This window comes from Knoellia aerolata DSM 18566 (assembly GCF_000768695.1).
GTDB lineage: Bacteria > Actinomycetota > Actinomycetes > Actinomycetales > Dermatophilaceae > Knoellia > Knoellia aerolata.
In genome coordinates, this window is the sequence record NZ_AVPL01000026.1 from 1 (window position 1) to 47,789 (window position 47,789).

Annotated in this window: 44 protein-coding genes and 2 pseudogenes; 21 read left to right on the plus strand and 25 right to left on the minus strand. The window is 68.7% G+C overall.

Annotation, left to right across the window (positions count from 1 at the left end; genetic code table 11):
* Positions 1 to 61: 61 nt before the first annotated feature.
* The 3 genes from N801_RS10690 to N801_RS10700 are packed head-to-tail and all read right to left on the minus strand — an operon-like array spanning position 62 to position 2,172.
* Complete coding sequence (locus tag N801_RS10690; protein WP_035937511.1) at positions 62 to 436, minus strand: hypothetical protein; 375 nt, start codon at positions 434 to 436, stop codon at positions 62 to 64.
* Positions 429 to 1,922, minus strand: a complete 1,494-nt coding sequence (locus N801_RS10695; RefSeq protein ID WP_035937514.1) for a multicopper oxidase family protein — start codon at positions 1,920 to 1,922, stop codon at positions 429 to 431. Before N801_RS10695 ends, N801_RS10690 begins: the two co-directional genes overlap by 8 nt.
* Positions 1,923 to 1,968: 46 nt before the next feature.
* Complete coding sequence (locus tag N801_RS10700) at positions 1,969 to 2,172, minus strand: SHOCT domain-containing protein (RefSeq protein ID WP_245618379.1); 204 nt, start codon at positions 2,170 to 2,172, stop codon at positions 1,969 to 1,971.
* A 188-nt stretch (positions 2,173 to 2,360) separates the two neighbouring features.
* Here N801_RS10700 and N801_RS10705 point away from each other — a divergent pair, with 188 nt between their 5' ends.
* The 6 genes and pseudogenes from N801_RS10705 to N801_RS21570 all read left to right on the plus strand — a co-directional run.
* Complete coding sequence (locus N801_RS10705) at positions 2,361 to 3,104, plus strand: response regulator (RefSeq protein ID WP_035937520.1); 744 nt, start codon at positions 2,361 to 2,363, stop codon at positions 3,102 to 3,104.
* Positions 3,105 to 3,295: 191 nt separating this feature from the next.
* Positions 3,296 to 4,237 carry a HAMP domain-containing sensor histidine kinase gene (locus N801_RS10710; RefSeq protein WP_245618381.1) on the plus strand — a complete coding sequence of 314 codons (942 nt, stop codon included), beginning with the start codon at positions 3,296 to 3,298 and terminating at the stop codon, positions 4,235 to 4,237.
* Positions 4,238 to 4,531: 294 nt separating this feature from the next.
* Positions 4,532 to 4,840, plus strand: coding sequence for a metal-sensitive transcriptional regulator (locus tag N801_RS10715; protein WP_245618382.1), 309 nt, complete (start codon positions 4,532 to 4,534; stop codon positions 4,838 to 4,840).
* A gap of 142 nt (positions 4,841 to 4,982) precedes the next feature.
* Positions 4,983 to 5,204: a heavy-metal-associated domain-containing protein gene (locus N801_RS10720; protein WP_035937526.1), complete on the plus strand. Its 222-nt coding sequence runs from the start codon at positions 4,983 to 4,985 to the stop codon at positions 5,202 to 5,204.
* Between the two features lie 40 nt (positions 5,205 to 5,244).
* On the plus strand, positions 5,245 to 7,539 hold the full coding sequence (locus N801_RS10725) for a heavy metal translocating P-type ATPase (RefSeq protein WP_035937529.1): 2,295 nt from the start codon (positions 5,245 to 5,247) through the stop codon (positions 7,537 to 7,539).
* Between the two features lie 667 nt (positions 7,540 to 8,206).
* Positions 8,207 to 8,329 (plus strand): annotated as a pseudogene (locus N801_RS21570) (two-component sensor histidine kinase); the annotation flags it as partial.
* Here the strand turns inward: N801_RS21570 and N801_RS10730 are convergent.
* Positions 8,326 to 8,985, minus strand: a complete 660-nt coding sequence (locus tag N801_RS10730) for a YibE/F family protein (protein ID WP_245618383.1) — start codon at positions 8,983 to 8,985, stop codon at positions 8,326 to 8,328. The pseudogene N801_RS21570 and the gene N801_RS10730 overlap by 4 nt on opposite strands.
* A 246-nt stretch (positions 8,986 to 9,231) precedes the next feature.
* Here N801_RS10730 and N801_RS10735 point away from each other — a divergent pair, with 246 nt between their 5' ends.
* Together N801_RS10735 and N801_RS21885 are read left to right on the plus strand one after the other, a co-directional pair.
* Complete coding sequence (locus N801_RS10735) at positions 9,232 to 9,918, plus strand: ABC transporter ATP-binding protein (RefSeq protein WP_084108706.1); 687 nt, start codon at positions 9,232 to 9,234, stop codon at positions 9,916 to 9,918.
* Between the two features lie 1,428 nt (positions 9,919 to 11,346).
* Positions 11,347 to 11,634 (plus strand): tyrosine-type recombinase/integrase, encoded by a 288-nt coding sequence (locus N801_RS21885; RefSeq protein WP_084108709.1) that lies wholly within the window; start codon positions 11,347 to 11,349, stop codon positions 11,632 to 11,634.
* Between the two features lie 257 nt (positions 11,635 to 11,891).
* Here N801_RS21885 and N801_RS10745 read toward each other — a convergent pair whose 3' ends face one another.
* Positions 11,892 to 12,674 (minus strand): SURF1 family cytochrome oxidase biogenesis protein, encoded by a 783-nt coding sequence (locus N801_RS10745; RefSeq protein WP_035937584.1) that lies wholly within the window; start codon positions 12,672 to 12,674, stop codon positions 11,892 to 11,894.
* Between the two features lie 362 nt (positions 12,675 to 13,036).
* A complete protein-coding gene (locus N801_RS21575; RefSeq protein ID WP_156996693.1) occupies positions 13,037 to 13,579 on the minus strand; it encodes a VldE C-terminal domain-containing protein in 543 nt (180 codons plus the stop codon).
* A gap of 510 nt (positions 13,580 to 14,089) precedes the next feature.
* Here N801_RS21575 and N801_RS10755 point away from each other — a divergent pair.
* From N801_RS10755 to lnt, 3 genes are all read left to right on the plus strand, one after another.
* Positions 14,090 to 14,713, plus strand: coding sequence for a thioredoxin-like domain-containing protein (locus N801_RS10755; RefSeq protein WP_035937586.1), 624 nt, complete (start codon positions 14,090 to 14,092; stop codon positions 14,711 to 14,713).
* A 143-nt stretch (positions 14,714 to 14,856) separates the two neighbouring features.
* Entirely contained in the window at positions 14,857 to 15,492 is a 636-nt protein-coding gene (locus N801_RS10760; RefSeq protein ID WP_052112860.1) for a DUF305 domain-containing protein, read from the plus strand.
* 326 nt (positions 15,493 to 15,818) lie between these two features.
* Positions 15,819 to 17,390: an apolipoprotein N-acyltransferase gene (gene lnt / locus N801_RS10765; RefSeq protein WP_211254713.1), complete on the plus strand. Its 1,572-nt coding sequence runs from the start codon at positions 15,819 to 15,821 to the stop codon at positions 17,388 to 17,390.
* Between the two features lie 360 nt (positions 17,391 to 17,750).
* On the opposite strand, the gene ccsB is transcribed toward lnt, so the two are convergent.
* The 5 genes from ccsB to N801_RS10790 form a co-directional block, all read right to left on the minus strand.
* Positions 17,751 to 18,734 carry a c-type cytochrome biogenesis protein CcsB gene (gene ccsB / locus N801_RS10770; RefSeq protein WP_035937540.1) on the minus strand — a complete coding sequence of 328 codons (984 nt, stop codon included), beginning with the start codon at positions 18,732 to 18,734 and terminating at the stop codon, positions 17,751 to 17,753.
* The gene (gene resB, locus N801_RS10775; protein ID WP_035937543.1) at positions 18,731 to 20,320 is read right to left on the minus strand and encodes a cytochrome c biogenesis protein ResB; all 1,590 of its coding nucleotides are present in this window, start codon (positions 20,318 to 20,320) and stop codon (positions 18,731 to 18,733) included. Before resB ends, ccsB begins: the two co-directional genes overlap by 4 nt.
* On the minus strand, positions 20,320 to 21,069 hold the full coding sequence (locus N801_RS10780; protein WP_035937545.1) for a cytochrome c biogenesis CcdA family protein: 750 nt from the start codon (positions 21,067 to 21,069) through the stop codon (positions 20,320 to 20,322). The genes resB and N801_RS10780 overlap by 1 nt, the downstream gene beginning before the upstream one ends.
* A 4-nt stretch (positions 21,070 to 21,073) precedes the next feature.
* A complete protein-coding gene (locus tag N801_RS10785; RefSeq protein ID WP_035937546.1) occupies positions 21,074 to 21,691 on the minus strand; it encodes a TlpA family protein disulfide reductase in 618 nt (205 codons plus the stop codon).
* Between the two features lie 182 nt (positions 21,692 to 21,873).
* Complete coding sequence (locus N801_RS10790; protein ID WP_035937549.1) at positions 21,874 to 22,227, minus strand: MMPL family transporter; 354 nt, start codon at positions 22,225 to 22,227, stop codon at positions 21,874 to 21,876.
* 75 nt (positions 22,228 to 22,302) lie between these two features.
* Between N801_RS10790 and N801_RS10795 the strand changes: the two genes are divergently transcribed.
* Genes N801_RS10795 through N801_RS10810 form a run of 5 tightly spaced genes read left to right on the plus strand, consistent with a single transcriptional unit; the run spans position 22,303 to position 25,910 of the window.
* A complete protein-coding gene (locus N801_RS10795; protein WP_035937551.1) occupies positions 22,303 to 22,704 on the plus strand; it encodes an ArsR/SmtB family transcription factor in 402 nt (133 codons plus the stop codon).
* A complete protein-coding gene (locus N801_RS10800; RefSeq protein ID WP_035937554.1) occupies positions 22,701 to 24,668 on the plus strand; it encodes a heavy metal translocating P-type ATPase in 1,968 nt (655 codons plus the stop codon). The genes N801_RS10795 and N801_RS10800 overlap by 4 nt, the downstream gene beginning before the upstream one ends.
* Positions 24,665 to 25,201, plus strand: coding sequence for a signal peptidase II (locus N801_RS10805; RefSeq protein ID WP_052112862.1), 537 nt, complete (start codon positions 24,665 to 24,667; stop codon positions 25,199 to 25,201). The genes N801_RS10800 and N801_RS10805 overlap by 4 nt, the downstream gene beginning before the upstream one ends.
* Positions 25,198 to 25,326, plus strand: coding sequence for a hypothetical protein (locus tag N801_RS21775; RefSeq protein ID WP_281175687.1), 129 nt, complete (start codon positions 25,198 to 25,200; stop codon positions 25,324 to 25,326). The genes N801_RS10805 and N801_RS21775 overlap by 4 nt, the downstream gene beginning before the upstream one ends.
* Positions 25,323 to 25,910 (plus strand): cadmium resistance transporter, encoded by a 588-nt coding sequence (locus N801_RS10810; RefSeq protein ID WP_035937556.1) that lies wholly within the window; start codon positions 25,323 to 25,325, stop codon positions 25,908 to 25,910. Before N801_RS21775 ends, N801_RS10810 begins: the two co-directional genes overlap by 4 nt.
* 546 nt (positions 25,911 to 26,456) lie before the next feature.
* Here the strand turns inward: N801_RS10810 and N801_RS10815 are convergent.
* Entirely contained in the window at positions 26,457 to 26,855 is a 399-nt protein-coding gene (locus N801_RS10815) for a heavy metal-responsive transcriptional regulator (protein ID WP_035937560.1), read from the minus strand.
* Positions 26,856 to 26,910: 55 nt separating this feature from the next.
* Here N801_RS10815 and merA point away from each other — a divergent pair, with 55 nt between their 5' ends.
* Positions 26,911 to 28,290, plus strand: a complete 1,380-nt coding sequence (gene merA / locus N801_RS10820; protein ID WP_035937595.1) for a mercury(II) reductase — start codon at positions 26,911 to 26,913, stop codon at positions 28,288 to 28,290.
* 481 nt (positions 28,291 to 28,771) lie between these two features.
* On the opposite strand, the gene N801_RS10825 is transcribed toward merA, so the two are convergent.
* The gene (locus tag N801_RS10825; RefSeq protein ID WP_035937563.1) at positions 28,772 to 30,748 is read right to left on the minus strand and encodes a bifunctional copper resistance protein CopD/cytochrome c oxidase assembly protein; all 1,977 of its coding nucleotides are present in this window, start codon (positions 30,746 to 30,748) and stop codon (positions 28,772 to 28,774) included.
* A 145-nt stretch (positions 30,749 to 30,893) separates the two neighbouring features.
* On the opposite strand from N801_RS10825, the pseudogene N801_RS10830 reads away from it, so the two are divergent.
* A pseudogene (locus tag N801_RS10830) lies at positions 30,894 to 31,227 on the plus strand (YnfA family protein).
* A gap of 49 nt (positions 31,228 to 31,276) precedes the next feature.
* Here the strand turns inward: N801_RS10830 and N801_RS10835 are convergent.
* The 6 genes from N801_RS10835 to N801_RS10860 all read right to left on the minus strand — a co-directional run bounded on the left by N801_RS10835 (position 31,277) and on the right by N801_RS10860 (position 35,119).
* Positions 31,277 to 31,903, minus strand: a complete 627-nt coding sequence (locus tag N801_RS10835; RefSeq protein WP_035937565.1) for a vitamin K epoxide reductase family protein — start codon at positions 31,901 to 31,903, stop codon at positions 31,277 to 31,279.
* Positions 31,896 to 32,585, minus strand: coding sequence for a DsbA family protein (locus N801_RS10840; RefSeq protein ID WP_211254714.1), 690 nt, complete (start codon positions 32,583 to 32,585; stop codon positions 31,896 to 31,898). The genes N801_RS10835 and N801_RS10840 overlap by 8 nt, the downstream gene beginning before the upstream one ends.
* Before the next feature lie 98 nt (positions 32,586 to 32,683).
* Positions 32,684 to 33,031 carry a DUF3703 domain-containing protein gene (locus N801_RS10845; RefSeq protein WP_245618386.1) on the minus strand — a complete coding sequence of 116 codons (348 nt, stop codon included), beginning with the start codon at positions 33,029 to 33,031 and terminating at the stop codon, positions 32,684 to 32,686.
* Positions 33,028 to 33,807, minus strand: coding sequence for a cation diffusion facilitator family transporter (locus N801_RS10850; protein WP_245618388.1), 780 nt, complete (start codon positions 33,805 to 33,807; stop codon positions 33,028 to 33,030). The genes N801_RS10845 and N801_RS10850 overlap by 4 nt, the downstream gene beginning before the upstream one ends.
* Complete coding sequence (locus tag N801_RS10855) at positions 33,804 to 34,697, minus strand: cation diffusion facilitator family transporter (protein ID WP_035937570.1); 894 nt, start codon at positions 34,695 to 34,697, stop codon at positions 33,804 to 33,806. The genes N801_RS10850 and N801_RS10855 overlap by 4 nt, the downstream gene beginning before the upstream one ends.
* Positions 34,694 to 35,119 (minus strand): ArsR/SmtB family transcription factor, encoded by a 426-nt coding sequence (locus N801_RS10860; protein ID WP_052112863.1) that lies wholly within the window; start codon positions 35,117 to 35,119, stop codon positions 34,694 to 34,696. The genes N801_RS10855 and N801_RS10860 overlap by 4 nt, the downstream gene beginning before the upstream one ends.
* Positions 35,120 to 35,363: 244 nt before the next feature.
* On the opposite strand from N801_RS10860, the gene N801_RS10865 reads away from it, so the two are divergent.
* Positions 35,364 to 35,831, plus strand: coding sequence for an Rv1443c family protein (locus N801_RS10865; protein WP_211254715.1), 468 nt, complete (start codon positions 35,364 to 35,366; stop codon positions 35,829 to 35,831).
* A 203-nt stretch (positions 35,832 to 36,034) separates the two neighbouring features.
* Here the strand turns inward: N801_RS10865 and N801_RS10870 are convergent, their stop codons facing one another.
* The 3 genes from N801_RS10870 to N801_RS10880 all read right to left on the minus strand — a co-directional run bounded on the left by N801_RS10870 (position 36,035) and on the right by N801_RS10880 (position 38,470).
* Positions 36,035 to 36,529 carry a hypothetical protein gene (locus N801_RS10870; RefSeq protein WP_052112864.1) on the minus strand — a complete coding sequence of 165 codons (495 nt, stop codon included), beginning with the start codon at positions 36,527 to 36,529 and terminating at the stop codon, positions 36,035 to 36,037.
* Positions 36,530 to 36,668: 139 nt separating this feature from the next.
* Entirely contained in the window at positions 36,669 to 38,147 is a 1,479-nt protein-coding gene (locus N801_RS10875; protein ID WP_035937571.1) for a hypothetical protein, read from the minus strand.
* The gene (locus N801_RS10880) at positions 38,144 to 38,470 is read right to left on the minus strand and encodes a hypothetical protein (RefSeq protein WP_156996695.1); all 327 of its coding nucleotides are present in this window, start codon (positions 38,468 to 38,470) and stop codon (positions 38,144 to 38,146) included. Before N801_RS10880 ends, N801_RS10875 begins: the two co-directional genes overlap by 4 nt.
* A 263-nt stretch (positions 38,471 to 38,733) precedes the next feature.
* Between N801_RS10880 and N801_RS10885 the strand changes: the two genes are divergently transcribed.
* Positions 38,734 to 39,567 carry a hypothetical protein gene (locus tag N801_RS10885; RefSeq protein WP_035937576.1) on the plus strand — a complete coding sequence of 278 codons (834 nt, stop codon included), beginning with the start codon at positions 38,734 to 38,736 and terminating at the stop codon, positions 39,565 to 39,567.
* A 147-nt stretch (positions 39,568 to 39,714) separates the two neighbouring features.
* Here the strand turns inward: N801_RS10885 and N801_RS21985 are convergent, their stop codons facing one another.
* Together N801_RS21985 and N801_RS10890 are read right to left on the minus strand one after the other, a co-directional pair.
* Positions 39,715 to 39,981 (minus strand): helix-turn-helix domain-containing protein, encoded by a 267-nt coding sequence (locus N801_RS21985; protein WP_084108715.1) that lies wholly within the window; start codon positions 39,979 to 39,981, stop codon positions 39,715 to 39,717.
* Between the two features lie 165 nt (positions 39,982 to 40,146).
* On the minus strand, positions 40,147 to 40,482 hold the full coding sequence (locus N801_RS10890) for a hypothetical protein (protein ID WP_035937578.1): 336 nt from the start codon (positions 40,480 to 40,482) through the stop codon (positions 40,147 to 40,149).
* Between the two features lie 339 nt (positions 40,483 to 40,821).
* Between N801_RS10890 and mobF the strand changes: the two genes are divergently transcribed.
* Positions 40,822 to 46,344: a MobF family relaxase gene (gene mobF / locus N801_RS10895; RefSeq protein WP_245618391.1), complete on the plus strand. Its 5,523-nt coding sequence runs from the start codon at positions 40,822 to 40,824 to the stop codon at positions 46,342 to 46,344.
* A 174-nt stretch (positions 46,345 to 46,518) separates the two neighbouring features.
* Here mobF and N801_RS10900 read toward each other — a convergent pair whose 3' ends face one another.
* Complete coding sequence (locus tag N801_RS10900; protein ID WP_035937580.1) at positions 46,519 to 46,854, minus strand: histone-like nucleoid-structuring protein Lsr2; 336 nt, start codon at positions 46,852 to 46,854, stop codon at positions 46,519 to 46,521.
* Positions 46,855 to 47,789: the final 935 nt, after the last annotated feature.

Below are 47,789 nucleotides of genomic sequence, written 5' to 3' on the forward strand. Positions count from 1 at the left end.
CCACCGTGGTCCACCGAAGTAGAGGTAGCAGCGGGCCCTTGGTGAAGGTTTGCTGAAGGCTTTACGTGTGGTGCTCGGTGTGCTGCACCGTTGGCGTTGGGCCAGGGCTCGGCGCATCGGTCGGGGCGCTGTCGGCGCTGATGGCGGGCCCTACAACAAGAGCCGAGACGAGGAACATGGCTGTGAAGACGGCGATCGCGATCGCCGGTGCACGCCACGACCCGAACCTGCGATGGATGCGCCTGAGCATCGGGATCGACAGGAGGAGGCCCACGAGGTACAGCGCAGCGTTGCCGCCCGCTCCGGTCAGGAACGCGGTACCTGCGATCAGACCGACGTGGTGCAGGACGTGAGGTATGAGCCCCAGAACGGATCCGATGACTGTACCGGTGGCATCCCGGAGAGCGGCCAGGCGGCTGGGCTTCCGGTCAGGCACGGTAGGACAGGGTCGTCATCATGCCGGCCTCGGCGTGGTAGATGTTGTGGCAGTGCGTCGCCCACTGCCCGGGGTTGACAGCGTCGAGGTCGACCTCGACGGACTCCATGGGGCGGACGATCACGGTGTCCTTGCGAGCTCCCGTCTCGCGGAGTCCGAAGGTGTGGCCGTGCACGTGCATGGGGTGGAACATCATCGACATGTTTCGCAGCCGCAGCCTGACGCGCTCGCCTTGGCGGATCTCGAGCGGGTCTGCGTCGTCGAAGGTCTTTCCGTTGATGGTCCACCGGTAGTTCCTCATCGACCCACCCAGGACAAGGTCGTGCGTCCGGTCGACGTCGCGAGGTCGCAGGGCGACCTGCGTGGCCGCGCGGAGCTGGGTGCCGAGAAGGACCTCCCTCTGCAGCTCGGCGGGGGTCGCGTCGGGGGCGGGCGCATCACCGGCCGCACTACGGACCACGGCCATGCCCTGTCCCGCCTTGCCTTCGGCGACCGCGACGAGCGGGAACGTGCCATCACCCAACGTGACGACTGCGTCGAAGCGCTCACCCATCCCGACCAGCAGGGCGTCGGTGACGGTCGGTAGCACCGGGAAGCCATCACTGTGCGTGACCGTGAGGCGGTGTCCACCGAGCGCGACCCGGAAGGCGGTGTCCGACGCAGCGTTGACCACGCGGATCCGCACTCGCTGACCGGGTTTCGCGCTCAAGGTGACGGGCGAGGCAGGAACCCGTCCGTTCACGAGGTAGTGGGGGTAGGCCACATCGCCGGCACCGCCGAGCAGCGGCGATTGCATGTCCCCGCCCATGCCGCCCATCGGCATCCCGCCCATGGAGCCGTGGCCCATGCCACCCGCGCCACCGCCCTTCCGGAGCGTGGCGAGGACGTCGTCGGGTGTCTGGCCGGTGCCGTCGACCCAGTCGTCGAGGACGACGATCCACTCCGCGTCATAGGCGCCGGGCTCGGCCGGATCGTCCACGACCAGTACGCCGTACAACCCGCGGTCGAGCTGGACGCCGGAGTGCGGGTGGTAGAAGTACGTCCCCGGGTCAGGAACAGTGAAGTCATAGGTGAACTGGCTGCCGGCTCCTATGGGGGTCTGGGTCATCCCGGGTACGCCATCCATGTCGTTGCGCAGCGCCACACCATGCCAGTGCACGCTCGTCGACTCGGGAAGGGCGTTGTCGACCCTGACCACCACCCTGTCCCCCGCCGTGGCTCGCAGCAGCGGGCCGGGCACGCCGTCGCCATAGGCCCAGCTCCGGACCGTGGGCCCGCCCAGGTCCAAGGTCGCGGGCCTGGGGGCCAGGCGCGCGGTGACGGTGCGTTGCCCGGCCGCTCTTCGTGTCCGCTCGGCCGTATCGACGGCCTGGGACGAGGACCCGACTGCAGTACCTGCAGAGGTGCTGCACGCTGCCAGTCCACCGACGCTCAAAAGTCCGCCAGCGGAACCGAGCAGGACCGTTCGTCTGCTGATGGCAGGCATGCTGCGCTCTCCTGACAGGGTGTGGGCTTCGTCCGGCCGGTTGGCGTCAATGCGTCGAGCGCAGCACGAGCTGGCGGGCGTGGTATTCGTCGAGGTCGATCTCCCCGCGAGCGAACCGCTGGTCAAGGATGCGACGGGCGTCGTCGTCGTTCTCGTCCCGGGCCTGCTTCGGGTCGCTGCGCGTACCCCTGAACAGGGCCACGACAGCAAACACCACCAGCGCCCAGAAGGCGATGGCCGTCAGGCTCATCAATACCCATCCTGTCCAACCCATGCCGTCGTTCCACATCATTGTCCTCAGCTCCTTCGTTCTCGATACCCCACTGTCGAACAGCGACCCGGTTCAGACGGCTGCGGTTCTGTGAAGGTTCGCTGAAGAAGCGCCCGTGCCGAGGCGTCCTGTCGGGTCGTAGCGATCGTGTCCTGCACGATGGGCTGATGGTCCACGACACGGCAGCCGCGCAACCCGACCCCACCACACCGGCCTCCGGCGTCCGGGCGCTGGTCGTCGAGGATGACCTGCCCATGGCCACCCTCATCGGCAACTACCTGGAACGCGAAGGTTACGAGGTTCGCCTGAGCCATGACGGCGTGGCCGCCGTGCAGGCGGCTCGCGCTGTCGACCCCGACGTGGTGGTGCTCGACCTCGGCCTGCCGGGCCAGGATGGGATCGAGGTGTGCCGTCAGCTGCGCACCTTCTCCGACGCCTACGTGGTCATGCTGACCGCAAGGGCGGACGAGCTCGACACCCTGATCGGGCTGTCAGTCGGCGCGGACGACTACATGACCAAACCCTTCAGCCCACGGGAGCTCGTGGCCCGGCTTCGAGCGATGCAGCGCCGTCCTCGCCTTATCGACGGCGCGAACCACGGCCCTACCTTGCGCAGGTTCGGGACACTGGCCATCGATCCCAACGGACGCGACGTCTGGCTCGACGACGACCCTGTGTCATTGACCCGGACGGAGTTCGACCTGCTCGCCGTCCTGTCAGAGCGACCTGGGATGGCCTTCAGCCGACGGCAGCTCATCGACCAGGTATGGGGCGGCACGTGGGTGGGCGACGACCATCTGGTTGACGTTCATATCGGACATCTGCGGCGCAAGCTCGGCGATGACGCTGGAGCCGCCCGCTTCATCCGGACGGTGCGTGGCATTGGGTACCGAATGGGGACGGGAGAATGACACGGACTCGGAGGGAGGCACGGGGGTTCGGCCGGGCCGGCTTAGCGCCGCGCTTGCTCATCGCGCAGACCCTCGTGCTGGTCGCCTGCGCCGTGACCTCCTGGCTTGTCGCGTCTGTCGTCGGGCCAAGTATCTTTCATGACCACCTGCAACAGGCCGGAGTCGGTCACTCCCCCAGCGAGGCCGCGCACGTGGAGGAGGCCTTCGGGTCTGCCCTGCTCATCTCGCTAGGCGTCGCACTGACCTCCTCAGTTCTCCTGGCCCTCGGGGTGACGGCGTTCTTCACCCGGCGCGTGCAGCGCTCCACCGCCGCCGTCGCACACTCTGCCTCCAGGATCGCCGGCGGGAACTACCAGTCACAGGTCCCGAGCCCCGGTCTGGGCGCTGAGTTCGACCAGCTCGCCACCACCATCAACGACCTCGCCCAGCGCCTCGGCGACGTGGAGACCACCCGTCGCCGCCTGCTGGCCGACCTCGCGCACGAGATGCGCACCCCCCTGGGGAGCATCGAGGCCCACCTGGAGGCGATCGAGGACGGCATACGCAGTCTTGACGACCAGACTCTCGAGGTGCTGCACGGCAACACGGCACGCCTCCAGCGCCTCGCCGAGGACATCACGGCCGTCGCCCGTGCGGAGGAAGGCGGGCTCGACCTCCGACCGGTGCCCACGGACACGACCACGCTGGTCGAGTCGGCAACAGCGGCTGCACACAACGCGTACGACGCAAAACAGGTCGCCCTCGACGTGGACACCCGGCAAGCGGGCTCCGTCATGGCCGACCCGGACCGCATGGCCCAGGTGCTCGGCAACCTACTGGACAACGCGCTGCAGCACACCCCTCCCGGCGGTCGCGTCCGAGTCTCCGTGCGCAAGCCCGACCCGGACTGGGTCGAGATCACCGTGACGGACAACGGCGAAGGGATCGACGCCCACCATCTGGGTCACGTCTTCGAGCGGTTCTACCGCGCCGACCCGGCCCGCAGCCGCGTGCGTGGCGGCAGCGGCATCGGCCTGACCATCAGCAAGGCACTCGTCGAAGCCCACGGCGGGGGCCTGTCCGCCTCGAGCCCTGGCCCCGGGAGCGGAGCCGAGTTCACCATCCGACTTCCCTCAACCGGGCGTAGCCGGTGAGCCGGCTCCGGCACCTGTGTGGGCTTCACTGAAACTACATAGGACCTGCGACGAACTCCTCGATGGCACCTCACAGGGTGAGCGCTACACGACACGGCGAGGAGTCACGTGACCAAAGTCCGCCGCTGGCCGATCGCAGTTGTCTCGGCAGCTCAGAGCACCACTGGGGCAAGATCCGCACATGTGCACCCTGCTCCGCCGACCTTGACGCAAAAGCGAAATCGCACCCACGGCAACCTCGGAATATTACCCCTGGAGGGTATGTTGGACCTGTCGACACCGAGGAGGAGGCGTATGAGCGAGAAGAGTCCCGCCAGGGTCGTGCCGGGCTACATCGACAGCAAGGACGACCAGTTGCGGCGGCTGCGGCGGATCGAGGGTCAGGTCCGCGGTCTTCAGAAGATGGTGGAGTCCGATACCTACTGCATCGACATCCTTACCCAGGTCTCCGCGGCCACCAAAGCGCTTGAGGCGGTAGCCCTCGGCCTACTGGACGACCACCTACGGCACTGCATATCCCACGCGGCGGACGGGGCCACGCCCGACCTCGACCGCCAGATCGACGAGGCCTCTGCCGCGATAGCCCGACTCGTCCGCTCGTAGCGAACGCGCCCACAGAAAGCGAAACCCGATGTCCCAAAACGCTCCTGACATGTCCTTGCCGCTGGCGCAGTCGAACGGCTGCGCGTGCTGCGGTGGGACGTCGCCCGCACCCGACAACGCCCCTTCAAGCAAGGAGTCCGACTTGAACACCCAGAGCTTTCCTGTCACCGGCATGACCTGCGGCCACTGCGTGTCTGCGGTCACCAGCGAGCTGAAGGACCTCCCCGGCGTCACCGGGGTCGATGTCGAGCTGGTCGCCGGTGGCTGCTCCACCGTGACCGTGGCCGCGACGGCACCCCTGACGGAGGACCAGGTCGCCGCGGCCCTCGACGAGGCCGGCGATTACCACCTCGCCCGCCAGTAACGACACAGCGGCCCAGCCGGGCCCGGGGAAGGACAGCACCATGAGCACGCACGTGGACGACGTTCAGCAGCACGACCGGGAGGTCGAGCTCGTGATCGGCGGCATGACCTGTGCCTCGTGCGCGGCCCGCATCGAGAAGAAGCTCAACAAGATGCCGGGGGTCCACGCCAGCGTGAACTACGCGACAGAGAAGGCCAAGGTCCACTTCACGACTGACGTGGACGCTGACGATCTGGTCGCGACCGTTCAGGCCACCGGATACACCGCTGCGCTCCCCACCCTGCCGGTCCAGGGTCAACCCGTCGAGGACGCTGCTCAGCGGGCTAAGGACGAGGAGGCTGTCGCCTGGCGGCAGCGCCTCACCGTCTCCGCGGTCCTGACCCTGCCCGTGCTGCTGATGTCGATGACCCCGGCCCTGCAGTTCGACAACTGGCAGTGGCTCTCACTGACGCTCGCCTCCCCGGTCGTCGTCTGGGGCGCGCTGCCGTTCCACCGTGCGGCCTGGACGAACCTCCGGCACCGTGCCGCGACCATGGACACCCTGATCTCCGTCGGGGTCGGCGCTGCCTTCCTGTGGTCCCTGTGGGCGCTGTTCTTCACCCACGCGGGGATGACCGGCATGCGGATGCCTTTCGACCTGCTGCCCAGCCGGTCCGAGGGCGCGGGCGAAGCCCACATCTACCTCGAGGTGGCGGCGGCGGTCACCACCTTCATCGTCGCCGGTCGCTACTTCGAGGCCCGTGCGAAGCGCACCTCGGGCGCTGCGCTTCGCGCTCTGCTCGATATGGGCGCCAAGGACGTCGCCGTGTTGCGCGACGGTCCCTCCGGACCCACCGAGGTCCGTATGCCGGTCGGGCAGCTGAGCGTTGGCGACCGGTTCGTCGTCCGCCCGGGCGAGAAGATCGCCACCGACGGCCAGGTCGAGTCCGGCAGGTCCGCCGTCGACGCCTCGATGCTGACCGGTGAGTCCGTCCCGGTCGAGGCAGGTCCGGGAGATCCGGTGGTCGGCGCCACCGTCAATGCCGGTGGCCGACTCGTCGTGCGCGCCACTCGCGTCGGCTCGGACACGCAGCTGGCCCAGATGGCGCGGCTCGTGGAGGACGCCCAGAACGGCAAGGCCGAGGTCCAGCGTCTCGCTGACCGCGTGTCCGCCGTGTTCGTGCCGATCGTCATCGGCCTGTCGCTGCTCACCCTCGCGGCGTGGCTCGTCACGGGCAGCTCGGCCACGGCATCCTTCACGGCGGCCGTGGCGGTGCTGATCATCGCCTGCCCCTGCGCCCTCGGCCTTGCCACCCCCACGGCACTCCTCGTCGGGACCGGTCGGGGCGCCCAGCTCGGCATCCTCATCAAGGGCCCCCAGATCCTCGAGTCGACTCGTCGTGTCGACACGATCGTCCTGGACAAGACGGGCACCGTCACCACCGGGCACATGGGGGTCGCCGCGGTCCACCCAGTCGTCGGCGAGGACCTCGAAGGCGTCCTGTCGATCGCCGGTCCGCTGGAGGACGCTTCCGAGCACCCCATCGCCCGCGCCATTGCCAGGCACGCCAGTGACGCCGGGATCGACTTCGCCCCGGTGGAGGACTTCACCAACCATGGGGGCAACGGAGTCTCCGGCACCGTCGATGGTCACGCCGTCATGGTGGGCCGACGATCATGGCTTACACAGGAGTGGTCCCTGGACATCCCGGTCGAGCTGGAGGGGTTCGCTGAGACAGCGGAGAGCGAGGGCCGCACCCCGGTGTGGGTCGCGTGGGACGGCCGCGTACGCGCCGTCGTCGTCGTCTCCGACACCATCAAGGACACCTCGGCCCAGGCGATCGCCGAGCTGCGCCACCTCGGACTGCGCCCGATCCTCCTGACCGGTGACAACGCCAGAGCGGCCCGGGCCGTCGCGACGCAGGTCGGCATCGCCCACGACGACGTGATCGCCGAAGTCCTGCCCGCCGACAAGGTGGACGTCGTCAAGCGACTGCAGGACGCAGGCGCCGTGGTCGCCATGGTCGGTGACGGGGTGAACGACGCAGCCGCCCTGGCCCAGGCCGACCTCGGGCTCGCGATGGGCACCGGCACGGACGTCGCGATCGAGGCCTCGGACCTCACCTTGGTCAGCGGCGACCTCCGGGCCGCCCCCGACGCCATCAGGCTCGCGCGGGCCACCCTGCGCACGATCAAGGGAAACTTGTTCTGGGCCTTCGCCTACAACGTCGCCGCCTTGCCTCTCGCGGCGTTGGGCCTGCTAAGCCCGCTGATCGCCGGAGCTGCCATGGCGTTCAGCTCCGTGTTCGTGGTCAGCAACAGCCTCCGGCTGCGGCGGTTCAGTCCCACTCGCTAATGGACAGCACCTGCACGTCCTGCTTGCCTACCCGGTCTGGGTTCCACCCGTGCTGGCAGACGGAGCAAACGATCAGGTCGCCGGGCTTGACCTTGGGGCTCGCGACCGTTTCGTCGCCGGCCAGCCTTCGGGCTGTGGGAGCCGACCATGAGCCGACGGTGCGATGGCGCCGTCGGCTCGTGGTGTCTGGGCGTCAGCAGGTGTGGGTGGGGTCCCACATCGAGCTGCCTCGGTGCATGCCGGGGTTGTGGGTCTGGTCGAATCCCATCGACTGGGCGCATGCTCGAACGTGCTGGCCGTACGTGGCGGCGTCAGAAGGTGCTGCCGATGCTGAGGTGGATGCCAGTACCACCCCGAGGACAACGGTTGCTGTTGCGGAAGCAAATCTCAGTGCGAAGCGCGTCATGTGACGTTCCTTCTTGTCGTGGATGTTTCGTGGTTGGTTGCCACCGCGTGTCCAGCGAGGGCCGGAAGCGCTCACCCTTGATAGGGCCGTCGTACCCGCCCTAACTGATGCTTGGTGCCGCGGGCCGATGACACAACCCTCCTCGCCCGACCCATGTCGCGCAGTCGCATTTCCGTGAAGGTTCGCTGAAGATGCCCCTCCGGGGACGCTCGGGGAACAGGCACCCTCGCACCGATCAGGGCCCGCGGTCAGGCGCTCAGCGGCAGCGGCCTGATCCACAGCCGGGCGCTCGTCGAAGCCCACGGTGGAGGCTTGTCTGCGGCGAGCCCCGGCCCCGGTCCGGGGGCGACGTTCACCATCCGGCTTCCTCGCTTTCGGCCCTAGCCGGTCGCGGCGGCGGGCACCTGCTCCTGCACGCGCTTCTGGGTCAGTGCGGCCAGGAGGGTCATGATCGGCACCGCTGCCACCAGTCCGAGGGTGGCCACGGCGCTGCGAGCGATCTCCTGCGCAATCACCTGGTCGGTCAGTGCGCCACCGAGGGAGTTGTCGCTGGAGACGATGAGGATGAGCAGGGGCAGTGACGAGCCGGCATACGCCAGCGCGAGCGTGAAGGCGATCGCGAGCACCCAGAGCGGGCGGGCGCGCTGATGGTCGACAACGGCATACTCGGCGCCCTCGGGGGTGGCGAAGCGCAGGACGACCACGTCCTCGCCCTCGGCGATCGGAGGTGCGCCCGGACCACTGGGCAGAGGAGTCTCGACCACCTCACTGTCGGCCCCCTGGCCCAGCCGCACCCGCAGCGTGCCGCAGCGCTCGCCGGCGGGTTGGCCCTCCGGGCACGGCTCGGCCTGTGCAGAGATCACCCGGCCGTTGAGCTGCTCACCCCCCGACTCCTGGGCCGCCTTGGCCACACCGTCGGACGGCCACAGCCACACCAGTGCGGCGAGGGTCGCAATGGCGATGGGCACGATCACGGCGACTGCGAGGCGGCGCATTGACGCGGAGTCGTCCTCTCCGTGACGCGCGTGGTGTCCGCCCATGGGGCATCAGCTCCTTGCAAGGGGTGAGTGCCGGCCAGTCGGCGCGACGCGGCAAGCTCGATGGTGTCGGGCGGGACGGAGGCCTCCCCTGGGCTGGGAGGACCCGCACCCTGACACCGGGTCCTGACAGCGGTCTTCAGGGGATCTTCACTGTCCGACTGGCGGGATCTTCATGGCCGGACGGCATGGTGGTTGTGACCGGACAACCGAGTCGAGCGGTCGTATGGAAGGTGCGAGGTGAGAACGATGACAGCGACAGCGCCCCTGGAAACGGTTTCCTCCGCGGGCAGCCTTGGAGGCGAGCCAATCCCGGTGTTGGATGCGGTCGGTCTCGAGAAGACGTATCCGCGGCGAGGGCTACGCAGACCCCAACCGGTGCTGACGGGTGCCAGTCTGTCGTTGGGTGCTGGAGAGGTCGTGGGGCTGGTCGGTGAGAACGGGTCCGGCAAGTCCACCCTCATGCGCATCCTCGTGGGTGACTTGGCCGCGGATGCCGGGACGGTCTCGTCTGTCGGCCAGGTTGGGTACTGCCCCCAGCAGCCGGTGGTGTACCCGCGGTTGAACTGCGACGAGCACTTCGAACTGTTTGGTCGGGCCTACGGGATGACCTTCACGGCCGAGCGTGAAAGTCGCCGGACGCTCTACGTTGCGCTGGGGTTCGAACGGTATGCGAGGACGCGCACAGACCAGCTCTCCGGGGGCACCCTCGCGAAGCTCAATCTGGCTCTTGCGTTGTTGCCGGATCCGGAAGTGCTGCTGCTCGATGAGCCGTACTCCGGCTTCGACTGGGACACCTACTTGCGGTTCTGGGAGATCGTCGCTGACCGGCGCGCCCGCGGACGGTCAGTCCTCATAATCAGCCACTTCGTCACCGACGAGGAACGCTTCGACCGGATCGTGGAGGTCCGGGACGGCAGGACACACCAGCGATGACGCCGTTCCTGCTCCGGAGGTTCCTGGCCGACTACGGCCGCAACGGGGCCAATCTTCTGTTTCTCGTCGTGGTGCCCGTGACGTTCGTTCTTGCCGCAGCGCCGGCACTGTCCAACGCCGCCAGACTCTTGGGTGGTGCGGGAGGCGGGCCGGCCATCGAAACGGTGACCGCGGGTTGGGCAGCGGCGTTCCTCTCCGGCATCGCCATGTACTTCCAGGTTTCTGGCGCCCGGAGAGCCGACGCCCGGTTGGTGACCGCAGGTATGCCGGCGCGTCAGCTCCGGGCCGCTCGCCTGCTCACCGGGGTCGTCTTGGCTGGTCTCGCCAGTGCCGCCGGTTTGGTCGCGTTGTTCGCGCGTGGTGACGGAGAAAACGTGTGGAGGGTGGCGGTTGGCACTCTGCTGTTCGCCCTTGTCTACGTCGGCTTGGGTGCGGCGGTGGGCGCATTCGTGCCGAACGCCGTCAACGGCTCGGTCCTGTTCATGTTCATCTGGATTCTCGACGTCTTCTTCGGACCCCCCTCAGCGGAACTGAGTCGCCGATCGTCCGCTTTCTTCCCACGCATTTCGTGTCCCTGTGGACCGTGGACCTTCCGGCAGGGCATGCCGGACTGTGCGAGCTCGCGTGGTCCGCGATCTGGGTCGTGGGGGCGCTCCTTCTGGCGTTCGTCGTCGTGGCGGGCGGTGGCACCGGCCGTAACGCACGTCGGGCCTGGGGTCATGGATGGGTCGCGCAGCTGCTTACGGGGTTGCGGATGGGCTGGCGCGACTGGATCCGAACTCCGGTGCTGTGGGTCCTCCTGGTTGCTGTTCCAGCCGTCTTCATCCTTCTGGCTGACGCAGTCACCCCACACGGGCAGACGCCCGTCGTGCTGAGGGAGGACGGGGTTTCGCGCGTGAACCTGGTGGACCCGGCTCTCATGCATGCGGGAACCATGGCCCCCATCGCGGTCGCGTCACTCGCTTCGCTGGTGGGGGTCTTCATGGTCCTCGACTCCCGCGCCGCCGACCGCCGACTGCTACTCGCCGGAGAGCGCCGCGCCGCACTGATTGCTTCACGGCTGGTCCTCGTGTTCGTCGCGACCGGAGTCGCCACCGCGGTGTCGCTCGCTGTCACGGCGACCGTCTTCCAACCACGCCAGTGGGGCGTCTACGCGGCGGGGAAGTGGCGCGCCCTCACCCTTGTCTCTGGCTGGTGCGGGTTGCGCATCGGGGAAGCGGCCGGCCTGCGACGCGTCGACGTAGACCTCGAAGCGGGCGTCCTGCGCGTCTCCCAGACCGCCCAGTACCTTGGCACACCGGCACGACTCGTGATTGGGCCTCCCAAGTCAGACCGAGGCGTCCGTACCGTCCATATGCCTCTTCATGTGACTGAGGCCCTGTCTGATCACATCACCAGGCGTGCGCACATGCAGGCGAGGGACTTCGTGTGGACCCGCAAGGACGGGGGCCGCTCTCGCGCCACACGGTTCTCTTCGCCTTCAAGTCCGCGGCTGCCTCGATTGGCTACGAAGGGATGGTGTGGCACGACCTCCGGCACACCGCAAACACGCTGGCAGCCGACGCCGGCGCTAGCCAGGCGACCCTTCAAGCGCGCATGGGCCACGCTGATCCCAAGGTCAGTGCCATCTACCTTCACACGTCCATAACACACGACCGTCGACTCGCCGACGTTCTTGAGCGCATGGCTGATGGCAGCGACAATACGCGTGGGTGAGTCCTGTCACCCCGACAAGAAGTCGAAGGGGCTCTGGTCTGCGGAAACGCGGCCTAGAGTCCCTTCTGTTCTATCTGGCACCGACTTAGCCGCGGGGATGACCGAGCAGCGAACAGCAACTTCAGACCGCCCTGGGATACGTCTCGCCCGCCGAGTACGAAGAGCACTATTACCGTCACAACACCTCCCGACCGCAGCCACTGTCGGGAGAACCCGCCCTCCGTTGAACCCGGGTCGGTTCAGGGCACCCCTACATATCAGTAGTCCTCCTCGTCCCAGATGCGGACCTTCTTCGGCTTGACCGGCCGATCGGGGTCCTCGTCCCGCAGTTCGCGGCGGATCCCGAGGCAGATGAGCAGCAGGCCGAGTGGCACCGTCATCCACCACTGGAAGGCGTAGGCCTGGTGCGGTCCGAGGCTGCGGTCCGGGTCCTGGAGACGGTCCGGTCGCGGCGGGGTGCCGTCGGCGGTGCGCTCGGTGTCGAGGACGACGTAGCCGTCGAGCACCTGGGTGCCCCACGCCTTCTCGACGTCCGGGACGGCGATGCTCGCGACCTGGCCCTGCGGCAACGACTTGCGCTGGGTCGTCTCGCCGGGCCGGACCCAGCCGACGACGGTGACTTCACCGGTGGGGACGGGAGGGACGTCCGGGGTGACGGAGGCGCCCAAGTCGGAGTTCTTTACCCAGCCACGGTCGACGACCACGGTCCGTCCGTCCGCGAGGGTCAGCGCGGCCAGCACCTCGTAGCCAAAAACGTTGTTGTTGGGCCGGTTGCGCACGAGCACTTGCCGGCCGGCATACGTCCCGGTCGCGGTGACCTTCGTCCAGTCCTTACTCGACCGGTCGACAGGTCGATCCGACAGCACCTCGGTCACCGGAACCGGGTCGGCGCGGTAGTGCGCGTCGAGCAGCGCATTGCGCTCGACCTTGAACTCGTGGCGACCGTATTGCCAGTGACCCAGTTGGTAGGCGAGGACGGCAAACAGCAGGGCGAGGGCTAGGGCACCCATCCAGCGCGGGGAGAACAGACGCCGTAACACGGCCGTCACGCTACCGGCCCAGTCCGGACCCATGCCTGTCGGCCCCGACCACCGCACGGCACGCCGACCACCGCACGCCACGGTCGCGTCGCGCGACCTGCACACCCGCGAGACCGACCATGGGTCGAGATGCTGACCCAGCCAGCTGAGCCGGGGATGGGGAGGGCGAAGCGCCGACTTTCGCCGGTGGTCACGACCCATCCGAGGGCCGCCGGGGGGGAGGCGCTGCACGGGCCGACTCAGGTGGGTGCGTGGGCAGGTCGACCTCTTGGACGAGCAAGTGAATGCCGAGAACTGTTGGGCTTAACCGGCGGATCTGCTGCGGCCCCATGACGCGAGACACCATGACGCTGCCCAACGGGTCACTGGATGGTGACGTGCACGTGGTCCTTGTGGTTCTGCGTGGTGGAACCGCGGTCGTCCATCGGATCCCAGGTTCCTCCTGGCTCCCAGAATCGCTGGTACCAGATGAGGTACTCGACGTTGTACGAGGCAACATTGGCTTTGATGAAGGCCGCGACGGCGTCGCCTTGGCTCCGTGATGACACCATCAGGTCCAACGCTTGGCCAGTTCCGTGCTCGCCTGCCCCTGCGCGGTAGCCGCCGATCGACGTCAGACCGAATCGTTGCTGGACGGCTGTGCACAAGCGGGCCGCCGACCTATGTACTCCTAGGCCGAGGCACTGTCGTGAGACGCTATCCACCCGCTCGGCTTTGGGCGGGGAGGTCTTGCGTTTGACCGCCGGCGCCTGTGCTCTTGGCCGCATGGGCTGCTGCGCCGGCTTCGGCTTCGGCGTCTGCGTCGGCTTCGGCTTCGGCTTCGGCTTCGGCTTCGGAACTGCCTTTACCCCCGATACTCCTACCGGCGTCGCGCCGATTCGCGCAGGCTTGGCGGGTGCGGACACGGCCCCGCGGGTTGCCGCGGACGCGCGGCCGGCGCTGCGTGAGGCAGCTGAGGGGGCAACTCGTTCGGTGGCTGCCTCAGTAGAAGTGTCCGGCAGCGGCAAGGTGGCTGAGGCGTGGCCCACGGGCAAGCTCAGGAGCGCCATGGACCCACCGATGAGGCCGGCCGCCACCAAAGCCTTGGCGCAGGACGCGATCATCACGCGCGGAGCGCGCCCCGGGACCCGACGTACCGGGCCGTTCGCGCGTCGTCGGCCTGCTGGGTGGGGGGGTTGCACGATCATGCCTTCCGGAGCGGGGCTAAAAACGCGCACCAACGTAACCGCCGCGACGCTGAATGTCACATTGCGGTAACGAGGGCTCCCGACGGCCGAGACGGTCCAACCGACGTCAGCGCCAACATGTCGGCCATGGACACCTTGGAGGGCTGCGCGGCTCACCAGGACTGGCCCTTTACCCTTGGCGTGAGCCCCAAAGGTAGGTGGAGGGCCTCGTTGAGCAAGGAGATAGGTGTGTCACTGACTGATGGCGGCAAGCAGGCTAGGCCCGGCCGGCAGAAGTTGTTGGATCTGCGCCAGCAGCAAGCCCGGCGTGAGCGGCGGCAGCGGTTGATGCTTTGGGGCGCCGCCGTCTCGAGTGTGATGCTCGTGGTCGGGGTGGTTGCGACGGCGCTGATTCTCGACCAGCGGAACACCCCCAGCCTCGGCGCGGTGCAGACGTTCACGCCGGAAGCCGGTCACACCGAGAAACCCGTTACGTACGAACAGTCCCCTCCCGCTGGCGGTGAGCACGCGCCGGTGTGGTTGAACTGTGGCATGTACGACGCCCCCGTGGTCGACGAGAACGCGGTGCACTCAATGGAGCACGGGGCGGTCTGGATCACCTACAGCCCTGACTTGCCCGCAGCGCAGGTTGAAAAGCTGCGCGAGTCGGTTCCCGACACGTACATGGTCCTGTCCCCGTACGAGGGGTTGCCCTCGCCCCTCGTGGCGTCTGCCTGGGGTAAGCAGCTGCACCTGTCCGGGGCGGACGATGCCCGTCTGACGGAGTTCGTCCGTGAGTTCCGACAGGGCAAGCAGGCGCCCGAGCCGGGCGCGCCTTGCACGGGTGGCGTGGACGGTGGGCCCACCTCGTGATGGCGTCCCGCGGCCCTGGCGACGGCAGCGGTCCTGGGCCCTCCGACTTGCCGGAACCCCTGAGCGAGCCCCCAGTCAGTCAGGCACCCGGTCAACCGGCTGGGTCTGAGGCTCCGCGCCCATGGGGACGGCTCGAACGTGCGATGGTCCTGACAGCCTTCGCGTTGATCGCGCTGCTGGCGTCAGGAATGATCGGCTGGGGGGCGTCGCGCACGTGGGCCCACCCCGGGGATCGCAGCGCCGAGGCTGGTTTCGCCCGGGACATGCAGGCCCACCATGCCCAAGCGGTCGAGATGGCCCTCATCATCCGGGACAAGACCTCTGACCCGACATTGCGGGCGATCTCCTACGACATCATCACCACACAGCAGCAGCAAGCCGGGCAGATGTACGGCTGGTTGACCCAGTGGGGACTCCCGCAGACTGGTTCTCACCCAGCCATGACGTGGATGGGCACGTCTGGATCACAGCCGATGACGGACATGATGCATGGCGCAACCCCATCGGCGCCCACGGAAGCACCCTCGCCCGGAAGGATGCCGGGCATGGCCAGTGGCGAGGAGCTTGCGCAGTTTCGCGCCGCCACGGGGATCGCCGCCGAGCGGCTGTTTCTGACCCTCATGATCAAGCATCACAAGGGCGGCGTCGAGATGGCTGACGCCATTCTCTCCCTCTCCGATCGCTCGGAAGTCGTGGCTTTGGCGTCGGCGATCCAGAAGGCCCAGACCGTGGAAAGCGAACAGCTGACGACACTGCTGACGGAGAGGACCGACTCGTGAGGGTGCCGCGGCACCAAGGGCGGCAGCGATGCCTAGTTGCTGACTCCGCCAGCGGGTGCCGGCCACGACGGAGCGCCCGGCCCGCCCGGCGCCCCGCCCCGTCGGGACGTCTCTCGATCGACTGGAGCACTCCCTGATCCGGCCCGCTAACGATCATTTTCGCCTTCTCCTACATCCTGCACTCGATGCTTGAGGTCGACCGCAGAGAGCGCGGAGCGTCGACGTATTGGCGGGTGCGCAAGCCCCGACAACTCCAGACGGACCCAGCCCTTCGGCAGGCGTCGGACGGTCCCTCAACCAAGAATGTCGTTCGGCAAGCTATGCCGATGACGCTACGGTTCGCCGCCGCTGCGGCGGCCGGGCTCGGTTTGGATGCGGCATTTCCAGGGCGGGGCTGGTGGCCCTTGGCACCGGTCAGCTTGGCCGTGCTGTTCCTCCTCCTGCGCGGACGAGGGGTGGCCTTGGCGAGCCTTCTCGGCCTGGTCTTCGGGCTGGGCTTCTTCGTGCCTCATCTGTCGTGGTCCGGAATCTACGTCGGCCCGGTCCCATGGCTGGCCCTGTCCGCTCTGCAGGCGCTATACGTTGCGGCATTCGGCGCGACGGTCGCTGTCCTGGGTCGCCGGGTACGGACACCGTCGATCCAGCTCCTTCTGTGCCCCCCGCTGTGGCTCGCCCAAGAGGCTGCCAGGGGGAGTACGCCTTTTGGTGGATTCCCGTGGGGACGCGTGGCGTTCTCCCAAGCGGACAGCCCTGCCCTGGGCTGGGCGTGGCTCGGTGGCGCGCCGCTCGTGACCTTCGTTGTCGCCGCCGCGGCAGCCCTGTCTGGATTAGCGATGCTGCAGCTGCGGCCTCATCGGTGGGGCGGGCCCGGACACGTCCGTGCCGGGTTTGCACTGCTGGTGGGCGCGGCAACGCTGGTAGCGGCCGGAGCCCCGCTTCTCGCACTCGGGCAGGATGCGCGCTCCGATGGCTTGTCCGTCGCGGCCGTGCAGGGCAATGTCGCAGAACCTGGCCTGGAGTTCAACGCTGAGCGCCGAGCGGTCCTGGCCAACCACGTCGATGGCACGCTTCGGCTGGCTCGGGAGGTCCAGGAGGGACGACGTGCCAAGCCCGACATCGTGCTGTGGCCGGAGAACTCCAGCGACATTGACCCCATCCGGGACGCGGCGGCCGAGCGTGAGATCACCAGGGCAGCAGCAGCGGTGGGTGTACCGGTAGTCGTCGGGGCGGTACTAGCGGAACCGGCACCGAAGGTCTCCAACTCGACGCTCGTCTGGGGCCCGACAGGCCGGGTTGTCGACCGGTACGACAAGCACCGGCCGGTCCCCTTCGCTGAGTACGTCCCGTATCGATCCTTCTTTCGGGCCATCACGCGCACCGTCGACCTGGTTCGTACCGACTTTGCCGCGGGCAACGGTGCCCACATCGTCGACGCCGGTCCAGTGCGCCTCGGGGTGGCGATCTGTTTCGAGGTCGCGTTCGATGACCATTTGCGCACGGCAGTGAAACAAGGTGCGCAGCTCCTGTTCGTCCCCACCAACAACGCCACCTTCGGCCGTACCGATGAAAGCGTGCAGCAGCTCGCGATGTCACGCCTGAGGGCGGTGGAACTCGGCCGTTCCGTGGCTCACGTGTCCACCGTCGGAGTCAGCGCCCTGATCCGGCCGGACGGACGGCTCGTCGTCCGTGGTGGTCACTTCACCACGGAGGTCCTGAGCGCATCACTGCCCCTGTCGACGACGATCACCCCAGCCGTGCAGATCGGCGGCGCACTTGAGATCGCGATCATCGCGACCGGCCTCCTGCTACCGGTCCTGGCCCGCAGCCGGCGCTTACGACCTCGCAACAGCCCGCCACGACGGCTGGTTCATCCCTGCCAGGGCCTGCTGCATCCCTAGACGCACGCGAGGGCACTCGCGCGTGGTTCACACAGAGGAGTCGCGCCAGGCAATCGGGGGCCCTGACTGACCACGACGCCGCATTCGCCAGTTGGCAGACTCTGCAGGTGGTCGTCGTGAAGTCTTAGCTGTTGTTCGCTCCGGCCGCGCTCTCGAAGATTGGGCGCGTGGCTGGTACGGCAGGAGATGCGCCAATACAACGGCTGATTGCCAGTAGTCCCACTGCGGCGGCTTGCTCGTCGCGCGCGTGCGTGTCCTACATCCCCAAGTCGTTAGGAACCTGAGCGGAACACCTATCCGGATCACGGGCACCCAACGAAGACCGGGGTCCTCACAATGAGGGAGCGCACCATGGCCATGTCAGAGGCCCGAGTAGGAGTGCATGCCAACGAAGTACATGTTGACAATGGAGTAGTTGACGATGATGCAAACAAAGCCCGCGACCGCGATCCACGTCGCCGACTGACGTCGCCATCCGCGCGTCACCCGGGCATGCATGTAGGCCGCGTAGACGACCCAGATGATGAACGTCCACACCTCCTTGGGGTCCCAGTTCCAGTAGGAGCCCCAGGCCTGCCGGGCCCAGATGGCGCCGGCGATGAGGGTGAACGTCCACAGCGGGAACGCGACGATGTGCAGCCCGTAGCTGAGGCGCTCAAGGGTGCGCGAGTCGGGCAGTACGCGCAGCAGACCGCGACGCTCACCGAAATGGTCCTTGGCCAGGTAGAGGAGCGCGACGACGAACCCGACGGCGAACAGCCCGACCGAGATGGTGGCGACGGTGACGTGGATGACGAGCCAGATGCTCTTGAGCGACGGCATGAGCTCGGCCGCCTCGGTGTACCAGATCGTGTTGGCGAGCCCGAGCAGGATGAGCACCGGGGCGACCACGAAGACCCCGAGCCAGCGCAGGTCGCGTCGCAGACCCCACACGAGGAAGACCGCCATTGTGAACAGGGCTGAGGCGACGCCGAACTCGAACATGTTACCCAGAGGCCAGCGCTCCACCGACGCACCACGCAGAACGGCCGAGGTCAGCAGCATGAGCGTGCCCAGGATGGCGAGTGTCTCGGCGATCCCTCCGGCCTTGCGGGCCCGCAGCGGCACGTCGGACTCGGTCGCGGGCGCAGCCCCGGCCCCATGCGGCGACGCATCGCCGGACACCGTGCCACCACCCGCGGCGACGAGCTCGCGGTCGACCGCGTCCGCGGGCTCGGCCCGGTCGTCACGCGCCGGGAGCAGCCCGGCGAGGTAGCCGGCATACCCGAGCATCGAGAAGGTGAGCACCGCCATGGCGGAGTAGAGGCTGAGGTTGGCATAGTTCGCCAGGGTCTCGTTGGTCACGTGCGTCGTTCCTTCAGTCGGGTGAGGACGTCCTCGAGCTGCTCGCCCATGCCCTCGTCGTCGTCCTTGGCCAGTCCGCCGATGCTCACTACGGTACGTCCCTCGTCCGGGGCCGGCGCCACCCGCACGAAGACCCGACGCCGCCGGATCGTCAGCGACAGGAGCAGTCCCACCAGCGCCACGAGCGAGGACGCCAAGGTGAACTCCTTGCCCGGGTCGCTGCGGATGGAGATGCCGGCGAACCGCTCGAGCCCGTCGAAGGTGATGGTGCCCTGACCGCCGGGCAACGTGTAGGTCTGGCCCGGCGTGAGCCAGATCCGGAGGAGGCCGGTGCCCGCCTTGTTCTTGAGCTGAGTCATCTCGGCGGTGTCGAGTGAGTAGACCGACTGCGGGCGACCGCCGGGGAACAGGGTCCCTTCGAAGGCCGTCAGGGCGAGAGCCGGCTCGAGCGCATCCGGGAAGATCGAGCGCGGCCCCTGCTCGTCGAGGACGGCCGTGGGCAGGAAGAGCCCGGCGAACCCGAGCTGCTTGCCCACGGCACCCGCGCCGGCGACCTTGACGGCACCGACGGACGTGTAAAGGTTGTCCTGTGCCAGGAACGGTGTCACCTCCGAATAGGTGACCTCGCCTTCGGCATTCTTCACGGTGAGGCGCGGCGCATAGCCGTTGCCGAGCAGGAACGCGGTCCCGCCGCCGGTCTCGAGAGGCCCGTTGACCCGGATGACCTTCTTCTCGACCTTCGCGCCGGGTTCCTTGGTGAAATCGACGTATGCCGTGAAGTCCCGTGGCGACCCGAACTGCCCTTGGCCTTGGACGTCGGTCTCGAACTCGGCGTCGAAGCGGGTGAGCTTCATCGCGAAGGGCTCGAAGTCGGCAGTGTCCACGAGCGGCCCCGGGCTGAGGGTGTCAAAGCGCGCCGCAGTGTTGGCGAACGTCTGCCCCACCGGGATGATGACGTCACCCTTCCACCCGAGCAGGTTTCCCCAGGCCATGCCGAGGATGACGCCGATGAGCGCGAGGTGGAAGAAGAGGTTGCCCGTCTCCTTGAGGTAGCCCTTCTCCGCGGAGACCGTGAAGTTGTCGTGCGAGTGGGTGCGGAAGCGGCTGGACCTGAGCGCTGCCCGGACGTCGCCCAGCACAGCGTCGGGAGACCCGTCAACGGTCACCGAGTTGTGGGCAGCCAGTCGCTCCAGCCGTTTCGGCGCGCGCGGTGGCTGCGAGCGCATGGCCTTCCAGTGGATCTTGGAACGCGGCAGGACGCAGCCGACGAGTGAGACGAGGAGCAGCAGGTAGATGGCGGCGAACCACGGTGAGGCGTAGACCTCGAAGAACCCGAGGCTGTCAAGGATCGGCCCAGCCGTCTCGTGCCGAGCCATCCAGTCCACCGTGCGCACGGCGTCGATGGAGCGCTGCGGGAAGATCGAGCCGGGCAGGGCAGCGACCGCGAGGAGCAGCAGCAGGAAGAGGGCCGTGCGCATCGAGGTCAGCTGGCGCCACGCGAACCGCAGCAGCCCGAGCGTGCCGAGCGTCGGCTGGGCGATACCCTCGTCGCGCCGGGGGTCGCTCGGCTGGGTCGAGAGGCTCATCAGATCGCCACCTTGAAGCCGGAGACGAGCTCCGCCTGAAGCCAGCGGGTGAGGTCTTCCCAGACTCCGGTGAGGAGCAGCAGCCCGACGACGATGAGCAGCCCGCCGCCGACGTACTGGACGGCGCGGTGGTGCTGTCGGACCCAGCCGGAGACGCGGCCGAAGCGTTCGATCCCGGCTGCCGCGAGGATGAAGGGCAGACCCAGCCCAAGGGCGTATGCCGTGGCGAGAGTGACCGCGCGACCGGTGCTCGGGTTCGTGGTCGAGGCTGAAAGGGTCATGACGGCGGCGAGGGTGGGGCCGGTGCAGGGCGCCCAGCCAAGACCGAAGACGGCCCCGACCATCGGTGCCCCGAGGAGCCCGGTCCGCGGGCGCCACGACGGGGCGAGCCGACGCTGTGAACCTGCGCCGGCGCCGAGCCCAAGGAAAACCAGGCCCATGAGGATGATGAACACGCCCCCGACCCGCATGAGCAGCTCACGGTGCACCGTCAGCGAACGGCCGACGGTGGCGACGAAGATCGACCCGAGGACGAACACTGCCGCGAACCCGAGGACGAAGAGCACGGCACCCAAGACCATCCGGCCGCGTGAACGGTGCTCCAGCGCCGTCTCGCTCAGCCCGGTGACGTAGCCGAGGAAGCCGGGGACGAGCGGCAGCACGCACGGCGACGCGAAGGACACGAGCCCGGCGAGGGCCGCGATGAGGACGGCGATGGGTAGGGCACCGGAGGCGATGGTGTCGGTCACGGGGTCAGGACTTCAGCACGTCGTCGATCAGGCCCCGAAGCGTCGCGGCCGACACGACACCGCTGGCACGAGCGGCAACCCGCCCGTCACGGTCGAGGATGAGCGTGGAGGGCGGGCTCGTCGGTGCCTGACGGCCGAAGGCCAGGATGAGGACGCCAGACTCGTCGCTCAGGCTCGGGTAGGTCATGTTCTGCGTCGCCACAAACGCCCGACCGCGCTCGGGGGACTCACGGAAGTCGATGCCCATGAACTGCACCGGCTTCTTGGCTGCCTGGACCTCGGTCCAGACCTTCTCGAGGTCGGGAACCTCCTCGATGCAGGGTGGGCACCACGAGCCCCAGAGGTTGATGACGACGATGTCCTTGCCGCGGGCGGACGTGCTCGACCACTCCGTGCCGTCGAGGGTCGTGCCCTCGAGCGTGATGGGCTTCAACCGCTTGGCGACCGGGATCTGCTCGATCGCACCGTTGCCGGCAATGTAGCCCTTCTGGTCGCCCCGCTTGGCCTGCTCAGCGATGGAGTTGGGATCCGACGAGCAGCCTCCAATGGTTAGCAGAGCAACGCACGAGGCGAGGGCAATGCCAGCGCGGATCACGGCATACCGAGTGGTGTGACGAGTCATGCGCACGCCCCCGAAGGGACGAGGGGCAACGATGCCGCAGCGGGCTCGCTGTAAGCGGGCAACTCGAGCTCGTCTCTGCGGTTCGACAAGGCGTCGGTCTGGGTCATGGCTGAGATTGTCGCAAACGAACCAGAGCGGTCGGTCGGCTGGCGGGCGAAGCAGTCGCAGTCCGTCCGTACGGGTCACCGAGCGCTCCGCGGGTGCGCATGCAGATCACCAGCATGATGCTTCTCCGTTCCGTGTCTTGAGGAGTTGCTCGGTGAGTCCCAACCTTTTGTGACGGCGCCGTAGCGGCGCGGGGCCCACCACTTGGCTTCGCCGGCCAGCCGCATGATCGCGGGGACGAGCAGGGTGCGGACGATTGTGGCGTCGAGGGCGACGGCGAGGGTGAGGCCCACGCCGATCACCTTCAGGGCGGTGAGATCAAAGGCGGCGAGGGCCAAGAAGACGACGGCGAGACCGACCGGGGCGGGCCCGGTGGCGCTTATCCGCAAGGCGCTTGAGTCTTCCTCGATGACGTCGCTGATCCCTCGCATTCGCCCTGGGGACCCTCCTCAAGCACCCCCGCCATTGGGTTGGACGATCAATGGACCTCACGCTATCATCGGGACATGGCGATGACAACGGCGCAAGAAACGGCTGCGGTAGACCTTGGGCTGCGGCGCGGCGCTGCCCTGTTCCACGGCCTCGCGGATCGCAACCGGTTGGCGATCGTTCGGCAGCTCGCCCAGGGGGAGCGTCGGGTGGTGGACCTCACCAAGGCCCTCGATCTGGCCCAAGGCACCGTGTCGGGCCATCTGGCGTGCCTACGTGACTGCGGTCTGATCGTCGGTCGGCCCGAGGGGCGGCAGATGTTCTACGCCATCGCCCACCCCGAGCTGATGGACCTCATCGGCGCGGCCGAGCAGCTGCTCGCCCTGACCGGCGAGGCCGTCGAGCTGTGCTCCACCTACGGCCCCGCCGACACTCACCCCGAGCCCACCCCCACTGCCACCAAGGAAGTAGCACCGTGACGGACGCCTGCGGCTGCGAACACGACGAGCCCCGCAACGACGACGAGCTGGAGGAGCACGAGCCGGACCGGTTGTGGGAGGTCACCGAGCTGCGGTTCGCCGCCCTCGCCGGACTCTTCCTGCTCGCGGGATTCCTTGCCGACCTCAACGACGCCTCCCGGGGCGTGGTGACCGGCCTGAACGCCATCGCGCTAGCGCTGGGGGCCTGGACGTTCGTGCCGAGCACGCTGAAGCGGCTGGCCAGGGGCAAGATTGGCGTCGGCACCCTGATGACGATCGCCGCCGTCGGCGCGGTCATCCTCGGCGAGGTCGCCGAGGCTGCCATGCTGGCCTTCCTCTACTCCATCAGCGAGGGCCTGGAGGAATACGCCGTAGCCCGCACCCGCCGCGGCCTGCGCGCGCTGCTGTCCCTGGTCCCGGCCGAGGCCACCATCCTCCGCGACGGCGCCCAGGTCACCGTGGCCCCCGCGGGGCTCTCGATCGGAGACGTGCTCCTGGTCCGGCCAGGTGAGCGCGTCGCCACTGACGGCGTCATCCGCACCGGCCGCACCGCCCTGGACGTCTCCGCCCTCACCGGCGAGTCCGTACCGGTCGAAGCGGGCGTCGGGGACACCGTCTACGCCGGTTCCATTAACGGCACCGGGGCCCTCGAGGTCGAGGTCACCGCCACCGCCGAGGACAACTCCCTGGCGCGCATCGTCAACATCGTCGAGGCCGAGCAGTCCCGCAAGGGCGACGCCCAGCGGCTGGCCGATCGCATCGCCAAACCCTTGGTGCCCGGAATCATGGTCCTCGCCGCCGTCATCGCGATCGCCGGCAGTCTGCTCGGCGATCCCGCGACTTGGATCGAACGGGCCCTGGTGGTCCTGGTCGCCGCCTCCCCGTGTGCGCTGGCGATTTCCGTGCCGGTCACCGTCGTCGCCGCCATCGGTGCCGCCAGCCGCATCGGCGCCCTGGTCAAGGGGGGCGCCGCTCTGGAGGCGCTGGGCCGGATCCGTGCCGTCGCCCTGGACAAGACCGGCACCCTGACCCGCAACGAACCCGCTGTCGTCGAGGTCGCCACTGTTCCCGGCCGGACCCGAGAGCACGTCCTCGACATCGCGGCCGCCTTGGAGTCCCGCAGTGAGCACCCCCTGGCCCGCGCGATTTTGGCCGCCGTCACCGACCACCGCGATGCCCAGGACGTCGAGGCGGTCACCGGCGCAGGTCTGACCGGCACGATCGACGGCCGGCCGGCCCGCCTGGGGCGGCCCGACTGGATCCCCGCCGGTGAGCTCGCCGGGCCCGTCACTGCCATGCAGGAAGCGGGCGCCACTGCCGTGCTGGTCGAGTACGACGGAGTCGTGATCGGGGCCGTCGCGGTCCGCGATGACCTGCGCCCCGAGGCCGCCGAGGTGGTCGCCCGGCTTCGTGCCAGCGGCTACCAGGTCGCGATGCTCACCGGCGACAACGCATGCACCGCCGCCGCCTTGGCCGCCCAGGCCGGCATCACTGATGTCCACGCCGACCTCCGCCCCGAGGACAAGTCGACCATCATCCGCCGGCTCCGTGAGAGCACCCCGACCGCGATGGTCGGTGACGGAGTCAACGACGCCCCCGCCTTGGCCACCGCCGACGTCGGAATCGCCATGGGCGCCATGGGAAGCGACGTCGCCATCGAGACCGCCGACGTAGCCCTCATGGGTGAGGACCTGCGCCACCTGCCGCACACCCTGACCCACGCGCGCCGCGCCAGGTCGATCATGCTGCAAAACGTTGGCCTCTCCTTGGGCCTGATCGCCATCCTGATCCCGCTCGCCGCCCTTGGCGTGCTCGGCCTTGCCGCCGTGGTGCTGGTTCACGAGATCGCCGAGATCTTCGTGATCGGCAACGGGGTACGCGCCGGACGCGTCCGGCCGCTTCCTCCCGCACCCGCGGCCACGCCCTCGGCGGCCGCGGTGACGGCGGAAGCCACGGCGAGGTGAGCCGTGGGTCCGGCAGGGCCGAGACGCGAGCCCGCTCCGGACGCACATCGGTCCTGCTCGCGGCGGTGACGGTGGGCGCGATCGACTTGACCGCCAAGGCAACATCCGAGGTTCGGCTCGCCGACTCCTCGGTCGACCTCGGACTACTGCAGCTGCAGCTGGCCTACAACTCCGGCGTGGCCTTCAGCATGGGCAACACGCTGCCCGCAGGGGTAGTCGTGGCCGTCACTGCGGCCATCGCCGTAGCGCTCATGGGGTATGCCTGGAACAGGGCGCCCCAGGCAGGGTGGGTCGAAAGGATCGCCGGCGGCTCCGTGATCGGCGGGGCGGTCGCCAACGTTGTCGACCGCTCCCGCGACGGCGTGGTGACCGACTACCTGCACACCGGCTGGTGGCCCACCTTCAACCTCGCCGACACCTTCCTCAGCACCGGCTTCTCCGTGATCGCCCTGCTGCACATTCGCCGCGAACTGACGACGAGTACCCCGAAGCCGATGGAGGACCACCCGCCAGTCATGACAGGCATTGCATGACGACCAACCTGCCGTTCGCCGGCGACCCGGGCCTTGCCGTCGCAACCAGCGAGCACGAACAGTCCTCTGGCTACGAAACAGCCAAGAGCGTCAACGCCGAACAAACGAAGGAGACACGGCCTTGATCACCTCCGCGTTGCAGGCGATTGGCCTGTTCTTGGTCACGAACATCGACGACGTCATTGTTCTGTCCCTGTTCTTCGCACGCGGAGCCCGCCAACGGGGTACCACCACCAAGATCGTCGTCGGGCAGTACCTCGGTTTCGGTGGCATCCTCCTGGCCTCACTCGCGGTGACCTTCGGAGCGGGACTGTTCCTTCCTGACGGCGCCATCCCGTACTTCGGCCTCATCCCACTCCTGCTGGGGGGCTACGCCGCGTGGCAGGTGTGGCGCAACGCGGACGACGACGACAGCGTCGCGGACACGCCGATCAGCGCCCTCACCGTGGCCGCAGTCACCTTCGCCAACGGTGGAGACAACATCGGGGTTTACGTGCCGGTCTTCCTCACCGTCGGCGCCGGCGCCCTCGTCGCCTATTGCGTCGTGTTCTTGGCCCTGGTAGTCGTTCTCGTCCTGGCCGCCAAATTCGTGGCCACCCGCAGGCCGATCGCAGAGGTGCTGGAGCGTTGGGAGCACATCTTGTTCCCGCTCGTCCTCATCGTTCTTGGCCTCGTCATCCTGATCGAGGGCGGCGCATTCGGCCTCTGACCCCTTGGCGGTACGCCGACCGGGCGCAGGCGGGACATGCGCCCGCGGCTTCGCCCGAGACAAGCCGGCCCACCACGCCGACCCAAAGAACTCTGCTCTGGCGCACCTGCTGGCGTCACGAATGATCCGCCGGGGGCGGCGCGGGCACGTAGGCCCACCCCGGGCACGGCAGAGCCGGGCGTGGCCAGCAGGTAGCGCGGCGTTGTCGGGCACGTGAACGACGCGTCGTGGCTGTAGATAGCGAACGCCCACGTGTCGGGTGTGCGCCGGTAGCGCGGAGCTTCTGGAGGATGCTGGGATACGTCCTGTCCGGCGACGTCCGCGGGCCATTGTGGTGCTGAGGGTCCTCTTGGTGGGAGGCTGTGCGGCAAGTGAGGAGCCGCTATGCGCGCCAGCACCATTGGGAATGTGGTCGAACCCGTTGGGACGTGTGGCTGTTGCGGCCGTCAGCGCCGCCGACTCGCTGAGCTCGGGTCGACACCGGGCGTGTACATCTGCCGGGCGTGCGCGCTGTGGGCGTGGCGGCGAGCGTCCCGCCGATGACCGTTAGCCGCTCGGGATGATGTGGCAGACGCCGTCCTCGAGGCAGGCCGAGGGGTCGAGGGTGGCAGCGCGGTTCCGGAGCCGGCGGACCTCCGCCCGGGTCGCCTGGAGTTCGGCGATGCGCTCGTCGAGCGTGGCTGCGTGCCGATCGAGCAGCGCTGTGACATGCAGGCACGGTGGGCCTTGGTCCTCACGGACTGCCATGACGGTGCGGATCTCCGCGAGAGTGAGACCGGCGGCTTGCGCGGCCCGCACGAAAGCCAGCCGGGCAAGGGCAGTCCCGTCGTAGTCCCGGTATCCCGTCGCGGTTCGTGCGGGTCGGGGAAGGACCCCCGCCTGCTCGTAGAAGCGCAGCGCCTTGGTCGTGACACCGGCGCGCTTGGCCAGCTCCCCGATTTGCACCTCCGCAGCCTACAACCTTGACCTTCCCGTGCGCTGGAACCTTTACGGTCTGGTGATGGACAACGAGGGCACGTGGGACCTGGTCGTGATCGGTACGGGTGGCGCAGCGATGGCCGCCGGGATCGAGGCCAGATCACGCGGGAAGTCCGTCCTGCTGGTGGAGCACGGCGTCCTCGGCGGGACGTGCCTCAACGTCGGCTGCATCCCGAGCAAGAACCTGCTCGCAGCCGCCGACCGCCGGCACCAGGCGATGGTCAGCCCCTTCCCGAGCGTCCCGACCGGTGCCGCACTCGTGGATCTGCCGGCACTGATGGCGCAGAAGCATGACCTGATCGACCGACTGCGGCAGGCCAAGTACACCCACGTGGCAGACGCCCACGGTTTCCGGGTCAAGTACGGCCACGCCCGCTTCATCGACCAGGAGACGCTGGAGGTCGACGGCGAGCGGGTCGCCGCCCGAGCCTACGTCGTCGCAACAGGCTCGGCAGCGCACGTTCCGGACTTGGGGGGCATGGACACGGTCGACCCGCTGACCAGCACGACCGCGATGGAGCAGCAGAACCTGCCCGGGTCGATGGTGGTCGTCGGCGGCGGGTACGTCGGTCTGGAGCAGGCTCAGCTCTGGGCCCACTTGGGTGTGCGCGTCACGGTTGTCGGACGATTGGCGCCACACGCCGAGCCAGAGGTCGCCGACGTGCTCCGTGAGGTCTTCGCCGACGATGGCATCACCGTCGTCGAGGAGCGTGCCGTCGCTGTGGAACGCACCGGCAACGGCGACGTTCTGGTCCGGACCGACCTCGGCCACGAAGTGACCGGACACCGACTGCTGATAGCGACCGGTCGGCGCGCGAACACCAACGGCCTCGGGCTGGATGCCGCCGGGATCAGCACCGACGACCGCGGATTCATCACGGTCGACCGGTATCAGCGCACCAGCAACCCGCGGGTCCATGCCGCCGGCGACGTGTCCGGCGCCGCGCAGCACGTGTACGTGGCGGCTCAGACCGGACACGCGTCGGCTGCAGGAGCCCTGGGCCAGCCCACCACAGTCGACTACCGGGGGCTGCCGGCGGTGACGTTCACGACTCCACAGCTGGCCAGCGCAGGGCTTACAGAAGAGCAAGCTCTGGCCGCCGGGTACGACTGCGTTTGCCGGGTCCTGGGCGCGCAGGACATCCCACGGGCCCTCGTCAACCGCGACACCCGCGGTGTCCTCAAGCTCGTCGTAGCCGCGGGCACCGGCAGGGTTCTGGGCGTTCATGCCGCGCTCGACGGCGCCGGGGACGTGATGCTGGCTGCGACCTACGCGATCAAATACGGCCTGACCGTTGATCAGCTCGCCGACACCTGGGCGCCGTACCTGACGATGAGCGAGGCTCTGCGAATCTGCGCCGGCCTATTCCGCAGCGACAAACCGACGAGTTGCTGCGCGTGACCGGCTAGCGGGACTGAGCGTGTCAAGTGAGAAGTAGCCACCGTACCGGGCTGAGCTGACCTCAACTGACGGCGTGGTTCGGATTAGCGCTGTGCTTACATCCGTTACGGAGGTACGGGTGAACCGTGGTCTCATTCAAGCTCGATGAGTGATGGGCCGGACGGTTTGGGGTGGGCGCTGGGCAGGGTTGGGCCGTTGGGCGTGCACGCTTCCGACGACCAAGTGGCGCCGCGGGTCGCGGAGTCCCAAGACCTGTTCTTGACAGCCCTGAATTCGGTGGAGTTGGCCGGAGCGACGCCCATGTTCGCCTGCTGCTCGGGGTGGGACCGCACTGTGACCACCCGCCTGTTGTCCGACGAAGTCGGGCCGCAAGCCGCCTGCGGTCCCATCAACCATGGAGCACACCAGCGCGGACACCCGTTCGACCCGCTCGAGCATCGTCTCGTCATCGCCGTAGGCGACTGCACGACCGCGATCCGCATCAGAGGTTCTCCCCGCTCCGCTGGCCGAGCTGCGCCAGCCGCTCGTTGTAGGCGCGCAGCGCGGCGTCGTCGTCACGGGCGGCCTGGCGGTCGAGCCGGACGGTCTCTTGGCGGTCGCGACGGAACCACTGGCGCGCGACGAGGATCGCGAGGACGAGGGTCGGCGCCTCACCGAAGCCCCACGCGATCTCGCCGGCCCGCTCCTGGTCGGCGAGCAGCGGCGGCCCCCACGGCAGGTTGACCTGCTCAAAGAAGTCCGGCGCAAGGACGAACGTCGTGCCGGTGAGGGCGACCCCGAAGAACGCGTGGAAGGTGATCGTCGCGAAGAGGATGAACAGCAGGATCGCCGGCGACCACTTCGGCGGCCCCGGGTCGATGCCGATGAGCACCCACGTGAAGAGGTACCCGGTGAGAAAGAAGTGGGCCAGCATGAGCAGGTGGCCCGAGTGCGTGGTGAGCGCGAGCTCGAACAGCGGCGACCAGTAGAACGCCGCGAGGCTGGCGAAGAAGAGCACGGCCGCGACGACCGGGTTGGCTAGCACCCGCATGGCGCGCGAGTGCACGACCTGGAGGATGACCTCGCGCGGCCCCCACGTCCGGTCGGGCCGCGTGGGCAGGGCGCGCAGCGCGAGGGTAAGCGGCGCCGCCGGGACGAGCAACAGTGGCACGACCATGGCGACGACCATGTGCATGACCATGTGCACCGAGAACTGGACCCGGCCCCAGATGTCCGGCGCGCCACTGGTCGCCCAGACGAAGGCGAGCCAGCCCAGCGCCCAGAGCACCGTCCGGTGGACCGGCCACGAGTCACCGCGACGGGCCAGGCGACGGACGCCTGCGGCATACACACCGATCGACACCAGGGCGATGGCGACCATGAGCCAGTTGGGGCGCCACGCGGTGAGCCAGTCCGCCGCCGACATCGGCCCCGGGTCGGGGAAGCCGGTGAGGGAGAGCACCGCACTGGCCGCGAGCTCGGTGTCGGGCACCGGCGGAGGGGTCCTGCTGAGGACCGCCCCGAGCCCGAACGCGGCCGCCATCAGGGCCAGCTCGACGAGGACCAGCCGGGCAAAGCCGCGGCCGTCGCGCTCGATGCTGGCGATGACCCGGCGCCGCTGCTGCCAGCCCATCAACCCCAGCGCGACGAGGATCAGCGTCTTCGCGACAACCATGGCGCCGTAAGCAGAGGCGATGCCCTCGATCGAGCCGACGCGGATAACCGCCTGCTGCAACCCCGTGAGGGCGACGGCGGCGTAGGCCCACCCCGCGAGCACCGAGTAGCGCGAGACGGTGGCGCCGAGGTCGGACCCGATGCTCTGCTGCATCACCGCGAGCGCGAGCAGGCCTCCGACCCAAACGCTGACCGCGACGAGGTGCACGCCGAGCGAGTTGACCGCGTCCTCGTGGCTCGCGCTGCCCGCGCTGTGTCCCGTCAGCGCGACGATAACGATGCCGGCCAGTGCCAGGGCGGCCAGCCAGGCGTATGCGGCCCGTGACTGTGCCAGCAGGGCGCCGATCGTCACGGCCAGGGCGGCCCCGGTCGTGATGGACAGCACCCGCGTCGCCTCGAGAGACCAGACGAAGGTGAGGAACTGCCGCGCCAGCTCGGGGTCTGCCAGCCGGAGGCCGGCGAGCGAGGCGAAGGTGAGGAAGGTGCCGAGCCCGGAGGCGACGAACCAGATGAGACCGGTGACCGCGGCGAGCCGGCAGGCCTGCTGTCGTCGCTGCGTGGTGCGCCGCTCCGGCACAAGGAAGGCAGCGAGCAGCAGCAGGCCCAGGGTCATCGCAGAGGCAAGGTCACTGGCGACGCGGGCCAGCGGCAGACCCCAGCGCACGAGCGGCCCCGGGTCGTCGAGCACCAACGGTGCGATCACTCCCGAGAGCGAGGCCGCGACCAGGGTCACCGCCAGCGCACTCAGGGTGACGACGGCGACCGGTCCGGTCGCCGTGCGCGTCTCGACGGCGGTGGAGCTCATGCCCGACAGCCTAGGCATGTAAATGCGGGCTTGGCCCGGCTGCCCCAGCGCCCTGCCGGCCCGGCGAACCCGCCGCACGCAGTGGAGATGGATCGCGGCATGCCATGCGCTTCATCGGCTGCGCCGATTTGCGAGACTCTGGCATATGACCGTCCTGAAGTCTTTGCTCTTGTTCGCCCTCGCTGCGCTCTCGGAAATCGGTGGGGCATGCTGGTCTGGCAAGGAGTTCGCGAACACAAGGGTTGGATCTGGGTCGGCGCCGGAGTTATCGCACTGGGCCTGTATGGGTTTGTTGCCACTCTGCAGGACGACGGGAACTTCGGTCGCATTCTGGCCGCGTACGGCGGCGTTTTCGTTGCCGGATCTTAGCTTGGGGGATGGTGCTGGACGGGTTCAGGCCAGACCGCTATGACGTCACCGGCGCGCTCATCTGCCTCGTCGGCGTTGCGGTCATCATGTACGCCCCCAGGGCCGCATGAGCCACTGCCGCGGCAGGCGTTGACGCCAGGCGAGGTGGTGCCTGCTGGATCACTTCAGCAGCGTCACCCAGTAGTCCCAGAACTGGACCAAGATCAGTCCGGCGATGAGTACGAGCCAAACAATCACCAAGCTGGGGGCATAGGACCCGATGGCCTCCGCCCGCCGTGGGAGTCCGAGTCGGCCGCTCGTGACGTTCTGAGTGGTTGCCGCCACGAACGCGGTGATGGCTGTGACCCACACGACCATGCAGTAGGGACACAGCGCCTCGATGCGATAAAGGCTCTGGAAGATGAGCCAGTGCACGAACACGACCCCGAAGGTGGTCCCGGCCTGGATACCCCACCAGAACCACCTCGGCAGGGTAAGCCGGGTCAGCAGGATCACGCCGATGGTCAGGAGGCCTGTGAAACCGGCGACGCCGAGGATGGGGTTGGGGAACCCGAAGGCTTCGGCTTGGTCGGTGTTCATGACCGAGCCGCAGGACAGCACCGGGTTGATGCTGCAGGAGGGGACGTAGGACGAGTCCTTGAGCAGGGCGATCTTCTCGACGAGGAGGGTGAACGCCGCCGCCAGTCCGACGATGCCGGCGAGCACGAACGACCATGCCGTGCCCCGTCCCGCTTGGGTTCCTGCTTCTGTCTGAACGGGCGATCGGGCCTGCAGGGTCTCAGCCATTGAGCGCGGCGTCGATCTTGTCGCGGAAGTCCTGCGTCGACGTCGGTTCGAGCTTCTTGCCGTTCAGGAAGAAGGTGGGCGTTCCCTGGACGCCGAGGTCGAGACCGTCCTGCCGGTCCCGCTCCACCCTTTCCAGAGTCGCCTTGTCGGCAACGGCCTTGTCGTAGGCCGCCATGTCGAGACCCAGTTCGTCCGCGAAGCCGCGGAACACGGGGGCCTTGGACTCCTGCTGCTCACCCCACGTGGCCTGGGTGTCGTACATGCGCTTGTACATCTCCTCGAACTTGCCCTGCTGGGCGGCGGCTTCCACGGCGACCGCAGAGTTGACCGCGTTGGCGTGGCTGTCAATGGGGAAGTAGCGCACGACGAAGTCGACCTTGCCTGCGTAGGTAGCCCGCATCTCCTCCACGAGGGGATAGGCCGCACGGCACGCCTCGCACTCGAAGTCCAGGAACTCGACGAGGACGACTTTGCCTGTTCCTGCCGCTCCGAGACGGTGGCTGTCGTCGCGCACGAGTTTGCCGGTCGCCGTCCCGGTCGCGGCAGCGTCGGCACGGTCAGAGGGGTTGGCCGTCTTGGCACCAAGGGTCAGGGCAGCAGTGACGAGCGCGACGAATGCCGCTATGACGAGTGACGAGACGATGACGTTGCGTTTCACGGGGCTTGTCTTCGGGGCCTTCATGAGGGACATCTCCAAGGCAGGGCGAAAGGGGCATGGGTTCGGTTCAGCGAACGGGTGAGAGTGGGTTCAGGTTCCGCCCGGGGGCACGGGGTGATTGGTCAGCGGTCGGCGAGGATCTCGGCGAGGTCGGCTGGGACGGGCATTGGTTGCATCAGCGAGACGGTCGCCCGGCCGGTGTTGCCCTCGGGGTAGCGCCCGAGGGCGGATCCTGGAGCGGCGACCAGGAGTCGGACGACCTGTCCTATCGCTTCGTGCCGGTCGCCCTCCCTCAAAGCGACCCGAAGCATCACTCCATGCGCGAGCGTGTGCGGCCACGGCCACGGCTGGGAGAGGATGTGGGCCCGCTCCAGCGCAGCCCAACGCTGCTCGCTTGTCGTCGACGTCCGCGCCGCGCTCAGTTCCGCGTCGAACGCCGTCCGGACGACAGCGGGCATCCGGCGGCTCACGGCCGATCCTCGCGTTGCGCGAGTGTCAGCGAGGCGCGCACTGACTTCCCTGTCGCCTGCTGGCTGTCCTCGGACGGTGCGGCGTCGCAACAGGCATCCTCAGTGCAACCGGTGGCGGCGGCTGACCCCTCTCGCGCGACGGAGAGGGCAGCTGGGGTGCAGCAGTCGTCTCCTTGCCAGTTCTCCCAACCCTCCCGGGCAGCGACCGCGGCGATGATCAGCGCAGCTACCGGGTCGGCCCAGGTCCAGCCGAGGGACGCGTTGAGAAACAGGCCGACCAGGAGCACCGCGGACAGGTAGGTGCACAGCAGGGTCTGCGTGCCGTCTCCTTCAACGGCTCCGGAGCCGAGCTCGCGACCGGTGCGTCGCTGCCACACGCTGAGGAACGGCATGACGGCCAACGAGGCGATAGCCAAGCCGATGCCGATGAGGCTGCTGTCTGGCTGGGCTCCGGTGAGCAGGGCGTGCCCGGCCTCGACGGTGAGGTAGGCGGCCAGAGCGAAGAACGAGATCGCGATGAGGCGTTGTGAGGTGCGTTCTCTGCTCTCGGGCATGGGGTGGCGGAACTGCCACAGGATCACCAGCCCGGAGGAGACCTCAACGATCGAGTCCAGGCCGAACCCGACGAGCGCGGAGGATCCGGCGAGGTTCCCGGCCGTGATCGCGATGACGGCTTCGACCGTGTTGTAGGCGACGGACGCGGCCGCGAGCAGTTGCGCACGCCGCATCAAGGTCGCGCGGCGGGCTGGCGTCGCCAGGGTGGTCCAGGTGGTCACCAGGTGACCTCCTTGCATCCGGTGTGAGTGTCGGGTTCGACCTGCAGGGTGGCGTGTTCGACGCCGAAGTTGGTGCGCATGACAGTCCGGGCGCCATCTAGGACGGCGTGTGCGTCAGCGTCGCGGTTGGTCATGAGGTGGGCTGTGGCCACGTTCATCCCGGACGTCAGGGTCCACACGTGCAGGTCGTGGACGTTGGTGACACCAGGAACGGCCGCGAGCGCTTGCTCGACGTCGTCGGGGGCCATGTCTGCAGGGGCGTGTTGACCGAGGACCGTCAGGACTTCCCGGCCCAACATGACGGCACGCACAGCGACGAAGACCGCGATGGCCAGGGCTATCCCGGTGTCCCACCACGCATTGCCGGTGGCAGCCACCATGACCCCGGCGACGATGACGCCGATCGATCCGACGGTGTCAGCGACCACCTCCAGGTAGGCGCCCTTGACGTTGAGGCTCTCGCTAGCTCCTCCGCGAAGCAAGAAGAGCGCGATGAGGTTGATCAGCAGTCCGATAGCGCCCACGACCAGCATGGGTCCGGACGCGATCTCAGCGTCGTCGCCGATGCGCCCGATGGCCTCGACGGTGATGTAGACCGAGACGCCGAGCATCAGCAGGACGGCCAGCCCGGACGCGAAGACTTCGGCGCGGTACGAGCCGAACGTTCTCCGGCCGGTGCTGTCCGGTCGCGTAGCGATGCGAGTCGCTACCAGGGCTGCACCCAGGGCCACGACGTCAGCGGCCATGTGGCCGGCGTCGGACAGCAACGCCAGGGAGCCCGAGATCAACCCTGCGACGAGCTCAACGACGAAGTAACCCGCGACGAGGACGAACGCTAGGCGCAGCCGCCACCTGTGCGCTCCGCCTGCGTGCCCGTGGTTGCCGCTCATGGGCGCACCTTGGCGGGAACGGTGGCGAGGCGACGTGCGTCGTTGACGTCATGGGCGATGTGTTCGCGGGTCAAGTCGAGCAGCATCCGCACGTGGGCGTCCGCGAGCCGGTAGAAGACAAGACGTCCGTGCCTGCGGCCGGTGACGACACCGGACGCGCGCAACATCCGTAGGGACTGCGACACCGTTGCCTGTTGGGTTCCGGTCGCGGCGGCCAGATCGCAGACGCACAGTTCGCCCGCCTCCAGGAGGGCGAACATCAATCGCGCCCGCGTGGGGTCGCCGAGCAACTTGAACATGGCAGCCGCCCGGGCCAAGTCGTCCATAGGCAGCGTGGCGTCCAGCACGAGCTGTACCTTCTCGGGATGGACGCACTGGACCGAGCAGCCATCAAGTCCAATCACCGTGTCATCTGAGCGCATGCTCAGATGATAGACCAAACCTTCCCCTGCGCCACCATGGCGTTAGATCGGCATTTGCAACCCGGATACGAGCTCTGGCTGGAGCCATCGTGTGAGCGCGTCCTACAGTCCCGTGAGCAGAGGCGGCCGACGACGACGAGCAGCCCCAGTGCCGCGAGAGGCAAGCCGGCAACGATGTAGGCGAAGGCCCAGCGGCTGTGTGCAACGGTGAGGCCAAGGATGAGGCGGCCTATAAGGAGCGGTGGTGGCGATAACCGTCGAGAACCAGGTAGAAGTACCGGCGGCTGCGGCAACGGTATGGAGACGGGTCGTCAGCCCAGAGGGCATCAACCACGAGATGCGGCCTTGGATGACGATGAGCATGCCGCGCCGCGCCGCGGGGCTCACCGTGGAGACTTTCCCGCTTGGGCGACCTATCGGGCGGGCCTGGCTCCGGTTATTCGGCCTCGTCCCATTTGACTTCGACCACCTGACCATTGTCGAACTCGAGCCGGGCGTCCGGTTCTTGGAACGCTCCACCATGCTGAGCATGCGGCGCTGGGAGCACGAGCGGACGTTGACGCCCGTCGCTGACGGCACGCAGGTACATGACCGCGTGACGCTGCAGCCTCGGCTGCCTCTACCTGACCTGGCTGCGCTCCTGGCGCGCGCAGTGGACTCCTTCTTCAAGCATCGACACCGACGGTTGCGGCAGTACTTCACCGGCGCCTGACGCGGCTGTTCAATCTCCGCCTGCACGTCCGCACATCGGCATTATGTGGGTGATCCGTGAGAGAGGGCGCCTCCGGACTCGCCCCCTCCGGGCGGAAGGGCGCACGTTCACGGGCATGTGTGCCATCCCTCAGGGTCTCCCGCGCACCCCGAGACGGTGGCTCGCCTCAGGTGTCTGGGGCCCGTCGGTGTTGCCGCGGTCGGTCAGCTTGGGCGTGTCTGGTTGACCTGCCAGGGGTGGACGGACCCGAGTACGGGCAAGCTCATGCGCTGGCTGGTCTCGGGGTTGGTCCAGCGCCCGTCAGGGTCCGGGGTCAAAGGTCCGTTGTGCTGGTGGGAGCCGCCGGCGTGGGCGATGGCAGCGAGGACAAGGTCGAGGTGTGCCCGGTCAAGCCCGGTGACTGTGCCGGCGAGTAGTCCGTAGGCCAGGGAGTGCGCGACGCGCAACACCCGCAGCTCACCACTGGAGGCGGCTAGGACGGGACTGTCGCGTTCTCCCACGATGATCTGTTCGACACGTTCCCAGTCAATCCATGACCCGGCGCGGCCTTCGAGGGGGTGGATGCAGTCGTTGATGAAGCCGGCGCGTCGGGTCCATCCGGTCCGGATGAGGAGCTCGACGGCGGCCTCGTCTGGGTAGCTCCCTGCGGCCCATCGGCGTAGCCCGGCCTCGAGATCTGCTGCGGTGGTGGTGTTCATGGGGCCTGCCCCCTTGATCGTCGTGGTCTGTCCTGAATCAGAGTGCGGCCGCGTGGGCCCCAAGCGCCCGCCGCGGCGGAGGTTGTGGACTTCTTCCTGCGCAGGGTCTCCTCTGTGGACGTTGCCGTGTCGGCGCAGCTCAGCGCGGCACGTGCCCGGCGGCTCGCTGCGGCGCCGGTCCGGTGAGGTGCAGCGACCGCGCCACCTGGGGCGGCGTGCGCGTGGACGCGTCCGGGACTGCGGCTATGGGTGGGGTGGTCACGGCGGTTGAGGCTGCCGCGAGGGCTTGGGAGGTCCCGCCGACCGTGTGGATCTGGCGGGTGATGGCCTCCCGGATGGGTGCGGGGGGTGCGACGTCCCGGCATGCGGTCAGGTCAGCCGGGTCGACCCACGCGTCCAGCGGACTGGCAAGGACTCCCGCGCCGGGGACGGCGACGAGGCGGGTGAGGAGATGGTGCGCCCCGCGGGCGTTGACGCGGGTGCGTGGGTCCAGTGCTGCGTCGAGCAGGAGTAGGGAACTCTGGTGTGGAGATTCCAACGCACCGGTCAGGGTCCGGGCCGCTGCGGTGAGGTCGGTGCGGGCCGCGATCGTGTCGGGGTCGGCCACGGCCGTGCCGTCGAGAACCAGTTCGGAGAGGGCGTGGACGAGCTCGGCGCCGGCGGTGCGCAGGTGGGGGTGGACGGCGCGGTGGGCGTGTCCGGTCAGATCTCGCAAGGTGCCGTGCAGGGTGCCCCACGCGGACTCTGCTGCGGTCAGCGACGGTTCGAGGTGCGCTTGGTGCATGTGTGGGTCGATGGCGTGGTGCACGGCGGCGGCGTGGAGGACGACCCGGGTGACAGCCAGGGCGGTGGTCTGGACGCGGGTCAGCTCGGTCAGGTTCGCCATGGACGGCGCTGCGGCCAGGGTGCGGTGTGCCTCGACGTCCCACCCGGCCAGCGCAGTGCGCAGTCGGTCCGGTGCGGGCGCTTCACGGTGCTCGCCCTTGGTGGCTACCGGGAAGTACCGGTAGACCTCGGCCCCCGCGACCTGCTCGAACGCGGCCAAGCGGGTCAGGACGAAGCGCAGGGCGGTGAGCTGGGTGCGGCGCTGACGTGCGGAGACACCGTCGGGTCGGGCTCGGGCGTCACGGACCTGAACGTCGCGGACCTGCGCCCGCACGGCCAGGGCGATGGCGTGGGAGCCGACGTAGAGGGTGTGCAGGACCCGGGTGCGTGCGGCCGTGGCATCGGCCACGACCGCGGGGGCTGGTGTGCTGGTGCCGCGCAGGTGCCGGTGCACCAGGTCGTGGGCGCGCATCAGGTTGCCGGCGACGGTGAGCAGCATGTCATCGGCGGGGCCCTCGCCGGGCCAGTCCCGGTGGCGCAGGTTGGTGTCAATGGCGGTGGCCATGAGGTGCAGCCGCTCCACGGTCAGGTCGGCACCACCTTCCCCCGGCCGAATCACCCGCTGCGCCGTGGGCAGTGCGCCCAGGAGCTCGTGCGCGGCCTGCACCACCTCGGGCCAGGCCCGCACCATCGCGGCCGCGTCGAGCGCATCAGGGTTGATGAGCAGCCCTCGGGTGCTCAGGTCGCACTCGGCGAGGAGCTCACCGACGCTGCGCCGGTCCCGGCCGCTCACGCTGCCGCCGCCTCGGCCAGGTCGAGCAGCCATCCCAGCGATGCGGCCAAGGACTGCGGCAACGGCCGCGCCGCCGGTTCATGGAACGCCTCGCGGGCCGCGTTCGCCGACGATGCCAGTCCCCGACCTTCGGGGAGCACGTCGTCGGTGGGGCCGTGCGGGAGAAGGTCGAGCACGTCAGCCGCGAGGTGCTCAGCCTGACAGGCCACAACGTGCAGCCGGACGTCACGGGAGGACTGCGCCGCCTTGGACGCGTCGTCACCCAAAGCAAGTAAGGCGGCCGCGAGGTCGTTCAGGGCTGCCGTCCGCTCGGGGTTGGGCACGGCCACGACAGTGGGTCTGTTGGTGCGCGGTGGTGTGCTCATATCTCCCTACGCCGGTGGGACGTCTCTTGGGGGCCACTTCCGGCCAAACTCATGACCCCGCTCACCATCAGCCCGGACGGCTGCGGACGGGACGTCGAGCCGGGGGTTGTGGATAACCGGGCGGGCATGTCGGCGCAGAGGAGGACAGTTACGTCCCAACAGGCCCGTCACCGGTTCGCGGGGCATGTCTGGCTAACCAGGCGCGGTGTCAGGAGGTCAACATGACGTTCCCCAACGCAGCGCTGGCGGCATGCCGCGCCGTCATCCCCGCATCGGTCAGTGCGTTGGTGCTGGTCGTCGTTTCGGCACAGCTGCCCGCGGTCGCTGGCCTGGCTCTGGTGGCCGCCGTGGTCGCCGGCACGACACTGCTGCGGTGCGGCGTCGGGGAGGGAATAGCCAGCCGGGTGTTGCACGGTGCCAGGGCACCTACTCAGGTTGAGGCCGTCGTCTTGGGCCCGGCGATGACGTTGCTCTGCGGGGCCGCGCTGGGACCGCCGCTGGTCCGGGTCCGGGTCCAGCCCCGCAACCTCGGTCTGCTCGCACAGCCGTGGGGGCACGCCACCGTCGTCGTCCCCCGCGGGCTGGTGCTGGCGGTATTCCATGGACGGGTCAGACACGAGCAGGCCGCGGCCAACCTCGCCCACGCCGCCGGCACGTGCCGTTCCGGGGCCACCGGCGGGCTCCCGGCCATGGCGCTGTGGTGCCTGCCGTGGCTTCTGCTCGAGGAGATTGTGACAGTGGCGGGCAGGGGTATGCGGTCATCACCGATGCTGCGACTGGCCTGGCACACCCGGTTCGTCGTCGCAGCCATCGCGGTGGCCCAGAACGTGCTCGGTGGACGGTTGTGGTTGGCGGCCGTCGTCGCCGGAATCGCCGCAGCGACGTACACGCAGCCGGCTCTGAACCGGTCCTGGCATCGACGTGTGCTCGCCGTGGGCGATGGCGGCGTGATCGACGCTGGGCTGGGAAGGCCGTACGCCGCGATGCTAGTTACCTCAGACCACGTGATCGGCCTCGAGCGTCTGGGACAGCTCACTGGTAAATCAGGGCCTTAGGGCTCGGGTGCGGTGCTCGCTGCCGTGCGGGAACCCGCCTGAAGTACGGCCGCGAGGGCAAAGCCTGTTGAGGCGGTTCAGGACTGGGCCGGCTCATGCGGGCAGACGGCGCGCGGTGCCTGGCGCTGGGCGACGCCTCTGCGTTGGTCAGTCCCTTCGTGCACCCGCTGTGCGCGCGGAAAGGACAGGGGCGCCAGGCCCACGACGCGGCACGCCGGCCTGGTCCAACGCGCGCCGGATCGCCGCCTGCGTCCGACCGGTCAGCTCGGCGATCTGCCTCAACGAGCGGCCGGCAGCGTACTCACGGCTTGCGAACTCAACCAGAACGCGTCGTTGCTCCGGCGTCTGCCGGATCGTGTTCGTGCCCCGGAACCGAGGCACGGGCTCGAGGACGGGGCGCCCGGGGTAGGCCATCACGCAACCGTAGCCGTCGAGTCGCTGTACCACCCGGGTCCGCGCGCGGCAGCCGCATCGTGCGCGCGGCGCCTGGGAGAAGGACTGTCGACAGGAGACTCGTAGGTCGCACGAACGCGCTCACTCTCTGTCTCGGCCGTCGGAGAGTGACATGGCCTCACGGTCTCAGCTCAATTCATCGCTGATGTCCGCGGCCAGCTCAGTGCGCGCCTCCGTGACGGTGCGGCGGAGGCGAGCCGACTCGGCCACGCTGACCTGACCGGCGCACCAGCGCACGGCCTCACCTGCGGACAGCCCCTCGAGCTCGATGAGGTCTGCCAAGGCCTGCCCTGCTCGCTGCTCACACTCGGCCACCCACGCGTCCCGCTCCCGCAGCGCCATCACGACCTGAACGCCCAAGGCGCTGCACCGGTCGTCCTTCGCCTTCCGCTCGGCCCGCCACGTGCTCTGCCCATCCAGCGCCGTGCGCCGCGCCCGGCTCCAGTCCTGTCGTCGGCTCACCTCAAACCCCTGTTTCCTCCGGCTCTCCTACGGACACTGCCGTCACCTTCCCTACGCCAGTGGGCGCCCTCTTGAGGGCCACCGTCACCGAGATTTAAGCCCCCGCGACCACACCGCAAACCGCTCCCCTGAGAGCCCCGCGACACCACGTGTCCCCCTCGCTCGTCCGGAGCGGCAAACCCCCGAGCGCCGCGAATGTTCCCCCCCACCCCGTCCGACGCCGCCAAGCCGGCGAAACCGGAAAACGTCGTCAACTGCACACCTCATGCATTCCGGGTCGTTGACGCCGCAACGAGGTGGCCCCCAAGGGCTCCCCCGGTGGCGTAGGGAGGTATGACGATGAGCGTCCACAAGCTCACCGCCGGGACCGGGTACACGTACCTGACCCGGCAGGTCGCCGCGCATGACCGCAGCGGCGGGGCCCGGACCTCGCTGGCGTCGTACTACACCGAGCGGGGTGAGACCCCCGGGCACTGGTTCGGGTCTGGGGTCGCCGGGATCGACGGCCTCTCGGTCGGGGACGAGGTCACCGCGGCGCAGATGCAGGCCCTCTTCGGTGCCGGTCTGCACCCGCTGGCGCAGCGCCGGGAGCGGCTCGAGGGACCCGGCCTAACCGAGGCGGACTACCGGTCGGTGACCCGTCTCGGGGCGCCGTTCAAGGTGTACGTGACCGACGTGACCGCGTTCCAGGTCGAGGTCGCCCGACGGATCGAGGAGTACGCCGCGGCCTTGGGGCACCCCCGCGACTACCCCATCGAAGCAGCGGACCGGGCCCGGATCCGCACCCAGGTCGCGCTGGAGTTCTTCCGCGGCGAGCACGGGCGGGACCCGGTCGACGCCCGGGAGCTGTCCGGGACCATCGCCAGACACTCCAGGCCAAGGACGACCGCGGTCGCCGGGTACGACCTGACCTTCTCCCCCGTCAAGTCCGTCAGCACCCTGTGGGCGGTCGCCCCACCAGAGGTCGCGGCGCAGATCGAGCTCGCCCACCACGACGCCGTCACCCACGCCCTGCGCTTCCTGGAGGCGCACGCGCTGTACACGCGGGAAGGCGCCAACGGAATTCGTCAGGTCGACGTCACCGGCCTGGTCGCGGCCGCGTTCACCCACCGCGACTCCCGCGCCGGGGACCCCGACCTGCACACCCACGTCGCGGTCGCGAACAAGGTGCAGACCCGGACCGGAAAATGGCTGTCCCTCGACGGGCGGATCCTCTTCAAGGCCAACGTGACCGCGTCCGAGACCTACAACACCGCCCTCGAGACGAACCTGCGCACCCGCCTCGGACTGGTCTTCGACCAGCGGCCCGGGACGGGCACCGAAGCCGACCGGGGAAAGCGTCCGGTCCGAGAGATCGTCGGCGTCGACCTGGAGTTGAACATGCGCTGGTCCACCCGTCGAGCCGGCATCGAGGCCCGCCGCAGCGAGCTCGCGGCCACGTTCCAAGCCGACCACGGCCGGCCTCCGACCGCAGTGGAGGCCATCCAGCTGGCGCAGCAGGCGACCCTGGAAACCCGGGAGGCTAAGCACGAGCCGCGCACCCTATTTGAGCAACGGCACGCCTGGGCGGAACAGGCCGAGGAGGTCCTCGGCGGCCCGCGCGGGATAGCCACCATGCTTCGTGATGTGCTCTCAGCACGGCCCACCGCGCAGCCGGTAACCGTGAATGCAGCGTGGGTGGGCGAGACGGCGCTGCGGGTCCGGGACGAGGTCCAGTCCCGCCGGGCGACCTGGCAGATCTGGCACATCCGCGCTGAGGCGCAACGGCAGGTCCGCGCCGCAGCCCTGCCCGCCGAACATGTTCAGACCATCGTCGACGCCGTCACCGACCGCGCCTTGAGCGTCGCGTCGGTGCGCATCACCTCCGTCGGCGACGGCGTCCCGGACCCACCGGAGCTGCGCCGCGCGGACGGGTCGAGCGTGTACGACATCGCCGGGTCGGCCCTGTTCACCAGTACCGAGATCCTCACCGCTGAGGCGCGCCTCCTGTCCACCGCGGGCGCCGCGGACCGCCGCCCAGCCAGCCCGGAAGCGGTGGCGCTTACCCTGCTCGAGCAGGCCGCCAACGGTGTCACCCTCAACGCCGGGCAGGCCTCGCTGGTGCGCGGCATGGCCACCTCCGGTGCCCGCCTCCAGCTCGCGATCGCCCCCGCTGGGGCCGGCAAGACGACCGCCATGCGAGCCCTCGCGGCAGCATGGGTCGAGGACGGCGGCACCGTCCTCGGGCTCGCTCCCTCCGCCGCGGCCGCAACCGTCCTGCGGGAGCAGATCGGCGCCACCACGGACACCCTCGCCAAGCTCACTTGGTCCCTCGAGCACAACGACCTCCCGGACTGGGCGAACACCATCGGCCCAGGCACGCTCGTCGTCATCGACGAGGCCGGGATGGCCGACACCCTCACGCTGGACACCGCCGTCGAGTTCGTCACCGCCCGCGGCGGGCAGGTCCGCCTCATCGGCGACACCCAACAGCTCGCCGCGATCGGCGGCGGCGGCGTCCTGCGCGACATCGCCGCCACCCACGGCGCCCTGCACCTGTCCGAGCTGATGCGGTTCGCCGACCCCGCCGAAGGAGCAGCCTCCCTGGCCCTACGCGACGGACGCACCGAGGCGCTCGGGTTCTACCTCGACCATCACCGAGTCCATGTCGGCGACCTCACCACGATGACCCAGGACCTGTTCACCGCGTGGGCTCATGACCGCGACCGCCATGTCGACACAATCATGCTCGCCCCCACCCGGACCCTCGTCAGCGAGCTCAACCAGCGCGCCCAAGCCCACCGGATCACCGGGTCCCTTCTCCCAGGATCGGGTCTTCGGGCGCGACTGGCCGACGGAAACACCGCGTACGTCGGAGACACGGTGCTGACCCGGGCCAACGACCGCCGGCTGCGGATGACGACCCACGACTGGGTCAAGAACGGCGACCGGTGGACCGTCCGAGCCGTCACCCGCAACGGGTCGCTCGCGGTCGAGCACCTCCACACCGGGCGGCACCTCACCCTTCCCGCCGGGTACGTCACCGCCTCCGTGGAGCTCGGATACGCGAGCACCACCCACGCAGCCCAAGGCATCTCCGTCGCCACCATGCACGGCCTGGCCACCGGAGTCGAGACCCGCCAGCAGCTGTACACGATGCTCACCCGCGGCGCCGACGCCAACCATCTCTACCTGCAGGTCGTCGGCGACGGCGACCCACACGCGGTCATCCACCCCGACCACGTCCACCCCCCGACCGCGACCGACCTGCTCGAGGACATCCTCGCCCGCGACGGCGCCCCCACCTCCGCGACCACCACCCAACGCGAGAACGCCTCCGCCACAGCACAACTCGGCCCTGCCGCCACCCGGTACGTCGACGCCCTCCATGTCGCCGCCGATCAGCACCTCGGACCCGGCGTGATCGCCGCACTCCAGACCAGCGCCGAGCAGGTCGTGCCCGGCATCACCCAGGACCCGGCCTGGCCCACGCTGCGCTCCCACCTCGCCCTGCTCGCCGTCACCGGCACCAACCCCATCACTGCACTCCGGTTCGCCGCTTCCTCCCAAGCGCTGGACACCGCCGGCGACCGGGCCGCGGTCTTGGACTGGCGCCTGGACGACACCAACCTGCGCCACGCCGGCCCCGGCCCTCTGCCCTGGCTGCCCGGGATCCCGCACGCTCTGCGTGCCAACGACCACTGGGGCACCTACCTCACCGCGCGGTCCAACCTCGTCACGGACCTCGCCGCAGACGTGCGCGAGAACGCTACTGCCATCGCCACCGCCACCGACGCCCCAGCATGGTGGCGAACCAGCCATGTCCGGCCTGCCCCAGACCTGTTCGCCGATCTGACCGTGTGGCGGGCCGCGACCAGTGTCCCCGACAGCGACCACCGCCCCACCGGACCCAAGCACCTCGCCAAGGCCCACGCCCTGTGGCAGCGCAGCCTCGATCACCGCCTCGGGCACACCCACACCCCGGCACTGGCCGCATGGGTCCACCAGCTCCACACCCTCGCCCCGGACACCCGCCACGACGCCTTCACCCCGCAGCTCGCGGCACGGCTCGCCTCGGTCGCCCGTGCCGGCATCGACGCCCACACCCTGCTCCGTACCGCCGTGGCAGCGCCGCTGCCCGATGACCATGCCGGGTCCGCGCTCTGGTGGCGGATCAGCCGCCACCTCACCCCCGCCGTCGCCCACGGGGTCGATTGCGCACTCCCGCTCACCCCAAGCTGGGCAGCCCGGCTCCCCCACACAGTCGGCGAACAGAACGCCGCAACTCTGCAGACCAGCCCGTGGTGGCCCGCCCTGGTCACCACCATCGACCACGCCCTCGCCCACGGCGGACGCCTCGAGGACCTCCTGTCCATCATCGAAGACCTCGACGACACGGCCGACGTCGAGATGTGCCAGGCCCTCGTGTGGCGGATCAGCCTGCTGACCGACCCCGCCCCCACACCCGACAACAACCCGCCTGAGGATGAGTACGACCAGCTGGAGTGGATCCCGCCGAGCACTCCCGGGCTCGAGCCAGCCCACCAAGCCGAGCGCGGCGCCGCCGCGGACGATCACGCGGCCGCCACGCTCAAGGACCTGCACGCCGCGCTCACCGCGACCGCGCTCGCCCGCACCGGCATGGGGGTCCTCGAGCCCAGCCCCGCGGAGGTCGAGGCGATGGTCGCGCACGCCGCCGCCTGGGACGACGCACCGTTCACCCCGGATCGTGCCGCGCACCTCAACACCCTCGCCCGGGACTACTACACGCGAGTGCTGGACGCCGGATGGGCCGGGCCCTATCTGCGCGAGCGGCTCCACACCGACCTGGCCCCGGCAGGCGCTGGGTACGCCCCACCCGGCTGGACCCACCTCGTCACCCACCTGCGCGCCCACGACGTCACCGACGACGAGATGCTTGCCGTCGGGCTGGCCACCCGCGCCCGCACCGGCACGCTCATCGACCGGTTCCGCGACCGCCTCGTCCTGCCCATCACCGTCGACGGCACCGTCGTGGGGTTCGTCGGACGCCGCCACCCTCGCGCCGGGGACGACCACGGGCCGAGATACCTCAACACCCCCACCACTGCCCTGTTCCACAAGGGCGACGTCCTCTACGGGGTCGACCACCAGCTCCTCGACACCGGCGCCATTCCCGTCCTCGTCGAAGGCCCCCTGGACGCCCTCGCCGTCACAGCCGCCGGTCAAGGCCGCTTCCTCGGAGTCGCTCCACTCGGGACCTCGCTCACCCACACCCAAGCCCGGCTCCTTGCCACGCTCCACCCCGAGCCGATCATCGCCACCGACGCCGACCCTGCCGGCCGCATCGCCGCCCAACGCGCCTACTGGCTCCTCACCCAACACGCCGTATCCCCCAGATCTGTCGCGCTACCCGAAGGCGCCGACCCCGCCGCCCTCCTCCACGACGACGGACCAGACGCACTAAGGGATGCCCTGAACGCCCGGCACGCACTCGCCCAAGATCTGATCGGCCACAAGCTCGCCCAGCCGCCGAGCTCCACAGCGCTAAAAGCCTGGGCCGCAGTCGTCGTCGCCGATACCCCAGCGCTGTGGATTCCTCGTGCTCACGACCTCATCATCCGCGCCGACGCCAAGCCGGCCGAAGTGATGGCCGCCCTCACCTGTGCCGGCGCAACCTGGAACCGCGACCCTGCGTTCGCTGCACAACGCCAACTTCAGCTGGTAGCGAAACACCCCACCGAGCACACACCAAGCGCCCTCCTTGAGAACGCAGACACTGCCGATGAGACCCGTAGCGGCGCGGTCGACCATGCGCCGTACACACCACTTCCCGGTCAGCGCCGACCAAGCGGAGAGAAATGGCCGGTACCGCCAGACAAGCGGCCCGCCATTCGGCGGTGATCACCGGCGCGGAAGTGCATCTGTCGAAGGCGTCGTGGCCACCCTCGTACGCTCGCCCAGCGGGACGCGCGGACCGCCAACTTCCAAGTCGGACATCACGCCAAACGAGGTTTGGGGAACCTTCCCGCCCGAAACCTGTCGTTTGCACGGCCCGTACGTGCTCGGGATAAGGATCTACTGCGCTGCGTCGTACGCCTCGAGAACGTCCGCACTGACCCGGCCGCGGTCGCTCACCACGTGACCGTTCTCCTTCGCCCATTCGCGTACAAGGGCAAGGTCCGTGCGTGTCTTGCGTCGAGATGACGCCCGCACAGCCTTGCCCCGACGGCTCTGCGGGCTTTGCTCGGTGGCCTTGGAAATGTATGGCTTGAGCGCCTTCTCCAAAGCCCTGTGGTTTTTCGTGCTCAGGTCGATCACCCAAGTCCGGCCATCAAGACTGAACGAGACCTCCTTCGCGTTGGTCGAGCCATCGAGGTCATCGGTGATGCTCACCGTCGTCTGCTTCGCCATGAATGCATGATCGCGCCTCCCGGTTGAGATTGCTAATCACCGACCCGTGCAGTGCCGCCCCCGGCGTTCGCCGACCCGGTTCCACGCATCCAGCACCACGCCCGTGGATCGAGGATCTTGGTGAGCTTCCTCTCGTGTACGCACGTTTGAACGCGGAGCCTTGCGGACGATGGCGTAGCCGCAAGGCGGCGGAGTGGGGCACCCACTGCCGGCTACGACAAGGTCATGTCGGTGGGCCCGCGTACCCTGCCGGCTTATGACGACTGCGGTCTTGGGATTCTCCGGGTCAGTGGTGGCTGCCCTGCTGGCACTGCTGACCGCCGTTTGGCTGGAGCTTCGTCGCGCTCGGCGCGACGCGACGGGAAGGCGGGATGCCGAATTGCAGGGGGCAGTCGTAGAGCTACTCACTAGGTCGGTTCAGTTGCACTCGCGAGTTACTCAGGTGCGCGGTCACTCCAACGCACATGCGTCCCTTGGAGGATTAGCAGATCATATTCTTCGGGCCAAGGTGCCGATGGACTGGGTGGCACTACTCGAACCGATGAACGGCGAAATGGAACACATGCTGCGGGCCAATGCTCGCCTGTGGGTTGGGCACAACGAGGAGACAGCACGGCTCGGCAGCGCCGTGGTCACCGCCGCGGGAAGAGTTATCGGCGCAGTCACAGCGTCGTCAAAAGGTGCGCAACCCCGTCGGCTTCTACATTCACGTCGATCGCTGCAACGGACGGCGGAGGAGAGCGTCGGTCCCTCTGTGGACCAACTCACGGAGGCGCGCGAGGCCCTGGCCGCTCACGCCCGGTCCGTACTCGGCCTCCCCACCGCGGCGGCATCTCAGATGGAAGCCGGCCTGCACTGAAGCCTCAGCCGCGTTTCGCCGTCGGCGGAATCGAAGCACGCCGGCTCGCGGCTGCTAGACGATTGCCGGTAGGGCC

Excerpts from the sequence above, each read along its gene's own strand:
- resB (WP_035937543.1), bottom strand. The coding sequence starts at position 20,320 with ATGAGCCTCTCGACCCAGCCGAGCGACCCCCGGCGCGACGAGGGTATC.
- lnt (WP_211254713.1), top strand. The coding sequence starts at position 15,819 with ATGACGCTACGGTTCGCCGCCGCTGCGGCGGCCGGGCTCGGTTTGGAT.
- merA (WP_035937595.1), top strand. The coding sequence starts at position 26,911 with ATGGACAACGAGGGCACGTGGGACCTGGTCGTGATCGGTACGGGTGGC.
- N801_RS10840 (WP_211254714.1), bottom strand. The coding sequence starts at position 32,585 with ATGAAGGCCCCGAAGACAAGCCCCGTGAAACGCAACGTCATCGTCTCG.
- N801_RS10855 (WP_035937570.1), bottom strand. The coding sequence starts at position 34,697 with ATGAGCGGCAACCACGGGCACGCAGGCGGAGCGCACAGGTGGCGGCTG.
- N801_RS10870 (WP_052112864.1), bottom strand. The coding sequence starts at position 36,529 with ATGAACACCACCACCGCAGCAGATCTCGAGGCCGGGCTACGCCGATGG.
- N801_RS10785 (WP_035937546.1), bottom strand. The coding sequence starts at position 21,691 with ATGACTCGTCACACCACTCGGTATGCCGTGATCCGCGCTGGCATTGCC.
- N801_RS10730 (WP_245618383.1), bottom strand. The coding sequence starts at position 8,985 with ATGGGCGGACACCACGCGCGTCACGGAGAGGACGACTCCGCGTCAATG.
- N801_RS10885 (WP_035937576.1), top strand. The coding sequence starts at position 38,734 with ATGACGTTCCCCAACGCAGCGCTGGCGGCATGCCGCGCCGTCATCCCC.
- N801_RS10795 (WP_035937551.1), top strand. The coding sequence starts at position 22,303 with ATGGCGATGACAACGGCGCAAGAAACGGCTGCGGTAGACCTTGGGCTG.
- mobF (WP_245618391.1), top strand. The coding sequence starts at position 40,822 with ATGAGCGTCCACAAGCTCACCGCCGGGACCGGGTACACGTACCTGACC.
- N801_RS10900 (WP_035937580.1), bottom strand. The coding sequence starts at position 46,854 with ATGGCGAAGCAGACGACGGTGAGCATCACCGATGACCTCGATGGCTCG.
- N801_RS10725 (WP_035937529.1), top strand. The coding sequence starts at position 5,245 with ATGAGCACGCACGTGGACGACGTTCAGCAGCACGACCGGGAGGTCGAG.
- N801_RS10705 (WP_035937520.1), top strand. The coding sequence starts at position 2,361 with ATGGTCCACGACACGGCAGCCGCGCAACCCGACCCCACCACACCGGCC.
- N801_RS10825 (WP_035937563.1), bottom strand. The coding sequence starts at position 30,748 with ATGAGCTCCACCGCCGTCGAGACGCGCACGGCGACCGGACCGGTCGCC.
- N801_RS21985 (WP_084108715.1), bottom strand. The coding sequence starts at position 39,981 with ATGGCCTACCCCGGGCGCCCCGTCCTCGAGCCCGTGCCTCGGTTCCGG.
- N801_RS10700 (WP_245618379.1), bottom strand. The coding sequence starts at position 2,172 with ATGAGCCTGACGGCCATCGCCTTCTGGGCGCTGGTGGTGTTTGCTGTC.
- N801_RS10835 (WP_035937565.1), bottom strand. The coding sequence starts at position 31,903 with ATGGCTGAGACCCTGCAGGCCCGATCGCCCGTTCAGACAGAAGCAGGA.
- N801_RS10860 (WP_052112863.1), bottom strand. The coding sequence starts at position 35,119 with ATGCGCTCAGATGACACGGTGATTGGACTTGATGGCTGCTCGGTCCAG.
- N801_RS10760 (WP_052112860.1), top strand. The coding sequence starts at position 14,857 with ATGGTCCTGACAGCCTTCGCGTTGATCGCGCTGCTGGCGTCAGGAATG.
- N801_RS10735 (WP_084108706.1), top strand. The coding sequence starts at position 9,232 with ATGACAGCGACAGCGCCCCTGGAAACGGTTTCCTCCGCGGGCAGCCTT.
- N801_RS21775 (WP_281175687.1), top strand. The coding sequence starts at position 25,198 with ATGACGACCAACCTGCCGTTCGCCGGCGACCCGGGCCTTGCCGTCGCA.
- N801_RS10695 (WP_035937514.1), bottom strand. The coding sequence starts at position 1,922 with ATGCCTGCCATCAGCAGACGAACGGTCCTGCTCGGTTCCGCTGGCGGA.
- N801_RS10790 (WP_035937549.1), bottom strand. The coding sequence starts at position 22,227 with ATGCGAGGGATCAGCGACGTCATCGAGGAAGACTCAAGCGCCTTGCGG.
- N801_RS10715 (WP_245618382.1), top strand. The coding sequence starts at position 4,532 with ATGAGCGAGAAGAGTCCCGCCAGGGTCGTGCCGGGCTACATCGACAGC.